Genomic DNA, 57,531 nt, shown 5'->3' on the forward strand with positions numbered 1-57,531 from the left:
TCGTGGTGGCCTGGTTGAGCGAGAAACGGCCGATCACTGGGCCACCCCGGCGGTCGTGAAGAAGGCTCGCGCCCGGGCCGCCGCGAGGGAAGCGTCGGGCAGCAGGCCGGCCGCGTCGGCCAGGCGCAGCAGTTCGGCCAGGTGAACGGGCGAGCGGCCGCTCTGCGCCCCGGCCACCATCGTGAAATGCTCCTGCCGTCCGGCCAGCCAGGACAGGAACACGATGCCGGTCTTGTAGAACCAGGTGGGACGGCCGAAGAGGTGGCGCGCGAGGGTCACGGTGGGTTCGAAGATCTGGTCGTACGCCGGGAGGTCGCCTTGGTCGAGCGCGCGCAACGCGGCGGCGGCGGGCGGGGCGATCGCGGCGAAGATGCCGAGGAGCGCGTCCGAATAGCCCTCGTCGTCGCCCTTGATCAGCGCGGGGTAGTTGAAGTCGTCGCCGGTGTAGAGGCGCACCCCGTCGGGGAGGCGCCGGCGCAGAGCCACCTCGAAGTCGTAGTCCAGCAGCGAGAGCTTGATGCCGTCCACCTTGGACGGATCGGCCGCGATCAGCTCGACCACGGTGTCGGCCGGGTTCGCCGAGCCCCAGTAGCCCTCCAGCGCGGGGTCGAACGCCGGGCCCAGCCAGTGCAGGATCACCGGCTCGCCGGACTCGGCGAGCAGCCGGCCGTACACGTCGAGGTAGTCGCCTGCCGTCGACGCCGAGGCGGCCAGATTGCGGCTGCACATCAGCACCGGCTTCGCGCCGGCTTCCTGGACGTCGGCGAGCTGCTCGGCGTAGGCCGCGACGATGTCGCCGAGCGGATGCGGGCCGGGCGCCAGCTGGTCGGTGGCCACGCCCGCGCAGATCGGGCCCTCGGCCTCGGCCGCCGAGCGCCGGATCAGTTCGCGGGCCTGCGGATAGTTCAGGCCCATGCCGCGCTGGGCGGTGTCCATCGCCTCGGCCACCCCGAAGCCGTACGACCACAGGTGCCGCCGCGCGGCCAGGGTGGCGTCCCAGTCGATGACGGGCGGGGCGCCGGGCACGTTCTCCGCCGCCGGATCGGCGACCACGTGCGCCGCGGCGTAGCCCACCCTGCTCTTGAACGTGGTTCTGGGATCGGCGAACTCCGCGCCGGACCCGCCGAGCTCGAACCGCCCGTCCGGGAGGTTGACCGAGGCGCTCACAGCGACGGCACCTCGATGCGGCGGCCCTCGCGGGCGGAGCGCAGCCCCAGCTCGGCCAGTTGCACGCCGCGGGCGCCGGCCCACAGATCCCAGGTGTACGGCGCGTCCTCGGCCACGTGGCGCAGGAACATCTCCCACTGCGCCTTGAAGCCGTTGTCGAACTCCTCGTTGTCCGGCACCTCGGTCCACTGGTCGCGGAAGTCGTGGGTGGCCGGCAGGTCGGGATTCCACACCGGCTTGGGGGTGGCCGAGCGGTGCTGGGCCCGGCACCGGCGCAGACCGGCGACCGCGCTGCCCTCGGTGCCGTCCACCTGGAACTCGACCAGCTCGTCGCGGAAGACGCGGACCGCCCAGGACGAGTTGATCTGGGCGACCACGCCGCCCCGCAGTTCGAAGATGCCGTACGCCGCGTCGTCGGCGGTGGCCTCGTACCGCTCCCCCGCCTCGTCCCACCGCTCGCCGATGTGGGTGGTCACGTGCGCGGTGACCGCCCGCACCTCGCCGAAGATCTGCTCCAGCACGTAGTGCCAGTGTGGAAACATGTCGACCGTGATGCCGCCACCGTCCTGCGACCGGTAGTTCCAGCTCGGGCGCTGCGCGGCCTGCCAGTCCCCCTCGAACACCCAGTAGCCGAACTCGCCGCGCACCGACAGCACCCGCCCGAAGAAGCCGCCGTCGACCAGCCGCTTCAGCTTCAGCAGACCGGGCAGGAACAGCTTGTCCTGGACGACGCCGTGCTTGACCCCGGCCGTGTCCGCCTTCCGCGCCAGCTCGACCGCGCCGGACAGCGTGGTGGCGGTCGGCTTCTCGGTGTAGATGTGCTTGCCGGCGGCGATCGCGGCGACGATCGCCTTCTCGCGCTCGCTGGTCACCTGGGCGTCGAAGTAGATCGCGATGTCGTCGCGGGCCAGCGCCGCGTCGAGGTCGGTGGTCACCTCGGTCAGGCCGTGCCGGTCGGCGATGTCACGCAGCTTGGCCTCGTTGCGGCCGGCCAGGGTGATCTCCGGCCACAGGGCGGTGCCGTCCTGGAGGAGCACGCCGCCCTGCTCCCGGATGGCGAGCAGGGACCGGACCAGGTGTTGGCGGTAGCCCATCCGCCCGGTCACGCCGTTCAGCAGGATCCCGATCGGTACGCGCGTCGCCATCGGCCGAACCTCCAGAGGTAAGCGCTTTCCTGAGACGTTACCGGGCTTTTTGCCAATTCCGCTACGACCTGATTCACATTCGCCTCCTGGGCGCTCCGACTGGGATTGACTCTGAAACAGGTCGTAGGGTGCATCCGTGGCAACTCTCGCGGACGTGGCGCGGCGGGCCGGGGTGTCGACCGCGACCGTTTCGCGCATCATCAACAACAGCCCCAAGCCGGTGGGCGAGGCGCTGCGCGAGCGTGTCCTGGCCGCGGTGGCCGAACTCCAGTTCGTGCCCAACGCCAACGCGCAACAGCTGGCGCGCGCCGACCGGACCGCGGTCGGCGTGATCGTCCACGACGTGTCCGACCCGTACTTCGCCGAGATCACCCGCGGGCTCCAGCGGGTCGCCACCGAGCACGGCCGCCTGGTCATCATCTGCAACAGCTATCGAGACCCCGAGCGCGAGCTGGCGTACGTCGACCTGCTGCACGCCCACCAGACGGCCGCGATCGTGCTGGCCGGGTCGGGCTACCACGACGCCCCGATCACCGCGCGGCTCGACCGCAAGCTGCGCCTCTACGAGAACACCGGCGGCCGGGTCGCGGTCATCGGCCGCCACCAGCACGCCGGCGACGCGATCGTGCCCGAGAACGAGCACGGCGGCTGGCTGGCCGGCGACGCCCTCTACCGGCTCGGGCACACGACGATCGGGGTGATCGCCGGCCCCCGCCACCTGACCACCACCACCGACCGCCTCTCCGGCCTGCGCCGCGCGGCCCGCTCACACGGCCACCGCCTGACCACGAAGCACATCGAGTACGCCGGCTTCGACCGCAACGGCGGCGCCGCGGCCGCGGCGACCCTGCTCGACCGGGTTCCCGGCCTGACCGCGATCGCCGCCCTGAACGACTCGATGGCCGTCGGCGCCCTGGCCTGCCTGCGCTCCCGGCGCATCGACGTGCCCCGCCGGGTGAGCCTGATCGGCTTCGACGACATGCCCATCTCGGTCGACGTCACGCCGTCCCTGAGCACCGTCCGCCTGCCCCTGGAACAGATCGGCGTCCAGGCGATGTCGCTGGCCCTGAGAGCCCGGCCGGCCGACGACGAACCCCAGGTCGAACACGCTGCCGCGACCCTCGTCCTGCGCGACAGCACCGCTCCGCGCGGCTGACGATCGCCGGCCCGGCCGTCGTTCCCCCACCGCCGTCATTCCCCCACCACCGTCGGACGCCGCCGCCCTGTGGATAGTTCTCACGACCGTCGAAATCGCGCGCTACATTGACCGCCCACCCAGTGACGGGCGGGGGAGGTGGCGGCGCGTTCGCTTCGGACGAAGCTGCGCAAATCGGTCATCCTTGGCATCCCTCACCGGCGTCACGCCTCGCCACCGTCCGACCCGGCCGCCACCCCGCCGGCGGTCCCGGCCGTCGGCCCTCCAGCCGTCACTCGCGGTAGGGGAACCGGGCGGTGGCCATCGCGGCCAGGCCGAGCAGGATGACGCCCGTTCTCAGCGCCGCGCCCAGGTCGGTTTTGATCTCCAGCAGTTCCTGGGCCACCGCCTTGGCCGGCGACCACGGCTCTTCCTCGACCGCTGGAGCCGGAGACCTGAGACGGGGCCCCTGGATTGATCCCAGCGCGCCGGGCCCGGCCCCCGCGTCGAACCCGCGCTCGGCCTCGGCGAGGTTGAGCGGGCGGAGGGTGACGGCGATGGCGTACTCGTCGAAGTAGCCGGGCACGTCTTTCGGGGCGAAGCGGTCCTCGGCCGTCAGCGCGGGCAGCACCCCGAATCCGGGCACCAGCACGGGCAGCAGCCCCAAGCCGGCCCAGCGCAGGCCGCCGGGCGAGGAGAACGCCGCGATCGCCGCGGCCCCGGCCAGAACCACCGCGAAGGCTGGGACGACCACGGCGACCAGGCGGGCGGTGGTGTCCGGTGCGGCCTCCCAGGGCATGACCATCGGGTTGCGGGCGATGTCCCGGGCCACCAGCACGATCAGGACCGCGATCAGGCCGGCGCCGAGCTTGGCCCAGCGACCCAGGCGGGCCCGGCCGAGCACACCGGACGCGAGCAGCGCGCAGGCGGCGGTCGTGAGGCCTTCGGCGTAGTACCCCGACCGGTCCGGAAGATCGATCACGGCCGCGAGCAGGGCCAGCCCGGCCAGCAGCGCCGGCTTGGTCCACCACGCCGCGGCGCGAGGGAGGGGGCGGCTCCAGATCAGGCCGGCCAGGGCGTTGCCGGCGGCGGCGCCGCTGTAGGGGACAGCGGGAGGCTCAGGAACTCGCCCGTCACGTGGATGGCCGCGAGCATCAGGAACAGTCGGGAGTACCAGTCGAGCCGTCGCACTCAGTGATGATCCCTGGTGGAATCGCACTTCCACCAGGGATCAATCGGTCATTCGTGGCGACGCTCAGGGGGCGATCGTGACGGTGAAGGTGTCCTGGTCGCCGCCGTCGGTCTGGCGGGCGGCGCCGCCGTTCAGCAGGACCAGGGCGGTGCCGGCGCCCAGTGAGCCGGGAACGCTGCCGGCGGGCGCCTTGACGGTCCAGACGAGGTTGCGCTGCTGGCCCTCGGCCAGTTTGCCGCCGGTGACCGAGCAGCCGTTCGTGGCGCCGCCCGGCGGGCGGGGCAGGACGCCGCCGCCCGTGCAGCCGTCGGCCACGTCGAGGTCGGGCCAGTCCTCGATGCCGGCGGGCAGGGCGATCTCGGCGTCCAGGTCGTGGTGCGGGGCGTCACCGTTGTTGCGGACGGTGACCGGGACGAGGCCCTGGAACGTGCCGTCGGCCTGGCGGCGCAGCACGACGTCGCCGGCGGTCACGGTGAGCGCGGCGGTGGTGTCCTGCTCGTAGGGCACCGGGTTGCTGGTCGAGCCGGTGGTCGACTGGAAGATCGCGGCGAACGAGACCGTCGAGCCGCCGGCCTCGATCGTGCCGAGGTCGGGCGCGATCTGGGCGAAGGGCTGCGGCTTGGCCGGCACCACGAACGGGAGCTCGACCAGGCGGGTCTCGCCGGGCTGGATGGGGTCGAGGCCGCAGTTGTAGATCGTCCGGCGGTCCGGGGTCTGACCGAGGCCACAGGCGCCGAGCTGGTCGGTGACGGCGGCGCTCTGAGCGATCGGCTCGGTGAAGGTCACGTCGCCCGAGTAGGGCTGGTCGGAGGTGTTGTGGAACGAGACGGTGAACAGCGCGGTGTGGCCGAACTCGGCCGGCTGCAGGACGAGCCGGGTGTCGGCCTTGATGGTGATGGTGCCGGCCGGTGCGGCCTGGGCGGCCACGGTGCTGCCGAGCAGCAGCGAGCCGGCCGCGAGCGTCAGGACGCCCGCGCGCAGAAGCGTACGCATAGGTGGTTTTTCTCCTTGATCCCCGTAGTTGCGGAACCACCCTAGCGTGACATCGACGACCGTCACGGTGATTAAATCCACACAGGACGGCTCACTGTCCGCGCGCGGGCGAACCGGTCAGCGGGCGACCGTGATGACGAACGTGTCGCGGTTGGCGTCGCCGGGCTGGCCCTCGAGCGCACCGCCGAGCCGAGCGAGCGCGTCGGCCTTGCCGAGCGGTCCGGCCGGGGTGCCCTCGGGCGCGCGCAGCACCCACTGGGCGGTCCGCGACTCGCCCTCGTTGAGCATTCCGCCCGTCACGTCGCACTGGTAGGTCTCGCCGCCCGGCGGCGGAGGCAGGGTCCCGGCCTTGACGCAGGATTCCAGCGACTCCAGGCCCGGCCACTCGTCGAGGCCGGCCGGGAGCGCCACCTCGGTCACGGCGCCCCAGTTCTGGGCATCGCCGTTGTTGCGGACGGTGACCGGGACGCGGCCCTCGAACGTGCCGTCGGCCTGCCGGGTCAGCGTGACGTCGCCGGCGGTCAGCGACACGTCGGCCACGGTGTCCTGCTGGTACGGGACCGGGTCGGCCAGCGAGCCGGTGGTCGAGCGGAACACCGTCGGGACCCGGATCGGCGTCCCGCCACCGAGGTCCAGGACCGCCGGGTTGGGCGTGATCTGGGCGAATGCCTCGGGCTTGGACGGTGAGGCGAAGCGGAGGTCGACGATCCTGGTGGCTCCGGGCTGGATGCCGTCCCACAGGTCGCAGGCGTTGACCGCACGGCCGTCCGGCTCGCGGCCGACCGCGAGGCAATTGACGTCTTCCCCGGTCCGCAGGCTGTCGCGGATGGGCTCGGTGACCCGGAAGCTGACCCACTGCACGTCGTTGCTGGGGTTGTGGAAGGTCACCCGGAGGCGACCGGTGTGCCCGTACGCACCGGGCTCCATGACGATCTGGTCGGAGACGGAGGGCGGCGCCGCCTGGACCGCCACGGCGCTGCCGAGAAGGGTGGTCCCGGCCGCGAGCGCGAGGACCCCCGCGCGCAGAAGAGTTCGCATGTCTCGGCAATGTACAAGACATCTATGAACGTGACTGTAATGACCTCCACATCGGACGGAACACGACGTTTTCGTCCACACCGCGGCCGGTCGCGATCCGGCCCGGCCACCCGGGTCGCCAGCCCTACGGGCGGAGATGTCGGGTACTCGGACCGCGCTCAACGATGCCCGCCTCGATCACGGAGCGTCAACACGATCGGGTTGCCGTTCGGGTGCAGGTGGGTTGCCGCGTGATCAGGCGCGGCATGATGGAGGTGTGTCACCGCGCCGACGGATCCTGGTCATGGCTGTGGGCGTACTCGTCGCCGCGGTCTTGCTCGTCGTGGGCCTGCGCCTGGTCCTCGGGCGCGGCGACTCCGGTGAGAGGCCCGATCAGGGCGCGCTGGGCACGGTGATTCTGGTTCCCGGGTACGGCGGCAGCCAGGTCTCGCTCAGCCGGCTGGCGCAGGTGCTGACCGCCGCCGGCCGCACCGCGACCGTGCTCTCGCTGCCCGACGGCGGCACCGGTGACCTGCTGAAACAGGCCGACACGCTGGACACCGCGGTGCGCGCGGCCCTCGACGGCGGCGCGCCCTCGGTCGACGTGATCGGCTACTCGGCCGGCGGCGTGGTCACCCGCCTCTGGGTCGACCGGCACGACGGCGCCACCGTGGCCCGGCGCATCATCACGCTCGGCTCTCCGCTGCACGGCGCCAACCTGGCCGGCGCCGGCGCCGCCCTCGCCCCCGGCGCCTGCCCGCAGGCGTGCCGCCAGCTCGCCCCGGGCAGCGACCTGCTCGCCGGCATCGACGACGCCGACCTGCCCGAGGGCCTGCCCTGGCTGAGCATCTGGACGGCGAACGACGAGACCGTCCAGCCGCCCGAGTCCGCGGTCCTCGACGGCGCGGTGAACCTGCAGATCCAGAGCATCTGCCCGTCGTCGCGGATCCCGCACGGCGCGCTGCCCACCGACCCGGCCGTGACCGCCGTGGTGCTGGCCGCCCTGGGCACGGAGCCCCTCGCCGCGCCCACGTCCTGCCCGGTCTGACCGCTCGCCGCACGTGACGTTGGTGATCGAGCCGGTGATGGCGCTGGCGTGGCCGGAGGCCAGGAAGGCGGCGGCGCGGGCCACCTCAGCGGTCCCCCGCCGCCGGCTTCACGTCGACGACTTGCGGCCGACCGCGCAGAACTGATCGATCTCGCGGCCGTCGGCGTCGGGCCGCCAGCGGGTGACCGAGACCAGGCCGGGCTCGACGTACTCGAGGCCGTCGAAGAACCGCGCCAGGCGCTCGGGGCTGCGCAGATGGTAGGGCAGGGCGGCCGACTCGTTCCACAGCCGCGCGCTCTCGACGATCTCCGGCGTGATGTCGGTGCCGTCGTAGATCGCCAGGTAGCTGCCCTCGGGCACCGCGGCCATGGCCGTACGCACCAGCTGTTGGGCCACCGCGTCGTCCTCGATGTGCCCCAGGACGCCCATGAAGAGCACCGCGACCGGCTCGGTGAGATCGAGCGTCCGGCCGGCCTCGCGCAGCACGTGGTCCATGTCGTGCAGGTCGGCGGCGAGGTAGGCGGTCGCGCCCTCGGGCCGGCTGGTGAGCAGACGCCGGGCCTGGGCGAGGACCAGCGGGTCGTTGTCGACGTAGACGACGCGGCTCGCCGGCGCCACCGCCTGGGCCACCTCGTGGGTGTTGTTCACGGCCGGGAGCCCGCTGCCGAGGTCGAGGAATTGCCGGACACCGGCCTCCCCGGCCAGGAACCGCACCGCGCGGACCAGGAAGGCGCGGCTGAGCCGGGCGTGTTCGGCCAGCTGAGGCTGCGCGATCAGGATCTGGTCGCCGACCGCCCGGTCCACCTCGAAGTTGTCGGTGCCGCCGAGCAGGTAGTTCCAGATCCGCGCCGTCTGCGGGACCGAGGTGTCGATCTCTTCATCAGCCACCCGCCCATGCTCCTCTGTGGACGCGCTGTCGTCCAGGCTGCGCCGCCACGGGTGATCAAGTCGGTCGACGAGACGCGGTCCTCCGGCGCGGCCCCGGCCGGAGCGCGACCACGCCCGACTCGGCCGAGGAGCTGCGCGCGGGCCGTCGCCGACGCCGTCGCGTTCCTGAGCCGGGTGTCCGGCACCTAACCGCCGGACAAGCCGGCACCGAGAACAGGGGCGAGGCGGGCGGCCAGGGCCGGGTCGGCGAGCCCGACTTCGGCGATCAGCGCGGTCGTGGCCGCGGCGAGGGCACGGGTGAGTTCGGCCTGATCGAGCGCGCCACTTTATTGGCTGGGCCCCGGGCCGGAAAACGGCGACCATGGCGGCATGGATGTCGGGGGCTTCGTAAGCGACGGCTATGTCGTGGTCCGTGGGGCGTTCGACGCCGCCACGGCCGCGGGCTGCCGGCAGATCATCTGGGACGTGCTCGCCGAGCAGGGTGTGCGGGCCGACGACCGGGACACCTGGCAGCGGCCGTCGATCCGGATCGACACCCCGGACGGGGAGCCGTTCCGGACGGCCGCGGGGTCGCCGGCTCTCGAAGCGGCGTACGACGAGCTCATCGGCGCGGGGCGGTGGAGCCGGCGGCCCGACGTCGGCGGGACGGTGCCGGTGCGGTTCCCGGCCGAGGAGTACCCCGGTGAGGTCGGCTGGCACATCGAGGGCTCCTGGTGGAAGGACGGCGAGTGGTGGGCCGACGTGACCTCCCGGGCGCGTGGCCTGCTGGCCCTGTTCCTGTTCTCGGACGTGGGGCCGGAGGATGCGCCGACCCGGCTCGTCCTGGGCTCACACCGCTACGCGGCGGCCGCCCTGGCCACCCGGGGCGAGGCCGGCATGCCCGGCGGGGACGTGCCCGGCCTGTTGCGCCCGTCGACCCTCGTCCGGACGACGGCCGAGGCCACCGGGGCCGCGGGCGACGTCTACCTGTGCCACCCGTTCATCGTGCACACCGCCACCTGGCCGCACCGCGGCACCCAGCCGCGCATGATGGCCCAGCCCGCCATCCACGTCGCGGACGGCTTCGCGCTCGACGGCTCCGACCCGTCGCCGGTCGCCCGGGCCATCGTCGAGGGCCTGACCGACACCAGCCAGCTCCGGGACGGGTGAACCATCCTCGAAGGCGTGACCGGCACCAGTCAGCTCCGGGACCGGTGAAATCGCGTGCGGCGGCCGGGCCGGCTGGCTACCGTCCGGACGTGGCACACACCTATCCCCCGCTGAACGTGGAAGTCCGCACGCCGCGTCTGACGCTGGCCGGCGCGTCCGACGAGCTGCTGGAACGGCTGGTGCCGCTGGTACGGGCCGGGATCGCCGATGTCGAGCCGTGGCCGTTCGACGACCCGACGTCGTTCTACGCCGACAGCCCGGAGCGTGAATGGCGGTGGTTGCGCGGCGTCTGGGCCGGTCGCGCCCGGATGAGCCCGGAGGCGTGGCGGCTCTACTTCGCCGTGCTGGTCGACGGCGAGCCGGTCGGGATGCAGGACCTCGTCGGCCGGAACTTCACCGCGTTCGGCACGGTGTCCAGCTTCTCGTGGCTGGCCCCCGGCCGCCGCGGACAGGGGCTGGGCAAGGAGATGCGGGCGGCGATCCTGCACCTGGCCTTCGCCGGGCTGGGCGCGCGCGAGGCCGGCAGCGACGCCTTCGTCGACAATGAGGCGTCCAACCGCATCTCCCGCGGCCTGGGCTACGAACCGAACGGCCTGGACTGGGACACCCGCCGCGGCGAGCCCGGCCGGATCCAGCAGTGGCTGCTCACCCGCGACGCGTGGGAGCGCGTCCGCCGGGACGACATCGAGCTGACCGGCGTCGAGGAGTGCCTGCCCGTCCTGAGCATCACGGGCGAGAGCTAGTTGCTGATGTCGCGGGTCATGAAGTTGGCCCAGGCCGCGCCCAGCAGGACCACCAGGAAGACCAGCTGGATGCCGGCGCCGCGTTCGATGTCGCGCCACAGGATCGGGTCGCGGAAGAAGTCGACCCAGGCCAGCCAGTAGCGGGTCGGCAGGTAGGGCCGGATCGCCGCGGCCGCGTCCAGGGTGACCAGCACCTGGCTGGTCACCAGCACGGCCAGCGCGCCCATGGCCGCGCCCAGGCCCGAGTCGGTGATGGTGGACAGGAACAGCGCGATCGCCGCCACCGAGAGCATCGAGATCACGATGTACGCGACCGTGGCCAGCAGGCGCATGACCAGCCCGAACGGCGTGATCGTGACACCGGACAGCGACGTCACGTCGGCGGGGATGGCCACGCCGGCGGCCGGCTCGCCGCCGAACATCGTGATGCCGGTCAGGAACGACGTGAGCAGCACCGCGCCGATCGCGAAGAGCACGAACACGATCAGCGCGACCAGCTTGGCGACCAGCAGGCGGGTGCGCCCGACCGGCCGGATCAGCAGGTAGCGCAGGGTGCCCTGGGACGCTTCGCCGGCCACCGAGTCGCCGGCCAGCACGGCCACCGAGACCGGCAGGAACACGGGCATGACCAGGGCCATCGCCGCCGCCGGATAGAGCGAGCCGTTGCTCAGCACCGCCGACAGGAACGCACCGCCCTGCCCGGGTGGCGGCGGGATCCGGGTGGTCGCCAGGAACACCGCCACCACGAAGGGCAGGGCGCAGAGCAGACCCGCGATGACGTACGTGCGGGGCCGCCGGAACAGCTTCGCGATCTCGACACGGATCATGAGACACGGTCCGAACTGGTCGTGGTGGCCTCGAGGACCACCTGTTCGAGAGTTCGCCGCTCGGCGCCGATCGAGGTCACCCGGATCCCGGCCTGGACGAGCTCGGTGTTGAGGTCGCCCGGATCAGCATGCCGCACGGTCAGCCGGGAGCCGTCGCGCTTCTCGACCCGGCCGTTCAGCAGGGCCACCACGCGATCCGGCTCCGGCGTACCCACCAGAACCCGGCCGGTCGGCGCGCGCAGCGCGGACAGCTCGTCCTGCAGCACCAGACGGCCGCGGTCCATCACCCCGACCCGCGAGCACAGCGCGTCGATCTCGCCGAGCAGGTGGCTGGACAGGAAGACGGTGGTGCCCTCGGCGTTGAGCTCGGCCAGCAGGTCGCGGATCTCGCGGATGCCGCGCGGGTCGAGGCCGTTGGTCGGCTCGTCCAGGACCAGGAGCCGCGGTTGCCGCAGGAGGGCGGCGGCCAGGCCGAGGCGTTGTCGCATGCCCAGCGAGTACGCCTTGACGGGGCGCCGGTCGATGCCGGCCAGGCCGACGCGTTCCAGCGCCTCGCCGACCCGCCGCTTCCGGTCGGAACGGCTGCCACCGGGGCCGGCGGCGTCCATCAGCGTCAGGTTGGCCCGGCCGTTGAGGTGCGCGTACAGGCCGGGTCCCTCGACCATGGCGCCGATCCGCGGCAGCGCCTCGCGTACCCGTCGGGGGACCTTGAACCCCAGCACCTCGATCTCGCCGCGGGTGGCGAAGACCAGACCGAGCAGCATCCGGACCAGCGTGGTCTTGCCGGAGCCGTTGGGGCCGAGCAGCCCGTAGCGGTCGCCCTCGCGCACGTCCAGATCGACGCCGTCCACGGCGGTGACCTGCCCGTACGTCTTGACGAGGCCCCTGGTCGTGATCATCGCGCGCTCCTCGCGAGGTCGGCGGCGACGCGGCGCAGCACGGCCGGCTGGACGAAGCCGGCGACCAGGTAGACGCGGTCGGTACTGACCGCGAGAATCGTCAGCAGCCCGGTGCCGAGGACCACCCCGTGACCGCCGTCGAGATGGACGTCGGCGCCGTACGTGTCGATCCGGTCGAACGCCTGGTCGCCGAACCGGCCGGGCAGCGTGATCACCACGAACTGGGCCAGGCCGTCGCCGTAGGACGCGGCCGACGTGAGGCCCTCGACCGCGGTGTTGCGCTGCTCGCCGCCCAGCGTCGCCGGCAGGTCGCCGCCGCGCCGCCGCCGCGAGATCTGACCGAGCAGGTCGGGCGCGTCGGTGACCTGCACGTCGTCGAGGGACGGCGGGGTGACCGTCCGTGCCGCCGGAGCGGTCATCGTCACGGAGAAGAACCGCGTGGTGAACACGGGGCGTTCGCCGCCCTTCGCGGTCACCTCGGCCTGCAACGGCAGCCCGGTCGACGGGTCGGCCCAGACGTCGACGTGGTCGATCGTGGTGTCCGGACCGGCCGGGAGGACGCGCAGGCCGGCGGCGGGGATCCCGGCCACCCGCTTGCCCTCGACCGGCACGAGCCGATCGCCGGCGGAGAGTTTGAGCAGCCGCCGCACCAGCTCGGGCGGGACCAGGTCGGCCGGCCGGGGCAGACGCACCGGCTGCTCGCCGACCACCTGGGTGAGGCGGTTGTCGCCGAAGTCCCAGATGAACTGACTGTCCTGGTACTGGTAGGTGTCGCGCTCGGTGGCGCCGTCGATCACGTCCACCCGCCAGCTGTCCGGGCCGGCGTACCAGACCCGCATCTCGGTGCGGCTGGACAGCGGGCGGGTGATCTCGGTGAGGTTGGGCAGCGGCGGCAACGGCAGCAGGCCGCTGCTCTGCGCGTACCCCTGAAAAGCTTGACCGGCGGACGCGACCATCCGGTCACGCAGGGTCTGCGGGTCGGCGGTGGTCGCGGCCGGTGCGGGCCTCAGGCTCAACACGATGGGTACGCTGCAGAGCACGACGACCACGGCGGCGACCGCGATCCATCGTCGCCACGCCTGCCCGCTGACCACCGTCGTTGGTTGCATTGTCAAGCAAAGGTACCTCGCGTGATCCCGTTCGATGATCTCGTCGCGCCGCTGCGCCGGGAACTCCATGCCCACTGCTACCGCATGCTCGGCTCGAGCCACGACGCGGACGACGCGGTGCAGGAGGCCCTGGTCCGGGCGTGGCGCGGGATGGACCGCTTCGAGGGGCGCGGCTCGGCGCGGTCGTGGCTCTACACCATCGCCACCCGTACCTGTCTGGACCTGATCGAGAAGCGCGGGCGGCGGGCGCTGCCGATGGACCTGGGACCGGCCAGCGATCACACGGTGCTCACCGACGCGCCGGTGACCGAGGTGGCGTGGCTGGGCCCGTACCCGGACGCCGGGCTGCGCGCCGAGGAGCGCGAGTCGGTCGAGCTGGCCTTCGTCGCCGCGCTCCAGCATCTGCCCGGCAACCAGCGGGCGGCGCTGCTGCTCGTCGAGGTGCTCGGCTTCTCGGCCGCGGAGGTCGCGGAGCTGATGGCCACCACGCCCGCGTCGGTCAACAGCGCGCTGCAGCGGGCGCGGTCGGCCAAGCTTCCGTCGCGTACGCAGCAGCAGGTCCTCCGCAAGCTCGGCGACGCCGGCGTACGGTCGCTGGTCACGTCCTTCGCCGACGCGCTGGAGCAGGGTGACGCCGACGGCCTGGTGGCCCTGCTGACCAAGGACGTCACCTGGTCGATGCCGCCGATGGCCCACTGGTACGCCGGCCTCGGCGCGGTGACCGACTTCGCGATCAAGGTCCCGCTGACCTCGTGCGGCCGCTGGCAGCACCGCCCGGTGGCGGCCAACGGCCAGCCCGCGGTCGCCTCCTACCTCGAGGGCCGGTTCTGGTCGATCAACGTGTTCACCGTGGCCGGCGACCGCATCGAATCCATAACGTCCTTCCTCGGCGACGACCAGGCCGCACTGTTCGGCCTGCCCCTTCACCCCGCACCGGCATAGGGGGATTGTCAGGGCCTCCTCACCGGGGCCCGATCATGCCTACGGTTGAGGCATGACCGAGGAGAACCTGCTGGGCGCCTTCCTCCGCGCCCGCCGCGAACTCGTCACGCCCGCGCAGGCGGGTGTCCCGGTCGTCGGCGTGCGGCGGGTGCCCGGCCTGCGCCGCGAGGAGGTCGCGATGCTGGCCGGCATCAGCGCCGACTACTACCTGCGGCTCGAACGCGGCCGCGACCGCAGCCCATCCGTGCAGGTCCTCGAGTCGCTGGCCCGGGTTCTGCGGCTCGACGACGACGCCCGGGCCTACCTGCTCAGCCTGGCCGCCGACAAGCCCCGCTCGGTGCGCCGCCGCCGCACCGAGACCCTCCCGCCCAGCACCGCCCAGCTCGTGGCCATGCTCCCGCTGCCCGCCTTCGCCGAGGGCCGCTGCCTCGACGTGCTGGCCGCCAACCCGCTGGCCACGGCCCTGTCCCCACGGCTGGTCCCGGGCCGCAACCGGGTCCGCGACGTGTTCCTCGAGCCGGCCGAGCAGGCCCTGTTCCCCGACTGGGAGGTGGCCGCGGCCGGCATCGTCGCCGGCCTCCGCGAGGCCGTCGGCACCGACACCGACGACCCGCGCTTCATCGAGCTGGTCGGCGAGCTGTCCCTGGCCAGCCCCTTGTTCCGCACCCTGTGGGCCCGCCACGACGTACGCCCCCGCGGCAGCGCGGTCGTCCCCTTCCAGCACCCGCAGGTGGGTGAGCTACGCCTCAACCGCGAAAAGCTCCACATCAGCGGTACGGACGGCATCATGCTCGTCATCTACCACCCCGACCCGGGCACCACCGCCGCCGACAAACTGGCCCTCCTCAGCTCGGCGATCCTCACCCCCTAGGTCCTGTCTCAAATTCGCTTTCGGGGCAGAACAACTGGGATTGAATTTGAGACAAGACCTAGGAGACCCCGCCCATGTTCTGCCGGTCCGACCGCTGTCACCCGCCCGCGCCGCCGACACCCCCGCCCGCCACCGACCCCAAGGCCTGCGTGGTTGTCCAGTCCCCCCGCCGCTGGAAGCACAAGCCCCGCCGCCCCGGCCGCAACGCCGCCTACCGCCCCGCGTCACGCTGACGCGATCCCGGCCACCTGGGTATTGAACGTGACGAACGGGCTGTGCAGCCGGTAGGGCTCGATCTCGACCCGGGCGAACCCCGCCGCGCGCACCAGGCCGGCCAGGTCGCGCTCGCACGAGCAGCCCTCGAACGTCCAGGCCCACGGCCGGCGCAGCGCCCGCTGAAGCACGCGCGTCGGGGTGCCGTCCCGCGCCACGACGTGCTCCACGAAGCGGAAGGTGCCGCCGGGACGCAGGATGCGGCGGACCTCGGTCAGGACCTCGGCCGGGTCGGCCACCGTGCAGAGCACCAGCGACGAGATCACGCAGTCGGCGCTGCCGTCCGGCAGGCCGGTGCGCTCGGCGAGCCGGTCACGCAGATCCAGATGTACGCCACGGCGCTCGGCCGCCGCCCGCAGCCGCCGGTGCATCGGCACGTTGGGCTCGATGGCGATGAGGGTCGACCCCGGCCGCAGGTAGCGGAGGTTCGCGCCCACCCCCGGCCCCAGCTCGACCACGGTCGCGGGCAGGCCGGCGTAGACCCGCCGCTTGTGCCGCCGCACGTTCCGTTCGATGTACGGCCCCATGACGCTGAAGAAGGCGGCGTTGAAGGCCCCGCGCGCCCGATGCACCTCGAAGCCGGTCCTGATGTCTGTCACGGGAGCCACTCTGCGCGCCGCCCGCCGGCCTGTCAGGCGTGGAACTACCCCAGTGTGCGGTTTTCGCTGACCCAGCCGGCGATCTGCGCGCGCGACCGGAACCCCAGCCGCAGCCGGATCCGTTCCACATGCCCTTCGGCCGAGCGCTCGTCGATCCCCAGCCGCGCCGCGATCTCCCGGTTCGTGCACCCCTGGCGGACCAGGTCGGCCACCTCCCGCTGGCGAGCCGTGAGCCCGTCGGCCCGTCGCCGCGGGACGGGCAAACCCAGGAACCGCCGGACCACCCGGATCAGTTCGTCCCGGTCCCCCGCGTACGGCAGATGCGACCGCCCCGGCACCAGCTCCAGCCGGGCGCCGCCGATCCCGCCGGCCAGCGCTTCCGCCTGCGCCACGGGCGCCGCCCGATCTCCCGTCCGATGCACCACCAGGGTGGGCGCCCGCACTTGGCCCAGCCGGTCGGTCACGTCGAGCTGGTAGCTGAGCGCCAGCAACGCCCGCGCGGTCGCCGCACTGGAGCAGGCCCGCTGATACCGGGCCAGCTCGGCCCTGGTGGCCCGATCGGCGTCCGGCGCGAAGATGTCGGTGAGCACGTCGGACCCCAGCCCCCAGTGCGATTCGATCAACCCCAGAACATGATCGCGTACGCCCGGCGCGGACAACTCGTCGCCGCGCACCCAGCCGCCGTACAGCACCAGCCGCCGCACCGTCTCGGGATGGTCCGCGGCCCAGGCCACCGCCACCGGCGCGCCCATCGAGGTGCCCATCAGATCGAACGGTTCACCCAGCGTGGCCGCGACCGCCCCCAGCTGTTCGAGCTCGAACTCCAGCGAGGCCGCCCGCCCCGTGCCCGCCGACAGCCCGCACCCGGCCCGGTCGTACCGCACCAGCCGGCCGTCGCGGGCCAGCCCTTCGTAGAGCGCCCGCTCGGCCGGCAGCTCCCATCCCAGCTCGAGGTGCGTGAGCCAGCCCATCACATAGACCAGCGGCCGCCCGCTCCCGACCACGGCGTAGGCCACAGCGGTGCCATCCGCCAACACCACCTGATCAAGCCGCTGCCGCACCAGGCGATTATCACCCCGGACTAAGATCGTCCAAATGCCGTTCCAGGGTCCGGAGGCCGTCGGCCGGCGGTATGCGCTTCCGGTTCACCCGATGCCGGGCGGTGACGCCAACCGGTGTTACGCGGTCGGTGACTCGCTCGTTCTGCGGGTTCCCCGCGACGCCTCGGCCGCGGCTGATCTGGCGCGCGAGGCGGTCGTCATCCCGTACGCGATCGCCGCTGGGGTGCCGACGTCGTCGATCGTCGAGTACACCGGCGATCACATGATCGTCACCCGGGTTCCGGGCGCGGACGCCGTGGACGTGCCCGTCTCGGCTGAATTCTACGAATTGGTGGGTGAAGGGCTGGCCGCCCTGCATACGGTCACGTCCGTGCCGGGGCTCCGCGCCGACGCCCCCGACGACCCCCTCGCGCTGGTGAACACGTATGCGGGCGACGGGCTCATCGACCCGGCGACGGCGCACTGGCTCACCGCGTGGTTCGAGAAACTGCGACGCCCGCCGCTGCCGGTCGTTCTCGTCCACGGTGATGTGGCGCCGCAGAACCTGATGGTGGACGCCGGTGGGCGCTTCACCGGGTTCGTCGACTGGGGTGACGCCCGGCTCGCCGACCCGGCCACCGACTTCGCGAAACTGCCGCTGCCGTCGGTGGATCAGGCCCTCCGTGGTTACCTCGGCTCCGCCGACCTGGGCGACTGGCCCGCCCGGGTCCTGGGGCACCACCTGCATTGGGCCCTCGGGCGGCTCGCCAGCCCCACCCCGGTGCCCGCGGGGCGGCACTGGACCGCGTCGCCGTACGCGCGGCTGTTCGGCATCATGCGGTTCTTCACGGCGCCGCCCGAACCGTGGGCCGGGCTTCTGCCCTAGCGGCCTAGCCACGCGGGTCGGTCACCGAACCCAGAAACAGGATCGTGCCGGTCGGCCGGTCGGAGATGGTGAACATGAACGGGCGGTCGACGCGGAAGACGCGCCGGCCGACCTGGGCCGAGGTGGCCATCGCGCCGCCCGAGACGGCGGCCGCCTCGGTGCCCTTCTCGTCGACCCGGATGTAGGTCTTCTGCACGACCTTGCTCAGGGCGGTCGCCTGCGGGGACAGCGGGCGGAAGTCGGCCTGGCCGGGTGCGAAGGCGGTGGGCATGCCCAGCTGCTTGAGCTGGTCGGTGAGCTCGCCCTTCCAGTGCAGCTCGAACTTGGGCAGGGCCACCTCGTCGATCCGCTCCTCGTCGAGGCTGTCCACGGCCGTCCGCCATTCGGCGCCGTCGAGGCGGGGCATCTGCTCACCCTCGTCGGGCAGCATGATCTCCATGCCGTAGCGGCCGTCCTCGCCGTAGGGCAGGCGCAGCATGCGGTAGCCGTCGCGCTCGGCGTACCCGAAGGTCGCGTTGCTCTTGTGCATGGTCGGGACCTCGCCGATGGCGCCGAATCTGGCCGGGCGGGTGGCGGCGGGGTCGAACTCGGTCTTCCACTCGCCGAGGAAATACACCGCGTTGAGCAGCACCATGACGGCCTGGGGATCGGGCAGGCCCAGGTCGGCGGCGATCTTGTCGATGCGGCCGTTGGTGTTCTCGGCGGCCCAGGCGTCGATCTCCTCGGCCGTCTCCGGCGAGCCCAGGTCACGCTGCTCGGCGGTCGCCCCGAAAGCCTTGCGCGCGAAGGTCAGGTAGTCCTTTTGCAGCGGCACACCCTGGCCGGCCCAGAGCGAGTCGGCCACCGACAGCGTCACGTCGTCGGTCGCGGCCAGCTCCCGCAGCAACGCGCCCACTCGCACGTCACGCCGCTCGCGGAGGTGGAGCACGCCGGCGATCTCGTCGGCGGTCGCACCATCGGCGCCGGCCAGCAACATGGCCAGCAGCACGGTGATCGACAGCGGCGACGTGACCGTGTTCTGCCGCTTGTCGTCGACCTGGTCGAACAGCTCGAAGGCGAACTCGTCGACCGACTGCCCGACCGTCCGGGCGTCCCCCGGCGCGAGCTCGGCGACCAGCTCGGGATCGATCCGAGCCGCGTCCCCCGGCGTGCCCGGCCCACCACACCCGGCAAGCACCAGCACGATGACCAGAAGTAAGGCTTTGACCCGCACGGCGACTTGGACGCGGCTCGGTTCAGAACGGTTCCAGCACCGCGATCGCGGACTCGTGCAGGCTGCTGAGCCACACGCGGCCGTCGTGCTCCCGGACGCCGGTCACCATGTGGAACCGGTCGAGATGCTCGTGATCGTCAACCGACAGGTCGTGAACCAGCGTTCCCTCGGTGGAGTAGGCCTGTACCCGGATCGTCCGCCGCTCGGAGGGTTGCAGACGCTCGGGGATCCGGGTGACGCCCCGCCGCAGCCACATCGGACCGCGTTGCAGCCGCTCGACCAGCGGGTCGCGCGGGCTGGCGAGCGCGACCCAGATCAAGCCGTCGCCACCGGAGGACAGGTTGTCGGGGTAGCCGGGAAGATCGGACACCAGGACCTCGCCGGCTCCGGCCCGCGGCCCGGTGAGCCACCGGCGCATGAGCGTACGCGTGGCCGTCTCGGCCACCACGATGAACGACCCGTCGCCGGCCAGCGCCACCCCGTTGGCGAACGCCAACCCGTCGAGCAGCGTCACGACCTCACCGTCCGGCCGCCGCTGGAGCAGCCGCCCGGTGCGGGTCACCTCGACCATCTCGGCCTTCCACTCGGCGATCGGGTGGACGGTCGACGAGTCCGAGAAGTAGACGGTCCCGTCGCCGGCCACCGCCGCGTTGTTGCAGAACCGCATCGGCACGCCGTCGACCGCCGTCACGAGGATCTCGACCGCTCCGTCACCGGGGTCGACCAGCAGCAGCCCGCGCACGGCGTCGCAGATCAGCAACCGCCCGTCCGGGAAGAGCTCGATGCCGAGCGGTCGCCCACCGGTGTTCGCGACCGCGTCGACCCGCCGGCCGTCCGCGCTGACCCGGTGAACAACGCCGTCCTTGGTGCCGGTGAAGATCGAGCCCTCGTACGCGCCGCCGGTAGCCACCACGACGTCCTCGGTGCCCTCGCCGGGCACGTCAACGAGCCGGAAGCGCATTGCCCCACCGCCTTTCCGGGCCAAACACTAGACCAACCGACGACCGGACTCCGCCGATATGATCGGGTGTGACCTCTTTGCGGACGGAACGGCTGGAGCTGCGGGGCTGGCGGGACGACGATCTCGACGCGGTCGTGGCGATGAACGCCGACCCCGAGGTGATGCGCTACATCATGGACGGGTCGGTGCTGGATCGGCGGCAGAGCGCGGACAAGCTGCGGAAGTGGCGGCGGGACTGGGAGCAGCGCGGGTTCGGGTTGTTCGCGGTCGACCTGCGTTCGACCGGCGAGTTCGTCGGGTGGGCGGGGCTCGCGGTGCCCGAGTTTCTGCCCGAGGTGCTGCCGGCGGTCGAGATCGGGTGGCGGTTCGTGCGCGGCGCCTGGGGCCATGGGTACGCCACGGAGGCCGCCCGGGCCGCGTTGCGGTTCGGCTTCGACGAGGTGGGGCTCGATCGGGTGGTCAGCATCAGGCATGTGGACAACGAGCGCTCGGCGCGGGTGATGGAGAAGCTGGGGCTGGGGTACGAGTTCAGCACGATCGTCCCGAGCACCGAGCAGCCCGTTGCCGTCCACGCGACGGGTCAGCCGTACACCTCGAATTCGTAGACGCGGGCGGCGCTGGTGCCGGACTGCTCGGCGGTCAGCACGTCGAGGCGCACGTAGCGGCCGGTTGCGCTCGCGAGGTGGGTGGTCACGTCGGCCGTGTTTCCGCGGGCCTGGACGACCGTCGTCCAGGTGGTTCCGTCGGCCGAGACCGCGATGTTGTAGTCGCGGGTGTTCCACGACGCCGACTCGCCGCCGGCGCCGGCATGCCGTACCACGAAACCGGTCAACGACCGGCCGGCGCCGAGGTCGACCTGGAGCTGCTTGGTGGCGGCGGTCGAGCACCACTTGTCGGTGGTGCCGCCCGAGACGCTGCCGTTGACCGCCTTGGCCGGCGCCTCGGTGGTGGCGCACGACGCCGAGCCGGTGGCCGTGCGGTTCAGCGCGAGGTTGCTGCCCGGCGGCAGGGACGGCGTCGTCGACCCGGTGGCGTTGTTGACCGCGGCCGCGTACTGCGCGGGGGTGCCCTGCGCGGCGCAGGCCTGCATGTCGTCGAAGAGCCAGAGGAAGCCGCCCGGGATGCCGGCCGAGCTGGCCCAGCCACGCATGCGGCTCTCGACGGTGGCGGGGGTGTCGCCGCTCGCGCAGCCGCTGCCGTGCCGGCTCCACAGCCCCGGGTCGACCGGCATGCCGAGCTGCTGGGCCCAGGTGGCCGGGTTGTTGCCGGCGCCACCCGCGTACGCCTGGAGGTAGACCCGGTCGACGGCCGCGCCGAGGTTGTTCTTGAGGCTGCGCCAGAAGGCCATGTTCGTGTACGGCACGAAGGTGAACTTGTAGCCCTGCCCGATGACCATGTTGGCGAACGCGGTGGTGGTCGTCAGGTCGTACTGCTGCTCGTCGTCGTCGTTGATCGCGTCGGCGCCGGTGATCGTTCGCAGCACCTGGAAGTTGCGGTAGAGGACGCTGCCGGAGCCGGTGCCGTCCCGCTCGATCAGGGTCTTGATCGCGCCCCAGTCGTTGGGGCCGGCCGACCCGACCGACACCTCGATCCGGTTGACCGACGTGGGCGCCCGCTTGAGGGTGGCGAGCCGGGCCGGCCAGCCCGAGTCGCCCACGTACTGCCCGTTGGAGATGATGCGGATGTCGTTGAGCCACAGGTCGCCGGTGTCGGCCCGGACGTGGATGGCCCAGAGCACGACGGTGGTGAACCCGGAGGACCGCAGGGTGTCCATGACGCCCTGACCGCCGCTGTAGAACGGGCCACCGCCGTAGATGGCCGAACGCCCGGCCGCGGCCGAGGCCGGCGAAGGCACCCCGGTCATCACCATCGAGACGATCACGGCCAGGAGAATTCCGATTCGGACACGCATGAGCACCGCCCACCTCGCAGCCATTGATACGCGTCGATCTTAACCGCCGTTGGCCGAGAAGTGCATGAAGTCCTTCAAAGAGCGGTAGTCGCCGCCCCACTCCCAGCCGACCGAGGCGAACGCCCGGACCACGGGACCGCCCGGCCGGATCATGCCGGGCCGGACCTCGCCGCGATCGAGGTAGGCGGTGGCCAGCTCGGGGAGCAGGACCTTGCCCTTGTGGTACGGGTTCTGGAACGGGTTGACGTCCACGGCCAGGCCGTACGCGTGCTGTGACCACGCCTTCTGACCGCGCACCGGCCGGCACGCGAAGACCGAGGTGGTGTTGCCGTCGCCGGTCGGCGGGGCGTTGAGCTCGGCGCTGCTGGTCACTTGCATCCGCTCGATCGGGTATCCCTCGGCGAACAGCGTGCCGAAGACCTTGACCAGCGCCTCGGCCGCCCGCCGGTGGACCAGCAGCTCGCCGGTGTGCGCCCGGCCGTCGAAGCCGCGGAAGCCGACCGTCAGGTAGCGCAGGTCGGTGGCCGCCACCGGGCAGCCCTTGGTCCACGTCGAGCGGGCGAGCACGTCCGGCGGCACGGCCTGGATCGTGGCGTGGAAGGCGCCGTCGGCCGGGGGCGGGCGGTCGTCCACCGTGACGATGGACCGGTTGCGCAGCTCGGGCGGGGTGTCCTGGGCCACCCCGACCCGCAGCCTTCGCGTCCCGAACCAGGCCGGCGCGGCGGAGGCGCCGGCCGGACCGGGTGCGGCGGACGAGACCGCGGGCGCGGGAGACGGCACCGGGGACGGCGCGGAGGACGGCGCGGGAGAGGATGCGGGAGGCGGCTGCGGGCTGGAGCAGCCCGCAAGCACGACGCACACCAGCAGCACGCGCGCCTTCACGACGTCACGGCGGCCCGGATGGCCTCGGCGACGGTCTCGGTGGCCACCGCCCGCAGCAGGTCCAGGTTGACCGGACCCGCGGACTCCCCCGTGGCCAGGGCGACCAGGGCGTCACCGTCGAAGCGCGAGTGGGCCGGGTGGATCGCCCGCGCATAACCGGCGTGGCCACTCTGGGCCAGCAGGTAGCAGTCGGTCTTCGACAGCGCCGCCGTGGTCAGCACGACCCCGATCGTCGTGTTCTGCATCTCGAACCCGCGACCCGGTTCGGCCGGCGGCTCCGGGACGCTGCCCCCGGCGATCACATCGCCCCAGGCGTTGACCGCGATCAGGGCCGCCACCCGCACCGATCCGGCCGAGCGCACGGCCACGCCGATGCCGCCGGCGTCGAGGCGGCCACGCCACTTGCCGGTGGTCGCCCCCGTGCCCGCGCCGGCCCGGCCGGCGGCCAGCGGCTCGTCCGACAGCGCGGCTTCGAAGGCCGCCCGGCCGGAATCGGCCGTCGGCGGGGCGCCGCCGGCCGACGCGTCGAACAGCGACAGGCCGACCACGATCGGCACCGGCCCCACCGGCGTCTCGAAGCCCTGCCCACGCTCCCGGAGCGCGCCCACGACGCCGTCGGCGGCGGACAGGCCGAACGCCGAACCGCCGGACAGCACCACCGCGTCCACCCGGTTGACCAGGCGGGTCGGGTCGAGCAGGGCAAACTCGCGGGTCGCCGGGGCACCGCCGCGGACCTCGCCGGATCCGACGGTGCCGGGCGGTGGCAGGATCACCGTCACCCCGGTGCCGTCGCCGGTCCAGTGGCCGGCCCGTGCCGACAGGAACTGGCTCATAGGGCCGAATCTAGCGTCCTTGTGTCGCACTCCGGACGTATCAGCCAACGGCGCGGGCGCTCAGGGAAGTATCGGGGCGCTGCGGGATCACATCGTGGCGGATGACGCGGGGAGCCGGTTCTTCCCGCCGAGCGAACGTGAGGAATGGATGGAGGCACCCGACCACACCGGCGGCGCTGATCTGATCGCGCGGGCCGCCGCGGGCGACGGGACCGCTTGGGACGAGCTGACCGAGCAGTACACCTCTCTGCTCTGGTCGGTGGCGCGGGCGATGCGGCTCAACGAGGCCGACTCCGCCGACGCGGTGCAGGCCACCTGGCTGCGGCTGGTGGAGAAACTGGACACCATCCGTGATCCCGACCGGATCGCGGGCTGGCTGTCCACCACGATCCGGCGGGAGTGCCTCGCCATCCTGCGGCAGCGCACCAAGTCGGTGCCGCACGAAGATTTCGACGACCTCCCCGACGAGGGTGGCCCGGGGGTGGACGACGGCGTCCTGCGCGACGAGCGTGACCAGGCGCTCTGGCGGGCGTTCAGCCAGATCTCGGCCCAGTGCCGGGCGTTGTTGCGCGTCCTCATGTCCGACCCCGCGCCCACCTACGCGACCGTCTCGGTCGCCCTGGAAATGCCGATCGGCGGCATCGGGCCGACCCGGCAGCGTTGTCTCAATTCCCTGCGACGCATCATGGCGGTGGCCTCGTGACTTCTGTTGATGACGAACTGCTCGCCGACCTGCGCCGATTGGCCGCGCTGGTCGACCCGGTGCCTCAGCACGTACGCGAGGCGGCCCGCGCCGCCTTCCTGACCCGCGACCTCGACGCCGAGCTGGCCGAGCTGATCGCCGACTCGACGGCGGACGCCGACTTCGAACCGGTCCGGCAGGCCACCGACGAGCGGCTGCTGTCGTTCGCGGCGGACGGCACGCAGGTCGAGATGACGGTACGCGCCGAGGGCGCCGGCTGGACCATGATGGGCCAGGTCTTCGGGGCGGGCCCGGGCACCGAGGCGGTGGTCGAGAGCGGCGGCCGGGCGACCACCCCGCTCGACCTCGACGACCTGGGCCGGTTCCTGGTCGGCGACCTGGCCAGCGGCCCGGTGCGGCTGCGCTGCGACCTGCCGGGCGGCGCCAAGCTCGTGACGTCCTGGGTGATTCTGTGACGGTCAGTGGTAGCCCAGCGCGCCATTTCGCGCCCGGATACCGCCCTGAGCTACCACTGCGGGAACGCTCAGCGGCGCTGTCGCTGCGGGAACGCTCAGCGGCGCTGTCGCTGCGGGAACGGTCAGCGGCCGAGCGAGACGAACGACCAGGCGGTGGCCAGGGCGATCACGTCGCCCGCGCCGGCGGCGGCCTGGCGTACGTCGCGCAGGGCGGCGCCGAACCCCTGGCCGGCCCGGAGCCGCTCGTGGAACTCGGCCATCAGCGCGCTGGTGACCGCGTCGTTCACCGGCACCACGCTGGCGACCAGGCTGCGCGTCCCGAGCGGGATCAGCGCGCTGACCATGCCGAGCAGCTCGTCGGTGCTGACCGGGGCGGCCACGCCGCTCTCACAGCTGGAGAGCACCAGCCGGGCCGGCGCGCGCCTCAGCCGCCCGAGGTCATAGACGGTGAGCGGCCCGTCGTCCAGGGCGAGGCTGGAGAAGAGCGGGTTGTCACCGCGGAAGACACCGTGCGCGGCGATGTGCGCGATCCACGCGCCGTCCAGGGCGGACAGCACGGCCTCGGCGGTCGCGCTGCCGTTCTCGAGCACCGTGGCCTGCGGGTACGTGCGGGCGATGTGCTTGATCTCGAGCCCGGTGCCGTCCAGCTCGGGGCCGCGGACCAGCACCACCCGGCGGCGTCCGGTGTGTTCGGTGCGCCCGGCGCGCAGCCAGGTGGCCAGCGACGGCGCCACCACGAACGGGGTGTCCCGCAGCGCGGGCAGCATGCCCCAGGGCACCGAGTGCAGGATGGCCGGCGGGACGACGACCACCGGGCCGGCGCCGAGCAGGGTGGCGGCCGGGCCGAGCAGGGCGCGTTCCAGGGCGGCGCCGGCCGCCTCCAGGGCCGGTCCGGCGCCCATCGGCGGGCGGCCACGGGCCAGCCGGCGCAGGGCGAAGCGGGCCAGCTCGACCTCGCGGACGGCGGTGGCGAGCGGGCCGACCTCCTGGGTGCGGGCGCGCCCGCCGGCCACGGTGGTGGCGTAGAGGATGCCGTCCAGGAAGGTCAGCGTGACCAGGGTGTGGCCGCCCAGTGCCGAGAGCGGGTCGGGCGCTCTGTCCGTACCCGGCTGATCGGTGGTGGGGTGAGTGCCGGAGACCCGGCGGGTGCGCGCCCGGATCGCCCCCTCCAGAGCCCGGCGTTCCTGTTCGATCTGCCGCACCGGCAGGCCGGCCGCACGCGCCTGGGCCAGCCGCCCCTCGACCGAGCGCAGCGCCGTCATCTCGGCGGCCAGCTCGGGATCGTCCGGCGGGCGGACCGCCGCGACGGCCAGACCACCGGCCCGCCAGCGTTCGCTCCAGCGCAGCAACATCCGCGCGTCACCGCGGGCGACCGCCTCACGCTGGGCCAGCTCGACCAGCTCGATGCCGTGGACCGTGGCGTGCGCGAGCAGTTCCGGAGCGGCCAGGGTGCGGCGGTGGTTCTCGGCCGCGCGCAGCCCGAAGCGGCAGGCCGACAGCATCGCCCTGGTGTCGCCACGGCCCTTGGCCCGCAGCGCGTGGGCGAGCCAGCCGACGGCGTGACCGAAGCTGGGCCCGCGGTTGCGGAAGTGCGCGGCCCGGGTCAGGTGCCGGTCGGCGTCGGCGTGCCGGCCCCGCTCGGCGGCCAGCCGGCCGGCCAGCAGGTGGGCGGCGGGCGCTTCCAGGGCGTCGAGCTGGTCGAGCCGGTCGGCCAGCCGGCCGGCCCGGGTGACCAGCCGGCCGTCCCGGTGGCCCTCGGCCCAGCGGGACTGGAGCACCACGAAGGACGCGCGGGCGTGCCACCGTTCGCGGCCCTGCCGGCGGAAGATGTCGCGGGCGGCCGCGGCGCGTTCCACGGCCAGGGCCGGGCGACCCGCGGCGTACGCGGCCTGACCGGCGGCGAACAGCAGGTCGGCGGCCTGGGTGGCGTCACCGCGCGCGGCGTGGTCGCGGATCGTCTCCTCGGCCCCGGTCATCGCCTCGGTGAACAGGCCGGCGGCGAGCAGCACCCAGCAACGGTCGGTGGCCAGCCCGTACGAGTAGGTGTGCACGCCGAGCCGGGCGTAGCGGTCGGCCGCCGCGTCGAGGTAGCCCAGCGCCCCGGCCAGGTCACCGGCCAGATATGCCAGGTCGGAGCGGTTGTGCAGGACGTTGACCAGCTCCATGTCCTGACCGCCGAGGTCCTGGTAGAGGCGCTCGGCCTCGGTCAGGTCGCGGTCGGCGCGGGCGGTCTGGCCGATCGCACACAACACCAGCACCCGGTGCATGCGGGAGCGGGCCTCCCAGAGCCGGTCCCCGCCGCGGCGCAGCAGGGAGATCGCGCGGCGCAGGTCTTCCAGGGCCTCGTCGTGCCGGCCCAGCACGCGCAGCAGGTCGGCGCGGCGCATCAGATTGCGGCCGCTGGGGACGCCCCGGCTGCCGGCCACCGCCTCGTCGAGCATCGCCAGGCCCGACCGCGTACGCCCGGCGAAACCCAACGTGAGACCGAGCGTCGCCTGCACGTCGGCGACCCGCTCGGCCTGACCGGACGCCCGCGCGTCGCGCACCGCACGACGCAGCTCGGTGATCGCCGCCGCGGTGCGGCCGGCGTCTCGCCACACGATGGCCCGGGCCTGCCGGGCGATCGACGCAACCCATGCGTCAGGGCGACCGGCCAGAATCTGGTCGGCCTCTCGTAACGCCTCGGCCGGGCGGGACAGCGCCAAGGACAGCAGCCGCTCGGACGTCACGCCAGCTGACACGCGCCCATACTAGGAGAAACGATGACCGACGAACGAACGGGTTCCCAGCCGGAGACCCGCCAGCAGGCCCAGCTCCGGGTTCTCCGGGAGAGATTCCGGCAGCGGGGGATCGACATCGCCCCCGGACCGGAGAACTGGGAGGAGACCGGGGTCGAGTTCCACTACGAGCCGACCGCCATGCTCGTCGAGGAACAGCACGTCAAGCCCGTCCAGGATCACCTGTGGAGCCTGAACATCACCTGCGACGTGCAGGACCGCTCGCCGGCCGCGCCCGGCTACCGGGTGATGCACGTGCCGGGCGGCACGATGACCGCGATCCGCGAGGTCGACCGGGTGATGGGCCGCGGCCTGGTCACCGCCAACCACCTGGTGCACATCTCGGGCAACGCCGGCCACTGCCCGGCCTCCGAGCCGACACCGGTCCCGCCGGACACCGCGCCGGTGCCCGCCGTCAACCCGGACACGACCGCGGGCCAGGGCATCCGCGTCGTGGTCGCCGACACCGGCCTCGACCCCGAGGCCACCAAGCGCTCGCCGTGGCTCAAGGGCGTCACCGGCGACCTGGACCGGGGCATCCTGGAGAACCCGATGACCGAGTACGCCGGTCACGGCACCTTCATCGCCGGGGTGATCCGCTGCCTGGCGCCGGCCGCCGAGGTGCACGTGCGGGCCAGCTTCGAGCCGGGCGGCGCGCGGTTCGAGACCGAGCTGGTCGACGCGCTGATGGACATCCTGGACAACGACAGCCCCGACATCATCAACTTCTCGGCCGGCACCTGGACGCACCACTCCCGCGATCTGCTCAGCCTCCAGCTGTTCGGGCGCCGCCGGTTGCGGTTGCACAAGGGCGTCCTGCTGGTCGCGGCGGCCGGGAACGACGGGGTGCGGCAGCCGTTCTGGCCGGCCGCGTCGCCGTACACGGTGTCGGTCGGCGCGCTCGACCCGACGCAGCGGGAACGGGCCACGTTCAGCAACTTCGGCGGCTGGGTCGACGTCTACGCGCCGGGTGAGGACCTGGTCAACGCGTTCCCGGTGGGTACCTACATCGGCGAGGAGCCGCCGAACAAGGGCGTCAAGATGCGCTACAAGGGCATGGCCAAGTGGAGCGGGACGTCGTTCGCCACCCCGGTGGTCTGCGGGCTGGCCGCGGCGCGGATGTCGAAGACCGGCGAGAACGGGGTGGACGCCGCCCGCGAGCTGGTCCGGCAGGCCCGGGACGGCGCCATCCCCGGTCTCGGGGCGATCGCGGTGCCGTCGATCAACTACAACGACTGACCGTTCGCTAGGGCCGGGCCAGCGGCATGCTGATCCGGGAGATGCCGAGGCGCACGCCGACCTCGGTGCCGGCCGGGTAGCGCAGGGTGTGATCACGTTCGGTCGAGATGATCACCAGGCCGATCCGGTGGCCCGGGGCGAACACGTGGTCGGTGGTCTGAAGATCCCACTTCACCGTGTACGCCACACCCGGCGTGATCGGCTCGCTGACGTTGCGGCCGTGCCGATTGCGCACGTCCACCCAGCCGCGGGTGACGATCTCGTACGGCGTCTCCGCGGTGACGTACTCGCTGCGGTTGAAGCAGCCGGGGTCCTCGGGGATGCCGGGGCCGACGCAGTCCTGGCCGGGGACGGCTCGGCGCCCGGCGAACCGGTTGGCCGCGCCGTAGTCGACCAGGAGCGCGGTCAGGTACGGGGACTTGCCGTTCAGGTCGGCCCGGACGGTGATCTCGGGCGTGCCGGAGAGCCGGGTCTCGGCGGTCAGCGGCGCCGTCTGGAAGGCCAGGCGGTTGCCGTCGGCCGCGGCCGGGTTCGCGGCCAGGTTCTCGGCCGTACGCGCCGGGTCGTCCACGAAGGTGGCCCGGCGGGACCGCTCGGGCACCGGCGACAGCTCGCCGTTCTGACCGGCGTACCAGTCGGCGGTGCGGGCGCCCGGGATCGGCCAGTTGCGTGAGGTCTTCCAGACGTTCGGCGCGACCTCCACGTCGGCCATCGGGCGGCTCATGATGTCGTTGTCGATGCCGTACAGCCAGTGGTCCATCCAGGCGTGCAGGGTGTCGAGCCACTCGGCGCGGCGGATCGAGAACGGGTCCGAGTGGGCGCCCTGGTGCAGCCAGATCTTGCGGGGCACGTTGTTGGCGGCGAGCAGGTCCCACCACTGCCCGGCCTGGCCGGTGCGCACGTTCATGTCGTGCAGGCCGTGCACCAGCAGCACGCTGGCCTTCACCCGGGACGCGTCGCGGGTGTAGTCACGCTCGGCCCAGTACTTGCTGTAGTCGCCGGTGACGCGGTCCTGGTCGCGTTCGATCGCGTCCATCACCGGGGCGCAGACCTCGGGATTCTGCCGGGTGAGGACGGCCCGGGCCAGCACGTCGAGGTCTTCGCCCTGGAAGCCGCCGGGCGCGACCACGCCGCCGTTGGCGCGGTAGTAGTCGTACCAGGACGAGATCGCCGCGATCGGGACGATGGTCTCGAGGCCCTCGACGCCGGTGGAGGCGACCGCGTTGGGCAGCGTCCCGTTGTACGAGACACCGATCATGCCGGTCTTGCCGGTGCTCCAGTCGGCGCTGACCTCGGCCCCGCCGGCGTCCCAGCCCTTGGCCCGGCCGTTGAGCCAGTCGACGACCGCCTTCATGCCCAGCGTCTCGTTGCGGCCGCCGGAGGTCGGGCAGCCGTCGGACCCGCCGCTGCCCAGGCTGTCGGCGAACACCACGGCGTAGCCGCGCGGCACGAAGTAGTTGTCGAGATAACCGGAGAACGTGACCGTCTCGGCCCGGTTCGCGCCGGGCGGCGCGGCCCGCCGGAGGATGCCCTCGCGGTCGATGTCGTCATGGTTGGGCACGTCCTTCAGCCCGGCGTAGTACGGGCTGGGCTGAAAGATCACCGGGATCTTGTGGCCGACGTCGCGTGGCCGGATGACGCGCACCGCGACCCGGTCGCGCCTGCCGTCGCCGTCACTGTCCACCGGGGTCTGCACCCACACCTGCTCGCGCACGGCGGAGGCGTAGTCGTGGACCGGCTCGGTCGGCCCGGCGGGCGCGGCGAAGGCCGGCGACGCGATCGGGACCAGCAGCACGGAACTCAGGACGGCAAGAACAGCACGACGCGTACGCACGCGGTCACCCTATCGGGTTTTGTCGATGCTGCGGGAGGTTGCCACAGATCGGAAACAACTGATGCCGCCGTTGACGAACCGGACACATATCTGCAATCTTGAATCCCCCGTCCTGAAAGAAGTTGGCAATAGCTCCGCAAAAGATGAACTGAGGGCCCCATGTCACGGAAGCTGCGCCGCCGGATGGCCGGCGGCATCCTCACCCTCGTCCTCACCGCCGCCACCGGACTGATCTCCGCGCCCGCGCGGGCCGCCGGCCCCAACCTCTCCCCCGGCCGGACCGCCACCGCCGGCGCCTCGAACGGCGGCTTCGGCGCCAACCTGGTCAACGACCAGAACCCGAACACCTACTGGGAGAGCCCGAACGGCTCGTTCCCGCAGTGGGTCCAGATCGACCTGGGATCCACCACCCAGGTCGATCAGGTCACGCTGAAGCTGCCGCCGTCGACCGCCTGGGGCGCGCGGACCCAGACCATCGCGGTCCAGGGCAGCACCAACGGCAGCAGCTTCAGCACGCTGTCTCCCTCGGCCGGCCGGTTCTTCGATCCGGCGACCGGCAACACCGTCGCGATCGGATTCCCGGCGGCCGCGGTCCGATTCGTTCGCCTCACCATCACCGCGAACACGGGGTGGCCGGCCGGGCAGATCGGCGAGTTCGAGATCTACGGTCCCGGCGGCACCGACCCGGGGGATCCGCCACCGCCGGTCGACGGCGACAACCTGGCCGTGAACAAGCCGATCGAGGCGTCGTCGTTCACCCAGTCCTTCGTGGCCGGTAACGCGGTCGACGGCAACACCGGCACCTACTGGGAGGCGGCCGGGCAGCCCGCCACGCTCACCGCCAAGCTGGGGGCGAACGCCGATGTCACCGCGGTGGTCGTCAAGCTCAACCCCGATCCGATCTGGGGTCCGCGTACCCAGGCGATCGAGGTTTCCGGGCGCGCGCAGAGCGCGACCGGCTTCACCTCGCTGAAGGCCCGCGCCGACTACGCCTTCAACCCCTCGTCGAACCAGAACACCGTCACCATCCCGGTCAGCGGCCGCGCCACGGACGTCCGCCTGCAGTTCTTCACCAACAGCGGGGCGCCGGGCGGGCAGGCCGCCGAGTTCCAGGTGATCGGCGCCTGGGCGCCCAACCCCGACCTGACGGTGACGGGTACGTCATGGACGCCCGCCTCGCCCGACGAGACCTCGTCGATCAGCGTGTCGGCAACCGTCCGCAACGCCGGCACCGCCGCCTCCGCCGCGACCACCGCCGACGTCAAGCTGAACGGCACCACCGTGGGCACCGCGCAGGTCGGCGCGCTCGCGGCCGGCGCCTCGGCCACCGTGACCGTGGCCGCGGGCCGGCGGGCGCAGGGCAGCTACACCGTGTCCGCGACCGTCGACCCGGCCGACACCGTGCCGGAGACGAACAACGACAACAACACCTACACGTCGCCGACCGCCCTGGTCGTGGCCCAGTCCCCCGGCCCCGACCTGGAGATCGCGTCGATCACCCCGAGCCCGGCCAACCCGGCCGTCGGGGCCCCGGTCAGCTTCACCGTGGCCGTCCGCAACCGTGGCACCAGCCAGGCCGGCGCCTCGACGACCCGGGTGACCGCGGGGTCGACCACGCTCAACGGCAGCACCCCGGCGATCGCCGCGGGCGCCACGGCCACCGTCGCCATCCCCGGCACGTGGACCGCGACCACCGGCGGCGTCACGGTCACGGCGACCGCGGACGCGTCCGGCGCGGTGGCCGAGACGAACGAGAACAACAACACCGGAACCCGGTCGATCGTGGTCGGGCGGGGCGCGGCGGTGCCGTACACCGAGTACGAGGCCGAGGCCGGCAGCTACCAGGGCACCCTGGTCACGGCGGACGCGCTGCGGACGTTCGGGCACACCAACTTCGGCACCGAGTCGTCCGGCCGCGCGTCGGTCCGGCTCACCGCACAGGGGCAGTACGTCGAGGTCACCTCGGCCGCCCAGGCCAACTCGATCGTCGTCCGCAACTCCATCCCGGACTCCGCGAGCGGCGGCGGGCAGGAGGCGACGATCAGCCTGTACGTCAACGGGGTGTTCAACCGGAAGCTGACCCTGTCGTCGCGGAACTCCTGGCTCTACGGCACCACCGACGACACCGAGAGCCTGTCCAACAGCCCCGGTGCCAACGCGCGCCGGCTCTTCGACGAGTCGCACGCGCTGCTCGGCACGTCGTACCCGCCGGGCACGAAGTTCAAACTCCAAGTTGACAGTGGTGACAACGCGTCCTTCTACTACCTCGACCTGATCGACCTCGAGCAGGTCGCGCCCCAGCTGTCCCAGCCGTCCGGCTGCACGTCGATCACCCAGTACGGCGCGGTGCCGGACGACGGCATCGACGACACCTCGGCGATCCAGCGGGCGGTCACCGACGACGAGAACGGCGTGATCTCCTGCGTCTGGATCCCGGCCGGCCAGTGGCGTCAGGAGCAGAAGATCCTGTCCCCCGACCCGACCCGCAACGGCAACAACCAGAAGGGCATCCGCAACGTCGTCGTCAAGGGCGCCGGCATGTGGTACTCCCAGCTCTACACCAACACCGAACCGCAGAACGTGGTCGGCAACATCAACCATCCGCACGAGGGCAACGTCGGCTTCGACATCGACGACAACACCCAGATCAGCGACATCGCGATCTTCGGGATGACCACCAACCGGGCCAACCGCGGCCACGGCCTCAACGGGCGGTTCGGGAAGAACACGAAGATCAGCAACGTCTGGATCGAGCACGTCAACGTCGGCGCCTGGGTCGGCCGCGACTACTCGGACACGCCGGCCTACTGGAACCCGGGTGACGGCCTGGACTTCAGCGGCATGCGGATCCGCGACACGTACGCCGACGGCATCAACTTCTCCAACGGCACGCGCAACTCGCGGGTCTTCAACTCGTCCTTCCGCACCACCGGCGACGACTCGCTGGCGGTCTGGGCCAACCCGTACGTCAAGGACCAGAACGTCGACATCGGGCACGACAACCGGTTCACCAACAACACGATCCAGCTGCCGTGGCGGGCCAACGGCGCGGCGATCTACGGCGGGTACGGCAACGTGATCGAGAACAACCTGATCGCCGACACCGCGAACTACCCGGGCATCATGCTGGCCACCGACCACAGCCCGCTACCGTTCTCGGGCACCACCACGATCTCGGGCAACGGGCTGTTCCGCACCGGTGGCGCCTTCTGGAACGAGGATCAGGAGTTCGGCGCGATCACGTTGTTCCCGTCCACCAAGGACATCGTGGGCGTGACCATCCGGGACACCGAGATCTCCGACTCCACGTACGACGGCATCCAGTTCAAGACCGGCGGCGGCAACATGCCCAACGTCGCGATCACGAATGTCCGGATCGACAGGTCGAACAACGGCGCCGGCATCCTGGCGATGGGCGGCGCGCGAGGGAACGCCACGTTGTCCAACGTGACGATCACCAACTCGCGCGACGGCGACATCGAACGGGAGCCCGGCACCCAGTTCACCATCACCGGCAACTGAACACCGGCGTCGGGCCGCTCCCTTGTCAGGAGCGGCCCGGCCGCCCTTTGGGGCGGCCCTCGGTCGCCCGGAGCAGAGCCCGGCGAACCTGGTTGAAGGTCACCCTGTCCTTGGTCGAGTAGATCGTCGTCCGGCTTCCCCGGTGGACGGCCGTGATCTCCCAGCGCCGGCCCCGCCGCCAGAACGCCCGGGAAAGCTCGACCACCTCGAACCCTCGAAGGTCATGCAGGACGAACTGGCGCGGCGGATCGGTCCGCCACACGAAGTGGACGCTGCTGACGAACGCGTCCGGTCCGCGATAGTAAGTTTGCGCATGCGGAGCGTATCGGACTACTGCTCGAAGTAGTGACCTTCGTCGAGGTCGGCGATCAGTCCCGGGCGGCTCGGGTTCCAGTCGTACCGCTTCCTGGTGATCTCGCTGGAGGCGGCGGCGTCCATCCCGAAGAAGCGGCCCAGCCAGTCGAAATGCTCGGCCGGGCGCGACTCGACCGGCAGGCCCAGGCCGCGGCCGATGGCCTCGGCGATGTCGCGGGTGGGCACGCCCTCCTCGGCGATGGCGTGCAGGGTCTCGCCCGGGGTGGCCCGTTCGACGGCCAGCCGGACCAGCGTCGCGGCGTCGTCGCGGTGAACGGCGGACCAGCGGCCGGCCCCGTCACCGACGTAGCCGGAGACACCGGTCTGCCGGGCGATGGCGACCAGCACGGCGATGAAACCGTGATCGCCGCGGCCGTGCACGGTGGGCGCGAAGCGGACCGCGGCCGACCGTACGCCGCGCTCGGCCAGGTCGCGGACGATCAGGCTGTTCGCGACGCGCGGGTGCGTGGACGCGTCGGCCTCGACCTCCTCGGTCGCGACGCTGCCGTCCCGGGACAGCCCGACCACGCCGGCCGCGATGACGAACGGCGAACCCTCCTTGAGCTCCGCGCCCAGCGCCGCCATGGCCTCGCGGTCGATCCGGGCGGCCTCCGGGATCTGCGAGAAGTCGTGGTGGTAGCCGAGGTGGACCACCCCGTCGGCGGCGGCCGCGCCGGCCCGCAGGCTGTCCAGGTCGTTCAGGTCGCCGCGGTGCACGTCGGCGCCCAGGGCCGTGACCCGTTCGGCCGCCGCGTCCGACCGGGCCAGGCCGAGCACGCTGTGACCGGCCCCGACCAGCTCCTTGACCGTGCCCGAGCCGATCCAGCCGGACGCTCCGGTGACAAAGATGCGCATGACTTTTCCCTCTTTCGGTGATGTCACGTGATGACATCACCACGCTAACACGGTGATGTCATCGTGTGACATGACTACAATCACTCGCTATGGCGAGGTGGGAGGGCGACGCGGCGGGACGGTTGCGGTCGGCGGCGATGGATCTCTATGCCGAGCGGGGGTACGAGCAGACGACGGTGGCCGAGATCGCCGAGCGGGCCGGGCTCACCGCGCGCACCTTCTTCCGGCACTTCGCCGACAAGCGCGAGGTGCTCTTCGCCGGCTCGTCGGACCTGGCCGACGCCCTGGTCGGCGCGTTGAAGGACGCGCCCGGGCCGGCCTCGCCGATGGCCGCGGTGGGCCTTGCCCTGGAAGTGTCGACGACGTTCCTCGGACGCGACCACCAGCACTCGCGCCGGCGGCAGGCGATCATCTCGGCCAACCCCGAGCTGATGGAACGCGAGCTGATCAAGATGGCGACGCTGGGCTCGGCGATGGCGGCCGGGCTGCGGGAGCGTGGCGTACCGGAACCGGACGCCTCCCTGGCCGCCCAGGCCGGGATCGTCGTTCTGCAGGTCGCGTTCGGCCGCTGGGTCGAGTCCCCGGTCGAGACCGACCTGGCCGCCGAGATGCGCTCGGCCCTCGACCGCCTCATTGCATTGCAGTCGCATTGAAACCCGGCTAGCCTTTTGCAATGCAGTCGTATTGCATTGCGCTGACCGAAGCACGTGACGTCACGGTCGTCGGCGGTAAGGCGGCCGGGCTGGGTGAGCTGATCCGGCTGGGCGAACGGGTGCCCGACGGCTTCGTGATCACACCATCGGCGTCCTCCTCGGACGTCCTCGACGCCTACGCGCGGCTGGGCGGCGGGACGGTGGCGGTGCGGTCGAGCGCCACGGCCGAGGATCGGGCCGACGCCAGCTTCGCCGGGCAGTACGACTCGGTGCTCGGCGTCGACGGGGACGATGCGCTGCTCGCCGCCGTCGAGGCATGCCGGGCCTCACTGCACGGCTCGCGGGCCGTCCCCTACCGGTCGACGCGGGGCGTGCCGGCCGACGACGTACACATGGCCGTCGTGGTGCAACGCATGGTCGACGCCGAGGTGGCGGGCGTGCTGTTCACCGCCGACCCGGTCACCGGGCGGCGGGACGCGATGCTGGCGGAAGCGGCCGGCGGAACCGGGGTCGTCGACGGGACCACCACGGTGGACCGTGCCGCCGCGCCCGCCGACCTGGCCGCCGTCGGCGAGCGGGTGCAACGGCACTTCGGGGCGCCGCAGGACATCGAATGGGCCCGGGACCGCGACGGGACCCTCTGGCTCCTCCAGGCACGGCCGATCACCACCCTGTTCCCACTGCCGCCACCGACGCCCGGCCTGCGGGTCTATCTCGAGTTCGGGCACGTGCAAGGCATGCTGCGGCCGGTCACGCCGATGGGGATGTCCACGCTCCGGCGGACCGTGGCCGACATGGTCGCCGCGCTCGGCATGCGGGCCGAGATCGTGGACATCGGCGGGCGGCTGTACGGCGACCTGACCGACTACGCGCGGGACGCACGCGCCCGGAAACGGCTGGTCCGGCTGATGGCGGTGGACTTCGGGCCGCGGGCCCAGGCCGCCATGGAGCACGTGCTGGCCGATCCACGCTTCGCGCCCGACGGCCGGCGGGCGCCGCGACCGGTGCTCACCGCCGGGCTGTCGGCGGCGGCCGGCATCGTGCGGGCGCTGATCCGGCCGGCCGCGGCACGACAACGGGTCTTCGCGGCCATCGCACGGATCCGCGACCAGGGCGACGCGACCCGGGTGGGCGAGGCGATCACCTGGCCCATCGTGGCCGGCATGATCGCGTCGGCTCTGCCCGTACCCCTGCTGAAAGGTCTGGCCACCGAGGACGAGATCCGGGCCGTGCTGGCCGGCGTGCCGCACAACGTGACGATCGAGATGGACCTGGCGTTGTGGAAGGTCGCGACCTCGCTCTCCTCGGCGGAGCGGGCGCTGGTGCTGTCGACGCCGCCGGCTGCTCTCCCGGCCTCTCTCCTGGCTTCCTTCCTGGACGCCTACGGGCACCGGGGCGTGGCCGAGGCCGATCTCGGGGTGCCGCGGTGGGCCGAGGATCCGGCGCCGGTGTTCGCGGCGCTGGCCAACCTGCTGCGGGTGACGGATCCGGAGCAGGCGCCGGATGTGCGGTTCGCGCGGGCCGGGGCGCGTGGCGTGGCGGCGCTGGAGGTGCTGGGCGGGCGGGTGCGGTGGTGGTCGGTGCGGGGGCGGCTGGCGGTGTGGTTGCTGGGGCGGGCCCGGGAGCTGGCCGGGTTGCGGGAGGCCGGGAAGTTCGCCGGGTTGTATCCGCTGGCGGCGGAACGGGCGCGGTTGCTTCGGGCCGGCGCGGAGCTGGTCGCGGCCGGGCTGCTCGACAAGCCGGACGACGTGATGTTCCTGACTCTCGACGAGATGGCCGAGATTCCTGTGGATAACCCGTCATTTTCGTCGCACCCGGCCGCTACGTTGACGCCCACCCAGTGCCGGGGTGGGGGTGGGGGCGGCGCGCCAAGCGAAGATCATCAATGTCTCAGACAGCGCGTGGCGGAACGACGGGCCACCTACGAAGCCGAGTCCCGGCGCCGCCACGTGCCGGTGGCGCTGCTCTCGGACGGGACCGATGTGGAGACGCTGCTCCCCGTCACCGGCAGCGACGGTGAGCTGCGCGGCGTCGGCGCCTCGGCCGGCCGGGCGCGCGGACCGGCACGGGTCGTGCACGATCCGGCCACGGCCCACATCGAGCCCGGCGAGGTGCTGGTCACGGCCACCACCGATCCGGGCTGGACGCCGCTGTTCCTGACCGCGGCCGCGCTCGTCACCGAGACCGGGGCGGTCATGGCGCACGGGCCGACGGTGGCCCGCGAGTACGGGATTCCCGCCGTCATCAGCGTGCCCGGCGCCACCGAGCGGATCGTCACCGGCCAGCTGGTGGAGGTTGACGGCGGCCGCGGTGTGGTCACCGTACTGTGACCGCATGCCCAGGAAAGTCGATCATCAGGAGCGGCGGACGCTGATCGCCGACGCCCTCACCCGGCTGGCCGCCGAGCAGGGGCTGGAGGCGGTCAGCCTGCGGCACGTCGCGGCCGAGGCGGGGGTGTCGGCCGGCATGGTGCAGCACTACTTCCGCACCCGGGACGAGATGATGACGTTCGCGATGGAGGTGGTGCGCGACCGCACCCAGGCGCGGGTGAGCGCGGCGGTGGTTGCGCTGGGTGACGATCCGGCGGCTCGAGATCTTCTGCGTACGACGATCGCGGCGCTTCTGCCCCTCGACGACGACGCCCGTGACCTCGGACGGGTGGCGCTGGCCTTCCTGGCCTACACGGCGGTGCGGCCCAGCCTGCGCACTCCCCTGCGGGCCGAAACCGCCCAGCTCACCGAGCATTTCGCCGGGCTGCTGCCCGGCCGGAACGGGGAGGGCGCGGCCGGGCTCGTCGCGATGATGGAGGGGCTGGGCCTCTACCTGCTCGGCGGCCAGCTCACCCCCGAGCAGGCCACCCAGGCGTTGGACGCGCAGCTCGACCTGCTGTTCAGCGACCGCTGAAGCGACCGGCTCAACGACCGGCTCAACGACCGGCTCAGCGACCGGCTCAGCGACCGGTGAAGAAGGACACCGCCTCGGTCAGGGCCAGGTCGGTGAGCACGGGGTCGTGGCGCGGACCGATGTCGCGCATGAAGGCGTGCTCGCCGCCCTGGTAGACGTGCAGTTCCACGTCGTCGAGGCCGGCCGCGTACAGCTCGGACAGGATCTTGAGGCGGGCGTCGGCGGGCACGTGCGGGTCCTGCGAACCGAAGACGACCAGCAGCCGCCCGCGGATGTCGGCCGCGCGGCCCAGCGACCCGGCGTCGGCATCCTGGCCCAGCGCGCCGTTCTGCAGGCCGGTCGGATAGAAGCAGACGGTCGCCCGGACCCGCGGGTCGAAGGCGGCCCGGAACGCCAGATGCCCGCCGATGCAGAAGCCGGTGGCGTACAGGGCGGTCGTGTCGTCCCGGTTCTCCAGGTAGTCGAGCGCGGCCACCCGGTCGGCGTCGAACGAGGCCGCCGTCGTCTCGGCGGCGCCGGCCATCCCCCGCCGCTTGCCCTCGTCGTCGAACTCCAGCGCGACCCCGGCCAGCGAGGTGCGGGGGTAGATCTCCGGAACAACGACCACGAAGCCGTACGCGGCCAGCCGCCGCGCCGTGCGCAAGGTCGACTCGGTCAGCTGGAAGATGTCCGTGTAGAGCACCACCCCGGGCCACGGCCCGTCACCGACCGGCTTGATCACGACCGCGTTGAGGTAGTCGGCGATCCGCACCGACGACGATTGCAGCTTCACGCGGCGACCCTACCGGCAAGAAGCGACCCGGCCGCGGACCCGCGCGCCGTCGGGGTGGCCGGACGCCGGGGCAGCGTTCTCGCCACCACCGGCAAGCCGTCCACGGTCGACAGCCCAACCTAAGATCACCTGATGCTGGTCGAGGTGATCGGGAAACGGGCGCTGCCGGACGACATCGATCGGGATGACGTCGAGGAGCTGCTGGCCGAGGCGCTCGGACCGGACGGAGCGGTGACGGGGGCGGGCACGTGGCCGGGCGGCTGGCATCTCGACGTCGAGGTCGACGATGACGCGGGGCCGTTCCCGCCGGTGCTGACCCGGCTGGCGGCCGCGCTGGTCGGCCGTGATCTCGGGTGGGTCGAGCTGCGGCCGGAGCAGGCCGATGACGCCCGGCCGGCCGACGAGCTGATCTAAGGCCGCCGGCCTGACTGGATGAGCGAGCCGCGGTCGGGGCCTGGTCGGGGCAGCCGGCACAGGCGTCAGATCGCGGTCGAGGCGCGGCGGACGACGCTCCAGGAGTCGCGGTGGTCGGGGGCGGGTTCGCCCAGGGCGGCCAGCGCGCACGCCGCGCCCTGCTCCCGCAAGGACTGGGCGACCGTGGTCAGGTCGTGGTCGCGGGCGATGGCCGAGTCGTCCCAGCCGCTGACGCGCAGCGGCCGGGCGGCCAGGGCCAGGCGGTCGCCCATGGCGGCCACCGCGTCGATGTCGGGGGCGGCGGCGAGCAGGCTTCGCATGACCGTGCGGGCCTCGCCGTCGTCGTTGGTGCGGCACACCCCGACCGGCACGGCCGACCAGTCGATGCCCAGCTCCGTGGCGGCGTCGCGGTAGCCGGCCAGGCGGTCGCGGGTCACCGGGAAGGCCACGCCGGCCGGGTCGACCCCGTCGCGCACGAAGGCCTCGCGGCGGCGGTCGACCGGGAAGCTGAGCACGGCGGGGCGGCGGGCGCCGGCGAACACCTCGAGGCCGACCGCGTGGGCGGCCCGGCGGTTGTCGATGCCGATCAGGGTGGTGCCGGCGCGTTCGGGGCCGCCGTGCACGACGACGGGGCGGCGGGTGCCGCAGGCCGCGTCGAGCACCGGGTCGTCGGCGGTGGTGGTCCAGACGACGTAGGCGTCCACCGCGGCCGCGGTGACCCGGTCGCCGTCGCCGGTGATGGCCGGGACGATGAGCAGCCCGTACCCCCGGTCGGCGCAGACCTCGGCCACCCCGGCGAGGAAGAGGACCGCCTGCGGGTCGTCGAAGGCGTAGGTCAGATGCTCCCCGAGGACGACGCCGAGCGTGCGCGTCGCGCCGTAGCGCAGGGACCGGGCGCTGGGGTCCGGCCCGGAGTATCCCAGGTCGGAGGCCGCGCGCAGCACCTTGGCCCGGCTCTCGGCCGAGACCCGCTGTGGCTGGTTGTAGGTGTACGACACGGTCATCGGCGACACCCCGGCCGCGCGGGCCACGTCGGTCATCGTCACTCGCCGTTGCATTCGGCCATGGTATCTGTGTAGCGTTACACAATGCGTACCGCCACCGCGTCCTACCTGGCGGCGGCCGCCTTCGGGGCGTTCTGGGGCACCTGGGGGTCGGCCGTTCCCGCCATCCGCGACCAGGCCGGGCTCGACGACGCCGGGCTCGGCACCGCGCTGCTGTTCATCAGCGCCGGGGCGTTGCCGGCGATGCTGCTGGCCGGGCGGGCGCTCGACCGCTGGGGCCTGCGGTGCAACGCCCTGTTCACCGCCGCGCTCGGCGTGACCGGGCTGGTCGTCGCCCTGACGGCACACTCCCTGGCCGGGCTCTGCGCCGCGCTCACGCTGGTGGGCGTCGCGAGCGGCGCGGCCGACGTCGGCATGAACTCCACCGGCGGCCGGGCCGAACGCGAGTCGGACCGCCCGGTGATCACCCGCTCCGGCGCGGTCTTCTCCTGTGCCGTGGTCGTGTCCAGCCTCGGCACCGGCGGCGCGTTCGCGCTCGGCGCCCCGATCTGGGCGCCGTTCTCGGCCGTACTCGTCATCTCGATCGTGGCCGGCGCCGCCATCAAGCGGACGCTGAGCGACGAGCGGCCGCCGAACAGCGCCACAGCCGCGCGGGTGACGGCGATCGCCCCGCTGATCCTCGTCGGCGTGCTCGGCGCCATCGCCTTCGCCAGCGAGAACGCCCACCAGAGCTGGGGCGCCGTCTTCCTGCAGGACGTCCTGGACACCGGCCCGGGCGTCAGCGCGTTCGCCCCCGCCGCCTTCGCCGCCGTGGTGGCCACGACAAGATTCGCGGTGAGTACGCTCAACCCGGCGCACGCCCGCACGGTGCTGATCCTCGGCGCCCTCGTGGCGGCGACCGGCGCCACCGTGCTCGCGCGGGCGCCGAACGTGCCCGCCGCCCTGGCCGGCCTCGTCCTGGCCGCCGCCGGCACCGCCGCGCTGTTCCCGACCCTGCTCAGCATCGTCTCGCGCAACGTCGCCGAGTCGGCCCGCGGCCGCGCGACCTCGATCGTCACGGTCGTCGCCTACACCGGCTTCCTGCTCGGCCCGGTCTACGTCGGCCTCTGGTCCTCGGCCGCCGGCCTGCGCGGCGCGATGATCGCCGTGGCCGCGCTGGGCGTCGCCCTGGCCGCCCTCACGCTCCCGCTGCTGGCGCTCAGCCGCTATCGAGTCACACTGCGCCCGGATGAGCGGGCCGCAAAGACGAAAACGAACGAGCGAGCCGCCCAGGCAAGAACGGACGAGCCGGCCGCTCAGACGAGAACGAACGAGCGAGCCGCCCGGACGGACACGCCGCCCGGATAAATGGCGTCGCTTCGGCCGGCGGGCCGCGTTAACGTACGCGGATCAGGTTTTGCCATAGCAAGTTTGCGATAGCAAGGAGAAAAAGCATGCGCCACGGTTTCCCGCCCCGGCCCCTGGAAACCGTCGCAAAGGACGCAATTGAGCTTTCTCAACCTTGGCATCGTCGCGCATGTCGACGCCGGTAAGACCAGCCTGACCGAGCGGCTTCTGTACGCCGGCGGGGTCATCGACTCGCTGGGCAGCGTGGACGCCGGCAGCACCCGCACCGACTCGCTCGAGCTCGAGCGCCGCCGCGGCATCACGATCAAGACCGCGGTCGCCTCGTTCCCGCTGCGGGACGTCACCGTCAACCTCATCGACACGCCCGGCCACCCCGACTTCATCGCCGAGGTCGAGCGCGCGCTGCGGGTGCTCGACGGCGCGATCCTGGTCGTGTCCGCGGTCGAGGGGGTGCAGGCACAGACCCGGGTGCTGATGCGTACGCTGCGCCGGCTCCGCGTGCCGACGATCGTCTTCGTCAACAAGATCGACCGCGCCGGCGCCCGTGCCGACGGGCTCCTCCGCGACCTCGCGGCCAAGCTGAGCCCGCGCATCGTCCCGCTCAGCACACCACGTGACCTGGGCACACCGTCGGCCACGGCGCTTCCGGCGCTGCCGTCCGGGCGGATCGTCGAGCTGACCGGCGACGATCAACTGCTGACCTCGTTCGTACGCGACGAGCGCTCCCTCCCGTACCGGAAGATCTTGGCCGAACTGACCCGCCAGAGTGACGTGCAACCGGTCTTCTTCGGGTCGGCGGTGACCGGCGCCGGCGTGGACGCCCTGATCGACGGGCTGGCGACGCTGCTCCCGACGGCCGGCGGCGACCCGGAGGGACCGGTCGGCGGGACCGTCTTCAAGGTGGAACGGGACCCGGCCGGCGCGCGGGTGGCGTACGTGCGGATGTTCTCCGGCACGCTGCACGTCCGCGACCGGCTGCCGGGCGGAACGGTCACCGCGATCGAGGGCCGGGACACGCTGCCGGCCGGCGAGATCGGCCGGGTGCACGGGCTGCGCGACGTCCGCATCGGCTCCTTCCCGCCCAGCGCCGACGCCCAGCTGTTCGCCCCGCCCACGCTCTCGACGGTGGTGGTGCCGAAGGACCCGGCCGACCGGCACGCGCTGCACACCGCGCTCACCGAACTGGCCGAGCAGGACCCGCTGATCGGCCTGCGCCGGGACGACGAGATCGCGGTCTCGCTCTACGGCGAGGTGCAGAAGGAGGTCATCGAGACCACCCTGGCCGAGCAGTACGGCATCCCGGTGACGTTCCGCGAGACCCGCACGATCCACATCGAACGCCCGGCCGGCACCGGCGGCGCCGGCGCCACGCTCGGCGAGTACTTCATGGCCGCGCTCACCCTGGAGGTGTCACCGGGCGCCGGCGTCGAGTTCGAGCTGGACGTGCCGATCGAACAGGTGCCGATCCACGTCTTCCGGACGGCGGAGTTCTTCCGCGAGGCCCTGGAATCGGCGGTACGCACCACGCTGGCCCGCGGCCCGCACGGCTGGCCGGTCACCGACATCCGCGTGCACGTGACCCGCACCGGCTTCCGGTCGCCGGCCACGACCGCCGCCGACTTCCGCAAGCTGATGCCGATCGTGCTGACCTCGGCCCTGCGCCGGGCCGGCACCACGGTCTGCGAGCCGATCCACCGCTTCCGGCTCGACGGCCCGGTCACCACGCTCGGCGCCACGCTGGCCGCGCTCGGTCGCCTGGGCGCGGCCCCCGAGTCGTCCGAGGCCGGCCCGGCCGAGTACGTCATCCGCGGCCGCGTCCCCGCGGCCCGGCTACGTGCCCTGGAGCAGGCGATCCCCGCCCTGACCCACGGCGAAGGCGTCCTGGAGAGCACCTTCGACAGCTACCGCCCGGTTGCCGGCCGGCCGTGAGGCGCACCTACGCGGCCGGCGCCGGCCTCGACCCTCGACTGGTCCTGGCCTGCGCCGTCGTCGAGCTGGCCCACCTGAGCGACGGCTGAGTCACTGCCCGAACGTGTAGCGCAGGTTCGCGTTGATCAGCTCGTTGAGCCGCTTGCGCAGATGTCCGAGCAGCGCTGCGTCGGGCAGCGGCTCGTCGACCAGCAGCGTCCACCGCAGCCGGCTCCCGGCCCCGTCGGCGGCCAGGTCGAACCGGATCCGCGCGTCGGGCCGCTTCACCCACAGCGACGACCAGACCAGACGAGCGGGCGGCGCGCTGTCGAGCACGGCCGGCGCCTGTTCGTCATCCAGCAGCACCAGCCAGGGCCGGGCCGGATCACGATCGGGCCCGGCCAGCGCCTCGAAGACGACATGCGGCGGAGCGGGCTGACTCCGCTCCCGGCTCCCGGCTTCGCGCACGCCCTCAGAATAGGGGGCCCCGGCGACCGGCCGGCGGTGGCTGAACGCGGAACGGCCGCCGGGGATCGCCCGGCGGCCGTCGCGTGCGGAGGTGCTACTTGCCGAAGCCGGCGGTGAGGCCGCTGAGGAGCTGGCGGCGGCCGACGGCGTAGAGGATCAGGATCGGCATGGTGGTCAGGACCACCGAGGCGAGGACGGCGGGCACGTTGACGCCGTACTGGCCCTGGAAGGTCCACAATGCCAGGGGCAGGGTGCGTTGCTCCGGTGCGGTGGTCAGGACCAGCGGGAGCAGGAAGCCGTTCCACGACTGGAGGCCCTGGTAGATGGCCACCGTGACCAGGGCGGGCCGGGTCAGCGGGAACGCCAGGTGCCAGAGGGTGCCCCATTCGGTGGCGCCGTCCATGCGCATGGACTCGAAGAGTTCCTTGGGCACGTCACGGATGAAGTTGGCCAGCACCAGCACCGACAACGGGATGGCGAAGCCGATCGACGGCAGGATGATCGCGCCCAGGGTGTCGTACATCTGGAGCTTGATGATGATCAGGTAGACCGGGATGATCACCGCCTGCAGCGGGATGGCCAGGCCCATCAGGAACAGCGAGTTGCTCAGCCGCAGGAAGCGGCTGTTGGCCTGGGCGCGGATGATCGCGTACGCGGCCATGAACGAGAACAGCACCGCCGGCACCACCGTGCCGACCGCGACGGCCACGCTGTTGCCGAAGTAGCGGATGAAGTCCGACTCGATGACCAGCTTGTAGTTGTCGAGTGTCGGGTCCGCGGGCGGGGCGAACGGGTTGGTGTCGAAGAAGTTGCCCTGCGTCTTGAAGCTGGTGATGAAGATCCAGTAGATCGGGATCATCACGATCAGCAGCCAGACCCAGGACAGTGATCCGCCCAGCCAGTTGACGCCACGGAAGCCGCGCCGGCGGGCCGGCGGGTGCTCGTCCGTGCCGTTCGCCCGGACCTGGCCGGGCGGGGTGCTAGTCACGGTCGCCACGTCAGACTCCTTCCAGCTGGCTGGCACTGGAGTCGCGGCCGCCGAGCCGGCGCAGCAGCAGCGCGAGGCCGAGGCCGACGAGGACCAGGATGACCGCGATCCCGCTGGCCGGGCCCATCAGGTTGGCCTGGAAGCCACGCGCGTACATGTCCACCGCCAGCACCCGGGTGGCGTCACCGGGGCCGCCCGCGGTCAGGACGAAGATCAGGTCGAAGAAGGTCAGCGAGCCGACCGCCATCAGCGTCGACGACGTGATGATCGTGTACTTGAGCTGCGGCAGGGTGATGTTGAAGAACTGCCGGAACCGGCCCGCCCCGTCGATCTGCGCCGCCTCGTACAGGGAGACCGGGATCTGCCGGACGCCGCCCTGGTAGATCAGCGAGTGGAACGGGATGAACTGCCAGGACACCACGAAGACGACCACGCCGAGGGCCAGGTTGCCCTCGCCCAGCCAGTCCTGGACCAGGAAGTCGATGCCCAGACCGGCGCCCAGCCCGAAGTTGGGGTCGAGCAGCGCCTTGAAGGTGATCGCCAGCGCGGCCGAGCTGAGCAGCAGCGGGATGAAGAAGAGCACCGCGAGCAGACCGCGGTAGCGCTGCTTGCCGGCCAGGAACGTGCCCAGCAGGATGCTCATCGGGGTCTGGAACAGCCACGACAGCGCCATGATCTGGAAGGTGACCCAGAGCGCGTGCGGCAGGCCGGGGTCGCCGATCACCGCGCGCCAGCTGGTCAGGCCGGACGGGGTGATCGCACCGAGCTGGTCCCACGTGGTGAAGCTCAGCGCCAGCACGCCGATCAGCGGCACCACGCCGAACGTGACGAACGCGAGCAGCGCGGGTACGACCATCCAGGCGACAGCGCCGGTGCGCCCGCCGCCGACAGGGGCGGCGGGCGTCCGGATGGTGGTCGGAGCGATGGTCACTTGCCGAGCACCGCATTCATGTTCGTCGCGAACTGCTGCGGCGTGATGGACGTCTGGAACAGCTTGGAGATGTTGCTCAGCAGCACCTCGGCGGCCGCCGGGCTGAGCGCCTGGTCCCAGGACTGGCCGAAGAACTTGGCCTTGCTCGACGTGTCGTAGACGAACTTGAGGAACTCGGCGTCGGGCGAGGCGGCGATCAGGCTCTCGGTGCCCTTGACGATCGGCACCGCGCCCGAGTCGATCCAGCCCTTGATCTCGGCGTCGGTGAACTTGCCGGTGGCCAGGAACTTCTTGGCCGACTCCTTCTGCTCCGGGGTGGCCTTGGAGGAGATCGACAGGTACTGGCCCGGGTTGCCGACGGTGTCGCTCGGGTCGCCCTTGCCGCCCTCGACCGGCGGGAAGTTCATCCAGCCGAGCTCGCCCTTCTTGACGAAGTCGCCGCCGTCGTTCTTCATGCCGCCGTAGGTCCAGCCGCCGTGCAGCATCATCGCGGCCCGGCCCTTGTAGAGCAGCGCCTGGTCGGCGTTGGAGTCGGCGGTGATCGAGGAGAAGCCCTTGATGAAGCCCTTGGCGTTGACCAGCTGCTGCACCTTGGTCAGCGCGTCGATCGAGGCCGGGTTGTTCCAGGCGTCCTTCTCACCGTTGTAGATCGCCTCGAACACCTCGGGGCCACCGATCCGGTCGTAGAGGAACTCCAGCCACATCATGTTCGTCCACCGGGACTGGCCGCCGAGCGAGAACGGCGCGATCCCCTTGGAGTTGAACACCCCGACGAGGTTCATGATGTCGCCCCACGACTGCGGCGGCTGCACGCCGGCCGCGTCGAAGACCTTCTTGTTCCAGTACAGGACGATCGGCTGGACGGTCTCGATCGGCAGCGCGTAGATCTTGTCGTTGACCGTGGCCGCCGGGAACGAGGACGGGAAGAGCTTGTCCTTGATCGCCTGGTTCTGGCTCATCCATTCGGTCAGGTCCTCGACCTGGCCGGCGTCGACGTAGCTCTTCAGGCCACCGCCGCCCCAGCCCCAGATCAGCGTCGGGCCCTGACCGGCGCCGATCGCCGCCTTGATCTTGGTCTTGAACGCGTCGTTCTGGAAGCGCTGCTCGACGATCTTGTTGTCGGGGTTGGCCTTGTTGAACTCGGCCACCGCGTTTGCCCGGATGCCCTCCTGCGGCTGCCCGGTGAGGAACCAGAAGGTCGCGGCTTTCTTGTCGCCACCACCGCCGGACGACGTTCCGGGACCCGAGCTGCCGCAGGCCGCGAGGGCTGCGGCGGCCGAGGTGCCCGCGGTCAAGCTGAGGAAGCTGCGGCGTGAAAAGTTGCTGAGGTCCACTGTGATCTCCGTACTCACTGCCACGCGAGGGACGCGGCGGGCCGGTCATCGGAAAGGTCCTTCACTCCTCGATCGAATTCTGCAAGTTCTCTGCAACTTTCGATCGGTGAGCGCAAGTTAACGTGAGATTTCGTTAACGTAGGATTTCGAAATCCCGCTGTCAAGGGTCTTGCTGGAGTGGTTATTAACGCGCGACAGTGGCATCTACGGCGTCGCTTGCCGGAAGTCCTCCGAAAGTTTCGGAGCACCGGCGCGCCCCCAACGCCGCGTGAACGAAGGAGAAACCACCGTGCCGGACCCCACCCGCCCATGGCAGGACGAGTCACTGTCCCCCACGGCGCGAGCCGACGCTCTTCTGGCCGCGATGACGCTCGAGGAGAAGGTGGCACAGCTCGGTTCCCGCTGGATCGGCCACGAGGTGGACGGGTCCGGAAGTCCCGACGCCGAGGGCGACGTCGCCCCGATGATGGACGTCTTCGCGGCCTCGGGGCGGGTCCCGCTCGCCGACGCGGCCCGGCACGGCCTCGGCCAGCTCACCCGGGTGTACGGGAGCAAGCCGCTGACCGCCGCCGAGGGCGCCGCCGAGGCGGTACGCCAGCACAAGGTCGTCCTGGAGCGGTCGCGGCTGGGTGTGCCGGCCATGCTGCACGAGGAATGTCTGACCGGCTTCACCAGCTACGGCGCCACGGTCTACCCGGCCGCGATCGCCTGGGGCGCCACCTTCGACCCCGACCTGATCGAGCGGATGGCCGCGGCGATCGGGCGCGACATGGCCGCGGTGGGCGTACACCAGGGATTGTCACCGGTTCTGGACGTGGTCCGGGACTATCGCTGGGGGCGGGTCGAGGAGACCATCGGCGAGGACCCCTACCTGGTGGCGACGGTCGGGGCGGCGTACGTCCGCGGCCTGCAGAGCGCCGGCGTGATCGCCACGCTGAAGCACTTCGCGGGCTACTCCGCCTCACGCGGCGCCCGCAACCACGGGCCGGTGCCGATGGGCCGGCGTGAGCTGATGGACGTCATCCTGCCGACCTTCGAGGCGGCGATCGAGGCCGGCGCCCGCTCGGTGATGGCCGCCTACAACGAGATCGACGGCGTGCCCACCAGCGGCGACTCCTGGCTGCTGACCGACCTGCTGCGGGACGAGTGGGGCTTCACCGGTACGGTCGTCTCGGACTACTGGTCGGTGCCGTTCCTGACCATGTCCCACAAGGTCACCGAGGACTTCGGCGGGGCCGGGGCGCTGGGGCTGGCCGCGGGCATCGACGTGGAGCTGCCGGACACCCTCGCCTTCGGCGCCGAGCTGGTCGAGAAGGTACGCCGGGGCGAGGTGCCCGAGGCGCTGGTCGACCGGGCCGCCCACCGGCTGCTCACCCAGAAGGCCGAGCTGGGGCTGCTCGACGCCGGCTGGACGCCGGAACGATCCGTGGAACTCGCCGCCGACGTCGACCTGGACGCGCCGGCCAACCGGGAACTGGCCCGCGAGCTGGCCGAACGCTCGATCGTGCTGCTCGAGCCGGGCGCCCACCTGCCGCTGCGGGACACCGGGCGGATCGCGGTGGTCGGCCCGTGCGCGGCCGACCCGCGAACCTTCATGGGCTGCTACGCGTTCCCCAACCACGTGCTGCCGCACCACCCCGGTCACGGGCTCGGCATCGACGTGCCGACCGCGCTCGATTCGGTACGCAAGGAGCTGCCGCAGGCCGATGTCAGTTATGCGGCGGGCTGCCAGGTCACCGGCGATGACCGGACCGGATTCGCCGAGGCCGTGGCCAACGCCCGGGACGCGGACGTGTGCGTGGCGTTCGTCGGCGACCTGGCCGGGCTGTTCGGCCAGGGCACCTCGGGCGAAGGCTGCGACGCCGCCGACCTGACCCTGCCGGGCGTGCAGCAGGAGCTGCTGGACGCGCTGCTGGCGACCGGCACGCCGGTGATCGTGGTGATGGTGTCCGGGCGGCCGTACGCGCTGGGCCACGTGCACGGGCGCGCGGCCGGGCTGGTGCAGGCGTTCATGCCCGGCGAGGAGGGCGGCTCGGCGCTGGCCGGGGTGCTCAGCGGGCGGGTGCAGCCGAGCGGCAAGCTGCCGGTGCAGATCCCGCGCGACGCGGGCGGGCAGCCGGGCACGTACCTCCAGCCGCCGCTGGGCGCCGAGGACTTCGGGATCACCAGCCTCGACGCGGCGCCGCTGTTCCCGTTCGGGCACGGACTCTCGTACACCACCTTCGCGGTCGAGGATCTGCGCCTGAGCGACAAGGAGGTGCCGACCGACGGTGAGTTCGCGGTCACCGTGCGCGTGACCAACACCGGCGAGCGGCCCGGCCACGAGGTGGTGCAGCTCTACCTGCGCGATCCGGTGGCCCAGGTGACCCGGCCGGTACGCCAGCTGATCGGCTTCGCCCGGGTGGCGCTGGCCGCCGGGCAGAGCCGCGACGTCACGTTCCGGGTGCACGCCGACCGGACCGCCTTCACCGGGCGCGACCTGACCCGCGTCGTCGAGCCCGGCGACATCGACGTGCTGGCCGGCACCTCGGCCGGTGACCTGCCCTGCCGCGGCACGGTCCGGCTCACCGGCGCGCTCCGCACGGTCGGGACCGGCCGCCGGCTGACCACGCCGGTCGAGGTGGGCGAGTGACCATGTCGGCGCCCACCCAACGCAGGAGCACCACGCTGGCCATGGTCGCCGAGTCGGCGGGCGTGTCCGTGGCGACCGTGTCCCGGGTTCTGAACGGGCGGGGCGACGTCGGCGCGGCCACCCGGGAGCGGGTGGAGAAGCTGCTGCGGCAGCACGAGTACCGGGGGCGGAAACGCTCACCGGTACGCCGCAGCCCGGCCACCGCGCGCCTGGAGCTGTTGCTGCCCGATCCGCTCACGGCGTACTCGATAGAGATCCTCAACGGCGTGCGGGACGTCGGGGTGCCGATGGTGGCCGGTGGTTTCCCGGACGCCGCCATCCCGGCCGGCCTGTGGGCGCGCGACCTCGTGGCGGCCGGGCGGGAAGCGGTCATCGCGGTGGTCAGCGACCTCGCCGACGAGTACTACCAGGCGCTCGTCCGGGCCGACCTGCCGCTGGTGATGGCCGACCCGGGCCGGGTGCCGCGGCCGGAGGTGGCCAGCGTCGGCGCGACCAACTTCGCCGGGGGCATGGCGGCGGCGCACCATCTGCTCGGTCTGGGGCATCGGCGGATCGCGTACGTCGGCGGCCCGCCCGCCGCGGCCCACAACCAGGCCCGGCTGCACGGGATGCGCGCGGCGCTGGAGGCCGCGGGCTGTCCCCCGCCGCCGTCCTTCGTGAAGCAGGGGACGTTCACCCACGAGCACGGCCTGGTCGCCGGGTCGGCGCTGCTGACCATGCCCGAGCCGCCGACGGCGGTCTTCGCGGCCAGCGACGAGTCGGCCTCCGGGGTGATCGAGGCGGCCCGTGGGCTGGGCCGGCGGGTGCCCGAGGACCTCAGCGTGGTCGGGTTCGACGACACCCAGGTGGCCCGTTTCTCGTCGCCGCCGATGACCACGATCCGGCAGCCGCTGCGCGAGATGGGCCGGGTGGCGGCACGGACGGCCCTGCGCCTGGCGGCCGACGAACACCCGGACTCCTTCCACATCGAACTGGCCACCGAGCTGGTCGTCCGGCGGTCGACCGCGGCGCTGCGGGGGTGACCGCCGGGCGGGCGGGCGGAACCGCTCCCGGCTTGACGGACCCGGGGTGACTGTTAACACTGTTACTCGTTTCAACCCTCTCCCCGGAGGTCATCCCCCCATGCGTAGATCAAGGTTCCTCATCGCGGCGGCCGCCGTCGTGGTGTCCCTGAGCGCCGGTCTCACCGTCGCTTCCCGAAGTGATCAGGCCGACGCGGCCGTGGTCTGGAACGAAGACTTCAACGGTGCCGCCGGCGCCGGTGTCGACCAGTCGAAGTGGAACTTCGACACCGGCGGCAGCGGCTTCGGCAACCAGGAGCTGCAGTACTACACCAGCGGCACCAGCAACGTCGCCCAGGACGGCCAGGGCCACCTGGTCATCACGGCACGCAAGGGCAGCGGCGGTCACAACGACTGCTGGAACGGCACCTGCCAGTTCACCTCGGGCCGGATCCAGACCGCCGGCAAGTTCACCCAGCAGTACGGCCACGTCGAGGCCCGCATCCAGGTCCCCAACGGCTCCGGCCTCTGGCCCGCCTTCTGGATGCTCGGCGGCGGCAACTGGCCCACCGACGGCGAGATCGACATCATGGAGGTCGTCGGCCGGGAACCCAACCAGCTGTTCGGCACCCTGCACGGCCCCGGCTACTCCGGCGGCAACTCGTACGGCAACACCCGCAACACCGGAACGCCGTGGCACCAGGCCTTCCACAACTACGCCGTGGACTGGTCACCCAACCTGATCGTCTGGACCGTGGACGGCCAGGAGTTCTTCCGGGCCACCCCCGACTCGCTGCGGGCGGCCAAGGGCAACGTCAACTGGGTCTTCGAGCACCCGTTCTTCATCATCCTCAACCTGGCCGTCGGCGGTAACTTCGGCCAGGGCAACCCGGCCGGCCTGCCCGCCGAGAGCCGGATGCTGATCGACTACGTGCACGTCAGCACGACCAGCACCCCGCCGCCGAGCGGTGGTGGGAGCGGGCTCAAGTCGGCCCTGAGCGCCCGCTGCATCGACATCCCCGGCGCCAACCCGGTCGACGGGGCCAGGCTCCAGACGTACGACTGCAACGGCAGCGCCGCGCAGCAGTGGGCGGCCAACGGCGACGGCACGATGCGGGCCATGGGCAAGTGCATGGACCCGGCCGGCGGGGCGCTCACCAACGGCACCCCGATCCAGCTGGTCACCTGCAACGGCAACCCGGTGCAGCGATTCACCCTGTCCGGCGCCGGCGACCTGGTGAACGTGTCGGCCAACAAGTGCGTCGACGTGAAGGACCGCAACACCGCCAACGGCGCCCAGCTCCAGCTCTGGGACTGCTCCGGCGGCTCCAACCAGAAGTGGGCCCGGGCCTGATCCGCTGAACGACCCGGACGCCGGCCGCCTTCACGCGGCCGGCGTCCGCGCGTTCAGCCGGCGGTTCCTACCGGACCTCGGCGAGCGTGCGGCGGCCGGTCAGCCAGGCCACGGCGGCCAGCGCCCCGCCCGCCACGACCGTGACGATCGCGAGGACCCACGGGCGCGGCCAGCCGGGCAACGGCAGGGGCGGCGGGTCCATGCCGGACAGCGGCAGCGCCCAGCCGGTCAGCCACCAGGTGAGCAGCCCGATCACCAGGCCGGCCAGGACCGCGGCGGCGACCAGCGCCGGGTACGTCAACAGGGTCGCCTGCCGCAACGCCTGCCGGGACAGCCCCTGCGCCCGCAGCGCGGACAGGTCTTCCACCCGGCGGGCGCGGTCGACCGTCCCCGCCAGCACCAGCGCGCCCGCGGCCAGGCCGGCCGCCAGCACCGCGATGACCACGGCGAAGATCAGGGCCAGGGCCGGGCCCTGCCGGTCCAGCGACGCGCGCACGTCGGACGCCCGCTGGTCGCCGGTGACGACCAGGCCGGCCGCGGACAGCCGGTTCAGGATGTCGCCGGGCGCGTCGGCGTTGAGCCACACCTGGGCGCCGCTGCTCGGGCCGCCGTCGGTGGCCAGGCGGTCGGCGTAGTCGAGGTCGACCATCGTGCCGGGCCGGCCCACGCCGGGCAGCGCGTCGAGGTCGGCGACCGGCGCGACCGGGACCGGACGGCCGTCCAGGCCGCGGACCGGGTCGCCGGGGCCGGCGCCGGCCACCACCGCGGGCAGCGTCGCGGGCGTGGACACCGGCTGGAGCAACAGGGAGTCCTGGATCCCGTTGACCGCGGTCAGGTCGATCGTGCCGTCGGGGCGCAGCGCGGCCGGCGAGTTGGCCCGCCAGCCGGCGGCCTGCGGGGCGTTCAGCGTGACCGCGCCGACGATGTCCTTGTTGCCGTCGCCCTCGGAGACGCGGATCGCGTGGATCCGGCACCGGGGCCGGCAGATGTCGACCTCCCGGGAGTACGTGTGGCGTCCCTCGGCCAGGTCGCCGAGCGGCAGCACCTCGTCGCCGAGCGGCGAGCCGACCACGATACCGACGGTCACCAGCTTGTCCGGGTTGAGGCCGGTCGCGGTGAGGTCGACCGACACGGTCGGGCCGTCGGTGACCGGCGGCTCGGGCGCCCGCGGGCGCAGCGCCGTCGCGGCCGTCCGGGCGTCGCCGGCCGGCCAGTTCGCGACCCGGGCCAGGCGGGTGGAGTCGACGGCCAGCCCGGCCGGTTGGCCGGGATCGGTGATCATGCGGATCGCGGCCATCGCGTAGGCGCCGTCCGGGTCGGCCCGGTCGACGGCGGCCAGCAGCGTCTGCCGCCCGACCGCCTGCACCGACACCACGCGGTCGGCGCCGGTGCCGAGGTCGGCCTGCATGATGCGGCCGCGTGCGGCGGCGTCCACCGCGCAGGCCGCGAACCCGGCCACCGAGACCGCGGCGACCAGCAGGGCGAAGATGCGCGCGGCGCCGGGCCGCCGGGACAGCTGGAAGCCGGCCAGCGCCGCCCCGGGACGGCCACGGCCGAGGGCCCGGGCCGCGAACCGGGTGACCGTCGGCAGCACGGCCCGGGCGGCGAGCTGGGACAGCGCGATCGCGACCAGCGCGCTGGCGAACGTACCCACGCCGGTCAGGGTGCCGCCGGTGACGAAGAGCTGAACCGCCGCGATCACCGCGATCACCGCGACGCCGGCCTGCAGGGCGATCGCGCCGAAGGCGCGCCGCACCACCGGCGCGCGGCGCAGCAGCTCGGTGACCGGGCTGAGCAGCTGGCGCCTTTCCGCCAGCAGCGCCGTGATCAGCGCGGCGAGCGCGGCGAGGGGCGCCCAGCGCAGCGAGTCGAGGCCGGCGTCGGCGCCCACGCCGGGGAACCGGACCGCGGCGATGGCGTTCACCAGCAGCTGCCCGGCGACGCACCCGGCGACCGCGCCGATCAGGACGGCCACCAGGTTCTCGCCGGTGGCCAGCCACCAGCGCTGGCCCCAGCGGGCGCCGCGGAGCGCGACCACGGCCAGCTCGGGGCGGCGGCCCTCGGTGCCGTAGCCGACCGCGAGGAAGATGGTCAGGCAGCTGAGCAGGATCAGCGCCACCGCGGGCACCGGGACGATCAGGTGGGCGGCCCGCCGGCCCTGATCGATCCGGGCCAGCAGGTCGGGGATGCCGGTCTCCAGCGTGATGCCCTCGCCGAGGCCCTGGACCTGGGCCCGCAGCGCGCCCACCGCGGTGTTCAGGGCGGGCAGCCGGTCGACCGCCAGCGCGTCCGGGCCGGCGATCCCGTCCACGGAGAGCTGGGTGACGCCGTGGTCCATCCCCTTCAGCGTCGCGTCCAGCGCGAACATCGGCTCGTCGGGCGCGCCGAAGTAGGTGGCGAAGTACGGGTTGCCGCCCCAGTAGGCGTCCTGCGGCCGGGGCACCCGGTAGACGCCGGCCACCAGCAGCGGCTTGGCGGCGCCGTTGGCCTTCCAGTAGGTGTCCCCGGGCTCGTGGACCAGCACCGCGAACGCCATGTCGATCGACTGGCCGACCTTCAGGTCGAGCCGCTTCGCGGTGGCCGCGCCGATCACCACGTCACCCTCGCCGGACAGGCAGCGGCCCGCGACGATCTCGAGATGCTCGCAGACGTTCTGGCGGTAGACGAACTGGGTGCGCCGGGTGATGTCCGGGTCGACGCCGAGGGCCGGGTACTCGGCCGCCGACACGTACGAGAACCCGGGCAGCCCGAGCAGCGCGCCGCGGGTGTCCTCCAGATTCTGCGGGCGGGACTGCCCGACCAGCGCGCGCTGGTCGGGTTCGGACTGGGTGAGCGTGAACGTCTTCATGGCGCCCGGCGCGACCTCGACCTGCCCGGCGGCGACGGCCCGGTCGGTGGCCCGCAGCCAGGCCGGCGCGGCCACCGCGGCGGCGACCCCGAGCAGGGTGAGCAGGGCGACGGTGAGAGCCTGGCCGCGCCGGCTCCACAGCATGGCCAGGACGAGCGCGATCATCGCCGTCCCCGCGGCTCGGAGCGCACCTTGCGGGCCAAGGGCCGGGCGGCGAGCACACCGGTGACGGCCAGGGTGGCCGCCGCGGCCAGCGCGGCCAGGCCCAGGGCGGCCGGGCCGAGCGGGCCCGGCGGTGGCACCACCCGCCAGCCGTCGCCGAAGGGTGGCGCGGTCAGGTCGGTGATCGGCACCGCCAGGGTGGCGGCGAGCAGGCCGGCGACCAGGCCGGCCACGACCAGCGCGGCGGTGCCCAGGTAGCCGGCGGCGACCGCGCTGGGCTCGGACAGGCCCTGCACGCGGAGCGCGCGCAGCTGGCTCGCGTACGAGTCGCGGTCGGCCGCCGCGGTGATGCCCACCGCCCCGGCCGCCAGCAGCAGCGCGATCACCACGGTCAGCAACCCGAACCGGGCGGCCGCCACGCCACCCTGCGCGGCCAGCTGCTCCTCGCGCTGGGCGATCGTGTGGTCGGCGGTCACGGTCAGGCCGGCCTCGCGCAGCCGGGCCACGATGGTGTCCGGCGCGTCCGGGGCCAGCCACACCTGGAAGGCGCCGACCAGGTTGGCGTCGGCCGCGGTGCGCCGGGCCGCGTCCAGGTCGACCATCATCCCGCCGGTGCCCAGCGCCGGCAGCACCGGCACGTCGGCCACCACGCTGACCGGGTTGTCGCCGGCGCCGAACCGCGGGCTGGCCGCGTCGTCGTAGCGCCACTCCTTCGGCGGCGGCCCGGCCAGCACGACCGGCAGCGGCCGGGGCATCTCGGCCGCGTACACCCGGTCGCCCGCGGCTTGGGTGCCGGCGTCCGGCGCGGTCATCGAGAGCTTGCCGCCGGCCGTGCTCAGTTCGAGCGACACGCCGCTGATGTCGGTGAACCAGCGCTTCACGTCGCCGAGTTGCGCCGCGCCGAAGATCTCTCGATCCGGCCCGAGCTGGCGCAGCCCCTCGATGACGATCGGACCGGGCGTGGGCTTGCCGGTCTCGGTGATCGGCGTGGCCAGCTGGAAGCGGACGAACCGGCAGCCCGGCGCGGTGGCGCAGGCCGGCACCGCGGCGGTCACGGTGTGCTCGCCGCGCGGGATGTTGTCGAACTTGGCCTCCACCGTCGAGCCGTCCTTCTCCTGCTGGAGCGTGACGCTGACCAGCGCGGGCAGTGGCCGGCCGTTGGTCAGCCGCAGCTCCAGCCGGGCGCCGGTGATCAGCGGCAGCGGATCGGCCGGCGTGCCCTCGGCGACGGCGGCGGGCAGCGCGGCGACCGGCCCGAACTCGGTGCGCCAGCGGGCCACCGACGCGAGGCGGGAGCTGTCCACGGCCAGGATGGGCGGGTTGCTGTTGAGGTCGACCAGGACCGCCA

The 57,531-nt window shown here is 72.5% G+C and carries 50 protein-coding genes (2 of these 50 cut by a window edge); 21 read left to right on the top strand and 29 right to left on the bottom strand.

What is annotated here, in order from left to right; translation table 11 throughout:
• The 3 genes in view from AB0O15_RS17490 to AB0O15_RS17500 are tightly spaced (each overlapping or abutting the next) and all read right to left on the bottom strand, a layout consistent with a single transcriptional unit that may run on beyond the window.
• A protein-coding gene (locus AB0O15_RS17490; RefSeq protein ID WP_364319434.1) for a sugar phosphate isomerase/epimerase family protein crosses the window boundary here: on the bottom strand, positions 1-37 show its start. Its footprint begins 770 nt before the window's first position; only the first 37 of its 807 coding nucleotides appear in the window; the start codon lies at positions 35-37; its stop codon lies off the left edge, out of view.
• Complete coding sequence (locus AB0O15_RS17495; RefSeq protein WP_364319436.1) at positions 34-1,167, bottom strand: DUF993 family protein; 1,134 nt, start codon at positions 1,165-1,167, stop codon at positions 34-36. Before AB0O15_RS17495 ends, AB0O15_RS17490 begins: the two co-directional genes overlap by 4 nt.
• Positions 1,164-2,312, bottom strand: coding sequence for a Gfo/Idh/MocA family oxidoreductase (locus tag AB0O15_RS17500; RefSeq protein ID WP_364319438.1), 1,149 nt, complete (start codon positions 2,310-2,312; stop codon positions 1,164-1,166). The genes AB0O15_RS17495 and AB0O15_RS17500 overlap by 4 nt, the downstream gene beginning before the upstream one ends.
• A gap of 136 nt (positions 2,313-2,448) precedes the next feature.
• On the opposite strand from AB0O15_RS17500, the gene AB0O15_RS17505 reads away from it, so the two are divergent.
• Positions 2,449-3,468 (top strand): LacI family DNA-binding transcriptional regulator, encoded by a 1,020-nt coding sequence (locus AB0O15_RS17505; protein ID WP_364319440.1) that lies wholly within the window; start codon positions 2,449-2,451, stop codon positions 3,466-3,468.
• 271 nt (positions 3,469-3,739) lie between these two features.
• On the opposite strand, the gene AB0O15_RS17510 is transcribed toward AB0O15_RS17505, so the two are convergent.
• The 3 genes from AB0O15_RS17510 to AB0O15_RS17520 form a co-directional block, all read right to left on the bottom strand.
• A complete protein-coding gene (locus AB0O15_RS17510; protein ID WP_364319442.1) occupies positions 3,740-4,672 on the bottom strand; it encodes a hypothetical protein in 933 nt (310 codons plus the stop codon).
• A 30-nt stretch (positions 4,673-4,702) separates the two neighbouring features.
• A complete protein-coding gene (locus AB0O15_RS17515) occupies positions 4,703-5,632 on the bottom strand; it encodes a hypothetical protein (RefSeq protein ID WP_364319444.1) in 930 nt (309 codons plus the stop codon).
• A 117-nt stretch (positions 5,633-5,749) separates the two neighbouring features.
• A complete protein-coding gene (locus AB0O15_RS17520; protein ID WP_364319446.1) occupies positions 5,750-6,670 on the bottom strand; it encodes a hypothetical protein in 921 nt (306 codons plus the stop codon).
• A gap of 256 nt (positions 6,671-6,926) precedes the next feature.
• Between AB0O15_RS17520 and AB0O15_RS17525 the strand changes: the two genes are divergently transcribed.
• Entirely contained in the window at positions 6,927-7,697 is a 771-nt protein-coding gene (locus AB0O15_RS17525; RefSeq protein ID WP_364319447.1) for a lipase, read from the top strand.
• A gap of 108 nt (positions 7,698-7,805) precedes the next feature.
• Here the strand turns inward: AB0O15_RS17525 and AB0O15_RS17530 are convergent, their stop codons facing one another.
• A complete protein-coding gene (locus AB0O15_RS17530; protein ID WP_364319449.1) occupies positions 7,806-8,585 on the bottom strand; it encodes an SAM-dependent methyltransferase in 780 nt (259 codons plus the stop codon).
• A gap of 369 nt (positions 8,586-8,954) precedes the next feature.
• Here AB0O15_RS17530 and AB0O15_RS17535 point away from each other — a divergent pair, with 369 nt between their 5' ends.
• Both AB0O15_RS17535 and AB0O15_RS17540 read left to right on the top strand, forming a co-directional pair.
• Positions 8,955-9,734, top strand: coding sequence for a phytanoyl-CoA dioxygenase family protein (locus tag AB0O15_RS17535; protein ID WP_364319451.1), 780 nt, complete (start codon positions 8,955-8,957; stop codon positions 9,732-9,734).
• 89 nt (positions 9,735-9,823) lie between these two features.
• Complete coding sequence (locus tag AB0O15_RS17540) at positions 9,824-10,477, top strand: GNAT family protein (RefSeq protein WP_364319453.1); 654 nt, start codon at positions 9,824-9,826, stop codon at positions 10,475-10,477.
• Here AB0O15_RS17540 and AB0O15_RS17545 read toward each other — a convergent pair.
• Genes AB0O15_RS17545 through AB0O15_RS17555 form a run of 3 tightly spaced genes read right to left on the bottom strand, consistent with a single transcriptional unit; the run spans position 10,474 to position 13,312 of the window.
• A complete protein-coding gene (locus AB0O15_RS17545; RefSeq protein WP_364319455.1) occupies positions 10,474-11,304 on the bottom strand; it encodes an ABC transporter permease in 831 nt (276 codons plus the stop codon). The two genes, AB0O15_RS17540 and AB0O15_RS17545, sit on opposite strands and share 4 nt — an antisense overlap.
• Positions 11,301-12,203 (bottom strand): ABC transporter ATP-binding protein, encoded by a 903-nt coding sequence (locus AB0O15_RS17550; protein WP_364319457.1) that lies wholly within the window; start codon positions 12,201-12,203, stop codon positions 11,301-11,303. The genes AB0O15_RS17545 and AB0O15_RS17550 overlap by 4 nt, the downstream gene beginning before the upstream one ends.
• Complete coding sequence (locus AB0O15_RS17555; protein WP_364319459.1) at positions 12,200-13,312, bottom strand: hypothetical protein; 1,113 nt, start codon at positions 13,310-13,312, stop codon at positions 12,200-12,202. Before AB0O15_RS17555 ends, AB0O15_RS17550 begins: the two co-directional genes overlap by 4 nt.
• Positions 13,313-13,333: 21 nt before the next feature.
• On the opposite strand from AB0O15_RS17555, the gene AB0O15_RS17560 reads away from it, so the two are divergent.
• Together AB0O15_RS17560 and AB0O15_RS17565 are read left to right on the top strand one after the other, a co-directional pair.
• On the top strand, positions 13,334-14,254 hold the full coding sequence (locus AB0O15_RS17560; RefSeq protein ID WP_364319461.1) for a sigma-70 family RNA polymerase sigma factor: 921 nt from the start codon (positions 13,334-13,336) through the stop codon (positions 14,252-14,254).
• Between the two features lie 52 nt (positions 14,255-14,306).
• Positions 14,307-15,125, top strand: coding sequence for a helix-turn-helix transcriptional regulator (locus AB0O15_RS17565; RefSeq protein ID WP_364319463.1), 819 nt, complete (start codon positions 14,307-14,309; stop codon positions 15,123-15,125).
• 224 nt (positions 15,126-15,349) lie between these two features.
• Here AB0O15_RS17565 and AB0O15_RS17570 read toward each other — a convergent pair whose 3' ends face one another.
• Positions 15,350-15,997 carry a methyltransferase domain-containing protein gene (locus AB0O15_RS17570; RefSeq protein ID WP_364319465.1) on the bottom strand — a complete coding sequence of 216 codons (648 nt, stop codon included), beginning with the start codon at positions 15,995-15,997 and terminating at the stop codon, positions 15,350-15,352.
• Between the two features lie 44 nt (positions 15,998-16,041).
• The gene (locus AB0O15_RS17575; protein ID WP_364319467.1) at positions 16,042-17,058 is read right to left on the bottom strand and encodes an alpha/beta fold hydrolase; all 1,017 of its coding nucleotides are present in this window, start codon (positions 17,056-17,058) and stop codon (positions 16,042-16,044) included.
• Between the two features lie 34 nt (positions 17,059-17,092).
• On the opposite strand from AB0O15_RS17575, the gene AB0O15_RS17580 reads away from it, so the two are divergent.
• The gene (locus tag AB0O15_RS17580) at positions 17,093-17,923 is read left to right on the top strand and encodes an aminoglycoside phosphotransferase family protein (RefSeq protein ID WP_364319469.1); all 831 of its coding nucleotides are present in this window, start codon (positions 17,093-17,095) and stop codon (positions 17,921-17,923) included.
• A gap of 4 nt (positions 17,924-17,927) precedes the next feature.
• Here AB0O15_RS17580 and AB0O15_RS17585 read toward each other — a convergent pair whose 3' ends face one another.
• Both AB0O15_RS17585 and AB0O15_RS17590 read right to left on the bottom strand, forming a co-directional pair.
• The gene (locus AB0O15_RS17585; RefSeq protein WP_364319471.1) at positions 17,928-19,136 is read right to left on the bottom strand and encodes a serpin family protein; all 1,209 of its coding nucleotides are present in this window, start codon (positions 19,134-19,136) and stop codon (positions 17,928-17,930) included.
• 22 nt (positions 19,137-19,158) lie between these two features.
• Positions 19,159-20,097: an SMP-30/gluconolactonase/LRE family protein gene (locus AB0O15_RS17590; protein ID WP_364319473.1), complete on the bottom strand. Its 939-nt coding sequence runs from the start codon at positions 20,095-20,097 to the stop codon at positions 19,159-19,161.
• Positions 20,098-20,165: 68 nt separating this feature from the next.
• On the opposite strand from AB0O15_RS17590, the gene AB0O15_RS17595 reads away from it, so the two are divergent.
• The gene (locus AB0O15_RS17595; RefSeq protein ID WP_364319475.1) at positions 20,166-20,702 is read left to right on the top strand and encodes a GNAT family N-acetyltransferase; all 537 of its coding nucleotides are present in this window, start codon (positions 20,166-20,168) and stop codon (positions 20,700-20,702) included.
• On the opposite strand, the gene AB0O15_RS17600 is transcribed toward AB0O15_RS17595, so the two are convergent.
• The 3 genes from AB0O15_RS17600 to AB0O15_RS17610 are packed head-to-tail and all read right to left on the bottom strand — an operon-like array spanning position 20,678 to position 23,724.
• A complete protein-coding gene (locus AB0O15_RS17600) occupies positions 20,678-22,009 on the bottom strand; it encodes a discoidin domain-containing protein (RefSeq protein WP_364319477.1) in 1,332 nt (443 codons plus the stop codon). The two genes, AB0O15_RS17595 and AB0O15_RS17600, sit on opposite strands and share 25 nt — an antisense overlap.
• Before the next feature lie 39 nt (positions 22,010-22,048).
• Positions 22,049-22,891, bottom strand: a complete 843-nt coding sequence (locus AB0O15_RS17605; RefSeq protein ID WP_364319479.1) for a M15 family metallopeptidase — start codon at positions 22,889-22,891, stop codon at positions 22,049-22,051.
• On the bottom strand, positions 22,888-23,724 hold the full coding sequence (locus AB0O15_RS17610; RefSeq protein ID WP_364319481.1) for a P1 family peptidase: 837 nt from the start codon (positions 23,722-23,724) through the stop codon (positions 22,888-22,890). Before AB0O15_RS17610 ends, AB0O15_RS17605 begins: the two co-directional genes overlap by 4 nt.
• A gap of 94 nt (positions 23,725-23,818) precedes the next feature.
• Between AB0O15_RS17610 and AB0O15_RS17615 the strand changes: the two genes are divergently transcribed.
• Positions 23,819-24,427, top strand: a complete 609-nt coding sequence (locus AB0O15_RS17615; protein ID WP_364319483.1) for a sigma-70 family RNA polymerase sigma factor — start codon at positions 23,819-23,821, stop codon at positions 24,425-24,427.
• Complete coding sequence (locus AB0O15_RS17620; protein ID WP_364319485.1) at positions 24,424-24,882, top strand: hypothetical protein; 459 nt, start codon at positions 24,424-24,426, stop codon at positions 24,880-24,882. Before AB0O15_RS17615 ends, AB0O15_RS17620 begins: the two co-directional genes overlap by 4 nt.
• Before the next feature lie 122 nt (positions 24,883-25,004).
• On the opposite strand, the gene AB0O15_RS17625 is transcribed toward AB0O15_RS17620, so the two are convergent.
• On the bottom strand, positions 25,005-27,623 hold the full coding sequence (locus tag AB0O15_RS17625) for a CHAT domain-containing tetratricopeptide repeat protein (RefSeq protein WP_364319487.1): 2,619 nt from the start codon (positions 27,621-27,623) through the stop codon (positions 25,005-25,007).
• 21 nt (positions 27,624-27,644) lie between these two features.
• Here AB0O15_RS17625 and AB0O15_RS17630 point away from each other — a divergent pair, with 21 nt between their 5' ends.
• The gene (locus tag AB0O15_RS17630; RefSeq protein ID WP_364319488.1) at positions 27,645-28,898 is read left to right on the top strand and encodes a S8/S53 family peptidase; all 1,254 of its coding nucleotides are present in this window, start codon (positions 27,645-27,647) and stop codon (positions 28,896-28,898) included.
• 7 nt (positions 28,899-28,905) lie between these two features.
• Here AB0O15_RS17630 and AB0O15_RS17635 read toward each other — a convergent pair whose 3' ends face one another.
• Positions 28,906-30,732 carry a Xaa-Pro dipeptidyl-peptidase gene (locus tag AB0O15_RS17635; protein WP_364319490.1) on the bottom strand — a complete coding sequence of 609 codons (1,827 nt, stop codon included), beginning with the start codon at positions 30,730-30,732 and terminating at the stop codon, positions 28,906-28,908.
• A gap of 159 nt (positions 30,733-30,891) precedes the next feature.
• Here AB0O15_RS17635 and AB0O15_RS17640 point away from each other — a divergent pair, with 159 nt between their 5' ends.
• Positions 30,892-34,254 (top strand): CARDB domain-containing protein, encoded by a 3,363-nt coding sequence (locus tag AB0O15_RS17640; RefSeq protein WP_364319492.1) that lies wholly within the window; start codon positions 30,892-30,894, stop codon positions 34,252-34,254.
• Positions 34,255-34,279: 25 nt separating this feature from the next.
• On the opposite strand, the gene AB0O15_RS17645 is transcribed toward AB0O15_RS17640, so the two are convergent.
• Entirely contained in the window at positions 34,280-34,516 is a 237-nt protein-coding gene (locus tag AB0O15_RS17645) for a DUF6232 family protein (RefSeq protein WP_364319494.1), read from the bottom strand.
• Between the two features lie 68 nt (positions 34,517-34,584).
• Positions 34,585-35,463, bottom strand: coding sequence for an SDR family oxidoreductase (locus AB0O15_RS17650; protein ID WP_364319496.1), 879 nt, complete (start codon positions 35,461-35,463; stop codon positions 34,585-34,587).
• Positions 35,464-35,552: 89 nt separating this feature from the next.
• On the opposite strand from AB0O15_RS17650, the gene AB0O15_RS17655 reads away from it, so the two are divergent.
• Genes AB0O15_RS17655 through AB0O15_RS17665 form a run of 3 tightly spaced genes read left to right on the top strand, consistent with a single transcriptional unit; the run spans position 35,553 to position 39,020 of the window.
• The gene (locus AB0O15_RS17655; protein WP_364319498.1) at positions 35,553-36,116 is read left to right on the top strand and encodes a helix-turn-helix domain-containing protein; all 564 of its coding nucleotides are present in this window, start codon (positions 35,553-35,555) and stop codon (positions 36,114-36,116) included.
• A 20-nt stretch (positions 36,117-36,136) separates the two neighbouring features.
• Positions 36,137-38,446 carry a PEP/pyruvate-binding domain-containing protein gene (locus AB0O15_RS17660; RefSeq protein ID WP_364319500.1) on the top strand — a complete coding sequence of 770 codons (2,310 nt, stop codon included), beginning with the start codon at positions 36,137-36,139 and terminating at the stop codon, positions 38,444-38,446.
• Between the two features lie 4 nt (positions 38,447-38,450).
• The gene (locus AB0O15_RS17665; protein ID WP_364319502.1) at positions 38,451-39,020 is read left to right on the top strand and encodes a TetR family transcriptional regulator; all 570 of its coding nucleotides are present in this window, start codon (positions 38,451-38,453) and stop codon (positions 39,018-39,020) included.
• 46 nt (positions 39,021-39,066) lie between these two features.
• On the opposite strand, the gene AB0O15_RS17670 is transcribed toward AB0O15_RS17665, so the two are convergent.
• Positions 39,067-39,792 (bottom strand): dienelactone hydrolase family protein, encoded by a 726-nt coding sequence (locus AB0O15_RS17670; protein WP_364319504.1) that lies wholly within the window; start codon positions 39,790-39,792, stop codon positions 39,067-39,069.
• A gap of 132 nt (positions 39,793-39,924) precedes the next feature.
• Here AB0O15_RS17670 and AB0O15_RS17675 point away from each other — a divergent pair, with 132 nt between their 5' ends.
• Positions 39,925-40,206, top strand: a complete 282-nt coding sequence (locus AB0O15_RS17675; protein WP_364319506.1) for a hypothetical protein — start codon at positions 39,925-39,927, stop codon at positions 40,204-40,206.
• Positions 40,207-40,271: 65 nt separating this feature from the next.
• On the opposite strand, the gene AB0O15_RS17680 is transcribed toward AB0O15_RS17675, so the two are convergent.
• Positions 40,272-41,264 (bottom strand): LacI family DNA-binding transcriptional regulator, encoded by a 993-nt coding sequence (locus AB0O15_RS17680; RefSeq protein WP_364319508.1) that lies wholly within the window; start codon positions 41,262-41,264, stop codon positions 40,272-40,274.
• A 30-nt stretch (positions 41,265-41,294) separates the two neighbouring features.
• On the opposite strand from AB0O15_RS17680, the gene AB0O15_RS17685 reads away from it, so the two are divergent.
• Positions 41,295-42,557 carry an MFS transporter gene (locus AB0O15_RS17685; RefSeq protein WP_364319510.1) on the top strand — a complete coding sequence of 421 codons (1,263 nt, stop codon included), beginning with the start codon at positions 41,295-41,297 and terminating at the stop codon, positions 42,555-42,557.
• Positions 42,558-42,695: 138 nt separating this feature from the next.
• Complete coding sequence (locus AB0O15_RS17690) at positions 42,696-44,486, top strand: translation factor GTPase family protein (protein ID WP_364319512.1); 1,791 nt, start codon at positions 42,696-42,698, stop codon at positions 44,484-44,486.
• 90 nt (positions 44,487-44,576) lie between these two features.
• Here the strand turns inward: AB0O15_RS17690 and AB0O15_RS17695 are convergent, their stop codons facing one another.
• From AB0O15_RS17695 to AB0O15_RS17710, 4 genes are all read right to left on the bottom strand, one after another.
• A complete protein-coding gene (locus AB0O15_RS17695) occupies positions 44,577-44,933 on the bottom strand; it encodes a hypothetical protein (protein WP_364319514.1) in 357 nt (118 codons plus the stop codon).
• A gap of 94 nt (positions 44,934-45,027) precedes the next feature.
• Positions 45,028-45,930 carry a carbohydrate ABC transporter permease gene (locus AB0O15_RS17700; protein ID WP_364319516.1) on the bottom strand — a complete coding sequence of 301 codons (903 nt, stop codon included), beginning with the start codon at positions 45,928-45,930 and terminating at the stop codon, positions 45,028-45,030.
• A 1-nt stretch (position 45,931) separates the two neighbouring features.
• Positions 45,932-46,852 carry a sugar ABC transporter permease gene (locus AB0O15_RS17705; RefSeq protein WP_364319518.1) on the bottom strand — a complete coding sequence of 307 codons (921 nt, stop codon included), beginning with the start codon at positions 46,850-46,852 and terminating at the stop codon, positions 45,932-45,934.
• Positions 46,849-48,147 (bottom strand): extracellular solute-binding protein, encoded by a 1,299-nt coding sequence (locus AB0O15_RS17710; RefSeq protein ID WP_364319520.1) that lies wholly within the window; start codon positions 48,145-48,147, stop codon positions 46,849-46,851. The genes AB0O15_RS17705 and AB0O15_RS17710 overlap by 4 nt, the downstream gene beginning before the upstream one ends.
• A gap of 328 nt (positions 48,148-48,475) precedes the next feature.
• Here AB0O15_RS17710 and AB0O15_RS17715 point away from each other — a divergent pair, with 328 nt between their 5' ends.
• From AB0O15_RS17715 to AB0O15_RS17725, 3 genes are all read left to right on the top strand, one after another.
• Positions 48,476-50,818: a glycoside hydrolase family 3 N-terminal domain-containing protein gene (locus AB0O15_RS17715; protein ID WP_364319522.1), complete on the top strand. Its 2,343-nt coding sequence runs from the start codon at positions 48,476-48,478 to the stop codon at positions 50,816-50,818.
• A gap of 2 nt (positions 50,819-50,820) precedes the next feature.
• Entirely contained in the window at positions 50,821-51,840 is a 1,020-nt protein-coding gene (locus AB0O15_RS17720) for a substrate-binding domain-containing protein (protein ID WP_364319747.1), read from the top strand.
• Between the two features lie 100 nt (positions 51,841-51,940).
• A complete protein-coding gene (locus AB0O15_RS17725) occupies positions 51,941-53,173 on the top strand; it encodes a family 16 glycosylhydrolase (protein ID WP_364319524.1) in 1,233 nt (410 codons plus the stop codon).
• A 67-nt stretch (positions 53,174-53,240) separates the two neighbouring features.
• Here the strand turns inward: AB0O15_RS17725 and AB0O15_RS17730 are convergent, their stop codons facing one another.
• Together AB0O15_RS17730 and AB0O15_RS17735 are read right to left on the bottom strand one after the other, a co-directional pair.
• Entirely contained in the window at positions 53,241-56,186 is a 2,946-nt protein-coding gene (locus AB0O15_RS17730) for an FtsX-like permease family protein (RefSeq protein ID WP_364319526.1), read from the bottom strand.
• On the bottom strand, positions 56,183-57,531 hold the 3' portion of the coding sequence (locus tag AB0O15_RS17735; protein WP_364319748.1) for an FtsX-like permease family protein. The gene runs 1,657 nt beyond the window's last position; the window shows 1,349 of its 3,006 coding nt (coding positions 1,658-3,006); the start codon falls outside the window, past its right edge — the gene reads right to left on this strand; the stop codon is at positions 56,183-56,185. Before AB0O15_RS17735 ends, AB0O15_RS17730 begins: the two co-directional genes overlap by 4 nt.

Source organism: Actinoplanes sp. NPDC089786, from assembly GCF_040684855.1.
Taxonomy (GTDB): domain Bacteria; phylum Actinomycetota; class Actinomycetes; order Mycobacteriales; family Micromonosporaceae; genus Actinoplanes.

Excerpts from the sequence above, each read along its gene's own strand:
- AB0O15_RS17580 (WP_364319469.1), top strand. The coding sequence starts at position 17,093 with ATGCCGTTCCAGGGTCCGGAGGCCGTCGGCCGGCGGTATGCGCTTCCG.
- AB0O15_RS17610 (WP_364319481.1), bottom strand. The coding sequence starts at position 23,724 with ATGAGCCAGTTCCTGTCGGCACGGGCCGGCCACTGGACCGGCGACGGC.
- AB0O15_RS17600 (WP_364319477.1), bottom strand. The coding sequence starts at position 22,009 with ATGCGTGTCCGAATCGGAATTCTCCTGGCCGTGATCGTCTCGATGGTG.
- AB0O15_RS17565 (WP_364319463.1), top strand. The coding sequence starts at position 14,307 with ATGACCGAGGAGAACCTGCTGGGCGCCTTCCTCCGCGCCCGCCGCGAA.
- AB0O15_RS17630 (WP_364319488.1), top strand. The coding sequence starts at position 27,645 with ATGACCGACGAACGAACGGGTTCCCAGCCGGAGACCCGCCAGCAGGCC.
- AB0O15_RS17685 (WP_364319510.1), top strand. The coding sequence starts at position 41,295 with ATGCGTACCGCCACCGCGTCCTACCTGGCGGCGGCCGCCTTCGGGGCG.
- AB0O15_RS17515 (WP_364319444.1), bottom strand. The coding sequence starts at position 5,632 with ATGCGTACGCTTCTGCGCGCGGGCGTCCTGACGCTCGCGGCCGGCTCG.
- AB0O15_RS17660 (WP_364319500.1), top strand. The coding sequence starts at position 36,137 with ATGCAGTCGTATTGCATTGCGCTGACCGAAGCACGTGACGTCACGGTC.
- AB0O15_RS17500 (WP_364319438.1), bottom strand. The coding sequence starts at position 2,312 with ATGGCGACGCGCGTACCGATCGGGATCCTGCTGAACGGCGTGACCGGG.
- AB0O15_RS17535 (WP_364319451.1), top strand. The coding sequence starts at position 8,955 with ATGGATGTCGGGGGCTTCGTAAGCGACGGCTATGTCGTGGTCCGTGGG.
- AB0O15_RS17640 (WP_364319492.1), top strand. The coding sequence starts at position 30,892 with ATGTCACGGAAGCTGCGCCGCCGGATGGCCGGCGGCATCCTCACCCTC.
- AB0O15_RS17545 (WP_364319455.1), bottom strand. The coding sequence starts at position 11,304 with ATGATCCGTGTCGAGATCGCGAAGCTGTTCCGGCGGCCCCGCACGTAC.
- AB0O15_RS17730 (WP_364319526.1), bottom strand. The coding sequence starts at position 56,186 with ATGATCGCGCTCGTCCTGGCCATGCTGTGGAGCCGGCGCGGCCAGGCT.
- AB0O15_RS17555 (WP_364319459.1), bottom strand. The coding sequence starts at position 13,312 with ATGCAACCAACGACGGTGGTCAGCGGGCAGGCGTGGCGACGATGGATC.
- AB0O15_RS17650 (WP_364319496.1), bottom strand. The coding sequence starts at position 35,463 with ATGCGCATCTTTGTCACCGGAGCGTCCGGCTGGATCGGCTCGGGCACG.
- AB0O15_RS17675 (WP_364319506.1), top strand. The coding sequence starts at position 39,925 with ATGCTGGTCGAGGTGATCGGGAAACGGGCGCTGCCGGACGACATCGAT.
- AB0O15_RS17590 (WP_364319473.1), bottom strand. The coding sequence starts at position 20,097 with ATGCGCTTCCGGCTCGTTGACGTGCCCGGCGAGGGCACCGAGGACGTC.
- AB0O15_RS17720 (WP_364319747.1), top strand. The coding sequence starts at position 50,821 with ATGTCGGCGCCCACCCAACGCAGGAGCACCACGCTGGCCATGGTCGCC.
- AB0O15_RS17665 (WP_364319502.1), top strand. The coding sequence starts at position 38,451 with ATGCCCAGGAAAGTCGATCATCAGGAGCGGCGGACGCTGATCGCCGAC.
- AB0O15_RS17550 (WP_364319457.1), bottom strand. The coding sequence starts at position 12,203 with ATGATCACGACCAGGGGCCTCGTCAAGACGTACGGGCAGGTCACCGCC.
- AB0O15_RS17725 (WP_364319524.1), top strand. The coding sequence starts at position 51,941 with ATGCGTAGATCAAGGTTCCTCATCGCGGCGGCCGCCGTCGTGGTGTCC.
- AB0O15_RS17520 (WP_364319446.1), bottom strand. The coding sequence starts at position 6,670 with ATGCGAACTCTTCTGCGCGCGGGGGTCCTCGCGCTCGCGGCCGGGACC.
- AB0O15_RS17680 (WP_364319508.1), bottom strand. The coding sequence starts at position 41,264 with ATGCAACGGCGAGTGACGATGACCGACGTGGCCCGCGCGGCCGGGGTG.
- AB0O15_RS17655 (WP_364319498.1), top strand. The coding sequence starts at position 35,553 with ATGGCGAGGTGGGAGGGCGACGCGGCGGGACGGTTGCGGTCGGCGGCG.